The 57,671-nt window shown below is 60.3% G+C and carries 47 protein-coding genes and 2 pseudogenes (2 of these 49 cut by a window edge); 8 read left to right on the top strand and 41 right to left on the bottom strand.

Annotated elements, in window-relative coordinates:
• A protein-coding gene (locus PM3016_RS28510) for a serine hydrolase domain-containing protein (protein WP_014371834.1) crosses the window boundary here: on the top strand, positions 1–728 show its 3' portion. Its footprint begins 295 nt before the window's first position; the window shows 728 of its 1,023 coding nt (coding positions 296–1,023); its start codon lies off the left edge, out of view; the stop codon is at positions 726–728.
• A gap of 240 nt (positions 729–968) precedes the next feature.
• Positions 969–1,358 carry a winged helix-turn-helix transcriptional regulator gene (locus tag PM3016_RS28515; RefSeq protein ID WP_013919894.1) on the top strand — a complete coding sequence of 130 codons (390 nt, stop codon included), beginning with the start codon at positions 969–971 and terminating at the stop codon, positions 1,356–1,358.
• Here the strand turns inward: PM3016_RS28515 and PM3016_RS28520 are convergent.
• From PM3016_RS28520 to PM3016_RS28570, 12 genes are all read right to left on the bottom strand, one after another.
• Complete coding sequence (locus PM3016_RS28520; RefSeq protein ID WP_014371835.1) at positions 1,342–1,905, bottom strand: NAD(P)H-dependent oxidoreductase; 564 nt, start codon at positions 1,903–1,905, stop codon at positions 1,342–1,344. The genes PM3016_RS28515 and PM3016_RS28520 overlap by 17 nt on opposite strands.
• Before the next feature lie 210 nt (positions 1,906–2,115).
• Complete coding sequence (locus tag PM3016_RS28525) at positions 2,116–2,985, bottom strand: hypothetical protein (protein WP_013919896.1); 870 nt, start codon at positions 2,983–2,985, stop codon at positions 2,116–2,118.
• Positions 2,986–3,062: 77 nt separating this feature from the next.
• Positions 3,063–5,492, bottom strand: coding sequence for a heavy metal translocating P-type ATPase (locus PM3016_RS28530; protein WP_013919897.1), 2,430 nt, complete (start codon positions 5,490–5,492; stop codon positions 3,063–3,065).
• A gap of 108 nt (positions 5,493–5,600) precedes the next feature.
• Entirely contained in the window at positions 5,601–5,801 is a 201-nt protein-coding gene (locus PM3016_RS28535; RefSeq protein ID WP_013919898.1) for a copper ion binding protein, read from the bottom strand.
• A 339-nt stretch (positions 5,802–6,140) separates the two neighbouring features.
• Positions 6,141–7,067 carry an arginase gene (locus PM3016_RS28540; RefSeq protein ID WP_014371836.1) on the bottom strand — a complete coding sequence of 309 codons (927 nt, stop codon included), beginning with the start codon at positions 7,065–7,067 and terminating at the stop codon, positions 6,141–6,143.
• Positions 7,068–7,096: 29 nt separating this feature from the next.
• Entirely contained in the window at positions 7,097–8,014 is a 918-nt protein-coding gene (rocF, locus tag PM3016_RS28545) for an arginase (protein WP_014371837.1), read from the bottom strand.
• A gap of 370 nt (positions 8,015–8,384) precedes the next feature.
• Positions 8,385–9,269, bottom strand: a complete 885-nt coding sequence (locus tag PM3016_RS28550; RefSeq protein ID WP_014371838.1) for a LysR family transcriptional regulator — start codon at positions 9,267–9,269, stop codon at positions 8,385–8,387.
• 14 nt (positions 9,270–9,283) lie between these two features.
• Complete coding sequence (gene rpoN, locus PM3016_RS28555) at positions 9,284–10,483, bottom strand: RNA polymerase factor sigma-54 (RefSeq protein ID WP_238540338.1); 1,200 nt, start codon at positions 10,481–10,483, stop codon at positions 9,284–9,286.
• A complete protein-coding gene (locus PM3016_RS40335; RefSeq protein WP_238540339.1) occupies positions 10,440–10,595 on the bottom strand; it encodes a hypothetical protein in 156 nt (51 codons plus the stop codon). The genes rpoN and PM3016_RS40335 overlap by 44 nt, the downstream gene beginning before the upstream one ends.
• Before the next feature lie 183 nt (positions 10,596–10,778).
• Positions 10,779–12,230, bottom strand: a complete 1,452-nt coding sequence (locus PM3016_RS28560) for an amino acid permease (RefSeq protein WP_013919904.1) — start codon at positions 12,228–12,230, stop codon at positions 10,779–10,781.
• Positions 12,231–12,430: 200 nt separating this feature from the next.
• Positions 12,431–13,714 carry a Glu/Leu/Phe/Val family dehydrogenase gene (locus PM3016_RS28565; protein ID WP_014371839.1) on the bottom strand — a complete coding sequence of 428 codons (1,284 nt, stop codon included), beginning with the start codon at positions 13,712–13,714 and terminating at the stop codon, positions 12,431–12,433.
• A gap of 333 nt (positions 13,715–14,047) precedes the next feature.
• Positions 14,048–15,268 (bottom strand): ornithine--oxo-acid transaminase, encoded by a 1,221-nt coding sequence (locus PM3016_RS28570; RefSeq protein ID WP_014371841.1) that lies wholly within the window; start codon positions 15,266–15,268, stop codon positions 14,048–14,050.
• Between the two features lie 276 nt (positions 15,269–15,544).
• Here PM3016_RS28570 and PM3016_RS28575 point away from each other — a divergent pair.
• Together PM3016_RS28575 and PM3016_RS28580 are read left to right on the top strand one after the other, a co-directional pair.
• A pseudogene (locus PM3016_RS28575) lies at positions 15,545–17,183 on the top strand (sigma-54 interaction domain-containing protein).
• Between the two features lie 562 nt (positions 17,184–17,745).
• Positions 17,746–18,318: an NAD(P)H oxidoreductase gene (locus PM3016_RS28580; RefSeq protein WP_013919912.1), complete on the top strand. Its 573-nt coding sequence runs from the start codon at positions 17,746–17,748 to the stop codon at positions 18,316–18,318.
• Between the two features lie 53 nt (positions 18,319–18,371).
• Here PM3016_RS28580 and PM3016_RS28585 read toward each other — a convergent pair whose 3' ends face one another.
• Positions 18,372–18,734: a winged helix-turn-helix transcriptional regulator gene (locus PM3016_RS28585; protein WP_014371844.1), complete on the bottom strand. Its 363-nt coding sequence runs from the start codon at positions 18,732–18,734 to the stop codon at positions 18,372–18,374.
• Positions 18,735–19,073: 339 nt separating this feature from the next.
• Here PM3016_RS28585 and PM3016_RS37650 point away from each other — a divergent pair, with 339 nt between their 5' ends.
• The gene (locus tag PM3016_RS37650; RefSeq protein WP_014371845.1) at positions 19,074–19,169 is read left to right on the top strand and encodes a YjcZ family sporulation protein; all 96 of its coding nucleotides are present in this window, start codon (positions 19,074–19,076) and stop codon (positions 19,167–19,169) included.
• Between the two features lie 54 nt (positions 19,170–19,223).
• On the opposite strand, the gene PM3016_RS28590 is transcribed toward PM3016_RS37650, so the two are convergent.
• The 18 genes and pseudogenes from PM3016_RS28590 to PM3016_RS28670 form a co-directional block, all read right to left on the bottom strand.
• Positions 19,224–20,837, bottom strand: coding sequence for a response regulator (locus PM3016_RS28590; protein WP_014371846.1), 1,614 nt, complete (start codon positions 20,835–20,837; stop codon positions 19,224–19,226).
• The gene (locus PM3016_RS28595; RefSeq protein ID WP_014371847.1) at positions 20,822–22,711 is read right to left on the bottom strand and encodes a histidine kinase; all 1,890 of its coding nucleotides are present in this window, start codon (positions 22,709–22,711) and stop codon (positions 20,822–20,824) included. The genes PM3016_RS28590 and PM3016_RS28595 overlap by 16 nt, the downstream gene beginning before the upstream one ends.
• A 107-nt stretch (positions 22,712–22,818) precedes the next feature.
• Positions 22,819–24,408: an extracellular solute-binding protein gene (locus PM3016_RS28600; RefSeq protein ID WP_016362921.1), complete on the bottom strand. Its 1,590-nt coding sequence runs from the start codon at positions 24,406–24,408 to the stop codon at positions 22,819–22,821.
• 80 nt (positions 24,409–24,488) lie between these two features.
• A complete protein-coding gene (locus PM3016_RS28605; protein ID WP_013919918.1) occupies positions 24,489–25,367 on the bottom strand; it encodes a carbohydrate ABC transporter permease in 879 nt (292 codons plus the stop codon).
• A gap of 15 nt (positions 25,368–25,382) precedes the next feature.
• Positions 25,383–26,339, bottom strand: a complete 957-nt coding sequence (locus tag PM3016_RS28610) for an ABC transporter permease (RefSeq protein WP_014652435.1) — start codon at positions 26,337–26,339, stop codon at positions 25,383–25,385.
• A 226-nt stretch (positions 26,340–26,565) separates the two neighbouring features.
• A complete protein-coding gene (locus PM3016_RS28615) occupies positions 26,566–27,390 on the bottom strand; it encodes a carbohydrate ABC transporter permease (protein ID WP_013919920.1) in 825 nt (274 codons plus the stop codon).
• Complete coding sequence (locus PM3016_RS28620) at positions 27,383–28,282, bottom strand: carbohydrate ABC transporter permease (protein ID WP_187296797.1); 900 nt, start codon at positions 28,280–28,282, stop codon at positions 27,383–27,385. The genes PM3016_RS28615 and PM3016_RS28620 overlap by 8 nt, the downstream gene beginning before the upstream one ends.
• A 130-nt stretch (positions 28,283–28,412) precedes the next feature.
• Positions 28,413–29,711 carry an ABC transporter substrate-binding protein gene (locus tag PM3016_RS28625; protein WP_014371850.1) on the bottom strand — a complete coding sequence of 433 codons (1,299 nt, stop codon included), beginning with the start codon at positions 29,709–29,711 and terminating at the stop codon, positions 28,413–28,415.
• 189 nt (positions 29,712–29,900) lie between these two features.
• Positions 29,901–31,685, bottom strand: a complete 1,785-nt coding sequence (locus tag PM3016_RS28630) for a cache domain-containing sensor histidine kinase (protein ID WP_014371851.1) — start codon at positions 31,683–31,685, stop codon at positions 29,901–29,903.
• Positions 31,686–31,706: 21 nt separating this feature from the next.
• Positions 31,707–33,251 (bottom strand): response regulator transcription factor, encoded by a 1,545-nt coding sequence (locus PM3016_RS28635; protein WP_013919924.1) that lies wholly within the window; start codon positions 33,249–33,251, stop codon positions 31,707–31,709.
• A gap of 259 nt (positions 33,252–33,510) precedes the next feature.
• Positions 33,511–35,064 carry a SagB family peptide dehydrogenase gene (locus tag PM3016_RS28640; protein ID WP_014371852.1) on the bottom strand — a complete coding sequence of 518 codons (1,554 nt, stop codon included), beginning with the start codon at positions 35,062–35,064 and terminating at the stop codon, positions 33,511–33,513.
• 65 nt (positions 35,065–35,129) lie between these two features.
• Positions 35,130–37,073 carry a TOMM precursor leader peptide-binding protein gene (locus PM3016_RS28645; RefSeq protein WP_014371853.1) on the bottom strand — a complete coding sequence of 648 codons (1,944 nt, stop codon included), beginning with the start codon at positions 37,071–37,073 and terminating at the stop codon, positions 35,130–35,132.
• Entirely contained in the window at positions 37,070–38,998 is a 1,929-nt protein-coding gene (locus tag PM3016_RS28650; protein ID WP_014371854.1) for a putative thiazole-containing bacteriocin maturation protein, read from the bottom strand. Before PM3016_RS28650 ends, PM3016_RS28645 begins: the two co-directional genes overlap by 4 nt.
• Before the next feature lie 98 nt (positions 38,999–39,096).
• On the bottom strand, positions 39,097–39,384 hold the full coding sequence (locus tag PM3016_RS40340) for a hypothetical protein (protein WP_013919928.1): 288 nt from the start codon (positions 39,382–39,384) through the stop codon (positions 39,097–39,099).
• Positions 39,356–39,559, bottom strand: a pseudogene (locus PM3016_RS40345) (heterocycloanthracin/sonorensin family bacteriocin); the annotation flags it as partial. The gene PM3016_RS40340 and the pseudogene PM3016_RS40345, both read right to left, overlap by 29 nt.
• Positions 39,560–39,903: 344 nt before the next feature.
• The gene (locus PM3016_RS28660; RefSeq protein ID WP_013919929.1) at positions 39,904–40,434 is read right to left on the bottom strand and encodes a DinB family protein; all 531 of its coding nucleotides are present in this window, start codon (positions 40,432–40,434) and stop codon (positions 39,904–39,906) included.
• 226 nt (positions 40,435–40,660) lie between these two features.
• Positions 40,661–41,401 carry an SDR family NAD(P)-dependent oxidoreductase gene (locus tag PM3016_RS28665; protein ID WP_014652439.1) on the bottom strand — a complete coding sequence of 247 codons (741 nt, stop codon included), beginning with the start codon at positions 41,399–41,401 and terminating at the stop codon, positions 40,661–40,663.
• The gene (locus tag PM3016_RS28670; RefSeq protein WP_014371856.1) at positions 41,401–41,811 is read right to left on the bottom strand and encodes a tautomerase family protein; all 411 of its coding nucleotides are present in this window, start codon (positions 41,809–41,811) and stop codon (positions 41,401–41,403) included. Before PM3016_RS28670 ends, PM3016_RS28665 begins: the two co-directional genes overlap by 1 nt.
• A 162-nt stretch (positions 41,812–41,973) precedes the next feature.
• On the opposite strand from PM3016_RS28670, the gene PM3016_RS28675 reads away from it, so the two are divergent.
• Positions 41,974–42,885, top strand: a complete 912-nt coding sequence (locus PM3016_RS28675; protein ID WP_014371857.1) for a LysR family transcriptional regulator — start codon at positions 41,974–41,976, stop codon at positions 42,883–42,885.
• Positions 42,886–43,009: 124 nt separating this feature from the next.
• Here the strand turns inward: PM3016_RS28675 and PM3016_RS28680 are convergent, their stop codons facing one another.
• The 8 genes from PM3016_RS28680 to PM3016_RS28705 all read right to left on the bottom strand — a co-directional run bounded on the left by PM3016_RS28680 (position 43,010) and on the right by PM3016_RS28705 (position 54,191).
• The gene (locus tag PM3016_RS28680; protein WP_013919934.1) at positions 43,010–44,779 is read right to left on the bottom strand and encodes a cache domain-containing sensor histidine kinase; all 1,770 of its coding nucleotides are present in this window, start codon (positions 44,777–44,779) and stop codon (positions 43,010–43,012) included.
• 4 nt (positions 44,780–44,783) lie between these two features.
• Positions 44,784–45,029, bottom strand: a complete 246-nt coding sequence (locus PM3016_RS40350; protein ID WP_238540340.1) for a helix-turn-helix transcriptional regulator — start codon at positions 45,027–45,029, stop codon at positions 44,784–44,786.
• Positions 45,030–45,040: 11 nt separating this feature from the next.
• Positions 45,041–46,363, bottom strand: coding sequence for a response regulator (locus PM3016_RS28685; protein ID WP_238540341.1), 1,323 nt, complete (start codon positions 46,361–46,363; stop codon positions 45,041–45,043).
• Between the two features lie 249 nt (positions 46,364–46,612).
• Complete coding sequence (locus PM3016_RS28690) at positions 46,613–48,310, bottom strand: extracellular solute-binding protein (protein ID WP_014371858.1); 1,698 nt, start codon at positions 48,308–48,310, stop codon at positions 46,613–46,615.
• Positions 48,311–48,365: 55 nt separating this feature from the next.
• On the bottom strand, positions 48,366–49,253 hold the full coding sequence (locus PM3016_RS28695) for a carbohydrate ABC transporter permease (RefSeq protein ID WP_013919938.1): 888 nt from the start codon (positions 49,251–49,253) through the stop codon (positions 48,366–48,368).
• Positions 49,254–49,335: 82 nt separating this feature from the next.
• Positions 49,336–50,328, bottom strand: coding sequence for an ABC transporter permease (locus PM3016_RS28700; RefSeq protein WP_014371859.1), 993 nt, complete (start codon positions 50,326–50,328; stop codon positions 49,336–49,338).
• 211 nt (positions 50,329–50,539) lie between these two features.
• Positions 50,540–50,779: a discoidin domain-containing protein gene (locus tag PM3016_RS40355; protein WP_238540342.1), complete on the bottom strand. Its 240-nt coding sequence runs from the start codon at positions 50,777–50,779 to the stop codon at positions 50,540–50,542.
• Positions 50,712–54,191, bottom strand: coding sequence for a glycosyl hydrolase (locus tag PM3016_RS28705; RefSeq protein ID WP_014371860.1), 3,480 nt, complete (start codon positions 54,189–54,191; stop codon positions 50,712–50,714). Before PM3016_RS28705 ends, PM3016_RS40355 begins: the two co-directional genes overlap by 68 nt.
• Before the next feature lie 326 nt (positions 54,192–54,517).
• On the opposite strand from PM3016_RS28705, the gene PM3016_RS28710 reads away from it, so the two are divergent.
• Complete coding sequence (locus PM3016_RS28710) at positions 54,518–55,195, top strand: cupin domain-containing protein (RefSeq protein ID WP_013919942.1); 678 nt, start codon at positions 54,518–54,520, stop codon at positions 55,193–55,195.
• A gap of 136 nt (positions 55,196–55,331) precedes the next feature.
• On the opposite strand, the gene PM3016_RS28715 is transcribed toward PM3016_RS28710, so the two are convergent.
• Complete coding sequence (locus PM3016_RS28715; protein WP_014371861.1) at positions 55,332–56,399, bottom strand: LacI family DNA-binding transcriptional regulator; 1,068 nt, start codon at positions 56,397–56,399, stop codon at positions 55,332–55,334.
• 220 nt (positions 56,400–56,619) lie between these two features.
• Between PM3016_RS28715 and PM3016_RS28720 the strand changes: the two genes are divergently transcribed.
• Entirely contained in the window at positions 56,620–57,105 is a 486-nt protein-coding gene (locus PM3016_RS28720) for a heme-degrading domain-containing protein (RefSeq protein WP_013919944.1), read from the top strand.
• 203 nt (positions 57,106–57,308) lie between these two features.
• Here the strand turns inward: PM3016_RS28720 and PM3016_RS28725 are convergent, their stop codons facing one another.
• Positions 57,309–57,671: the 3' portion of a glycoside hydrolase family 43 protein gene (locus tag PM3016_RS28725; protein ID WP_014371862.1), read on the bottom strand. The gene runs 633 nt beyond the window's last position; 363 of the gene's 996 nt are visible here — the last part of the coding sequence; the start codon falls outside the window, past its right edge; the stop codon is at positions 57,309–57,311.

Genomic DNA, 57,671 nt, shown 5'->3' on the forward strand with positions numbered 1-57,671 from the left:
TTTTCCCCGAGTATGTTCCGGATGCTGCGGATGAGCTGAAACGGGACATCACGCTGCGCCACCTTCTCACGATGACGGCTCCCTATCCGTTCGAAGAATGGCACGAACCGCTGGAGCAGATGTGCAGACAGCCGGACTGGGTGAAGTATGCTCTGGATCTGCTGGGCCGCGGAGGAAGGATCGGGGCCTTCCAGTACTCCACCGCCGGGGCGCACCTGCTGTCAGCCATCATCTCCCGCAGCACAGGAAGAAGTGCCCGCGAGTTCGCCAATGAACGCTTATTTCACCCCCTGGGCATGAGGAGCATCCCCGATTACGACATGAAGTCATTCGGATTTGATGATTTATTCGGGCACGGGGTCAGAGGATGGGTGAAGGACCCCGGCCATCACTCCGCGGGAGGATGGGGACTTACGCTTACTCCGCGGGATATGGCGCGCTTTGGTCTTCTCTATCTGAACCGCGGCATGTGGAACCATCGTCAAGTCATTCCGGAGACCTGGATTGCCGAATCCACAGCGCCGAATCCCAATAACTACGGCTACCTCTGGTGGCTGCATGAAGAAAACGGCATGAGGGCCTACTCGGCCTTGGGTGACGGCGGGAATCTCATTTGCTGCGTTCCGGAGAAAAACCTCGTCGCCGCCATAGCCTCCGCATTCATCCCTCATTCCCGCGACCGCTGGACATTGATGAAGGAGCACATCCTCCCGGCTGCATTAGACTAAGCTTCGTGCCACCGGGTCCGGAGCTGGAGCAGGCTCTCCTTTGATGATAGTTCAAAGAAAAAGGGCGCCCTCCCCGGCGCCCTTTCCTCCAGCCGCTTTGGGCTGCACCCGTCCTCCGCACTCCCTGCCCCGGCCGAGACCTCCCGCTCTTCTGCTGCCATTTACATTCCCTCCCTAAGATTGGCATAATGATAAGGCAGCGTATCCTTTATCTGCCTGCCCAAAGGAGGGAATAAACTCATGCGCGATACTGAAACCTGTGTTCCGACCGGCGTAAAGCTCCCAGACACCGGCTTTGGATACACGCTGTCCTTAATCGGCGGCAAATATAAAATGATCATCCTGTATTGGCTGTCTGAGAATAAAGTGATGCGGTTCAATGAGCTGAAGCGGTCGATCGGCACCATTTCCTTCAAATCGCTGAGCGTCATGTTAAAAGAGCTCGAGGCCGACGGCCTGATCCTGCGCCGGGAATTCCCGCAGATCCCCCCGAAGGTCGAATATTCCTTGTCCGAACGCGGCCTGTCTCTCCTTCCGGTGCTGCATATGATGTGCGAATGGGGGGAGAAGAACGGTTTGCCGGCTTCGGGCGATGCGGAGCGTCCGCTGCCCGCTACAGGCTATCAATGAAGCGCAAATAAGCTTGTGCGCTCTGGTCTAACAAGCCCTCCGGCGTCTCTATCCCGGTACCGGGTTCATTCGCGCCGGGCTTCTCTTCGGTGCCGTAGAAGGCAAAGAACGAACGATAGTCCGCACCGCAGTAAAGGAAGGTCGTTTCAAAAGGAGCCAGCAGCTGCCCGAGGGTATAGCGGTATCTGCCCTCCTCCCTGTAATCTTCTTTTTTAATTCCGGCGGATACCGCCAGCGCCGCTTTGCGGTTCTTTAATTTATCGCCTTTGGAGCCGTACGCCCAGCCATAGGCCAACACTTCGTCAAGCCATGTTTTGAGAAGCGGCGGACAGTTGAACCAATATACAGGGAACTGCAGCACCAGATTACCATGAGCTTCAACCAGTTGCTGCTCCTGGGCTGCATTGATGATCCCGTCGGGATAAGTCTTGTGCAGCTCGTGCACCGTATACTTGTCCGGATGCTTGCGGAGTTCTTCTATCCACCGCTTGTTGATGACGGACGTTTCCAGGTTTGGGTGGGTAACGATTACCAGCGTTTTCTTCACGATGTGGTCCTCCCTCATATCTTTATTTCTGTTTTGAGTATAAAGACTGCGCCGCGAAGAGGTAAGTACGCACTTTTGGTTCAGGTACTTACCTTAGGGAGAGTGTCCTGTTCAAAAAAAGGACTGTTCCGTAAGTCATCCCCGATGACTTACGGAACAGTCCTTCCGGGCGGCCCACAGGCACGCCCCTTTTATTCAATGATCCTCGCCTTACGGCACCTTCACGACAAAAGGTACAATAAACGTCTTGCCCCCCTGCTGGAACTGGCCCCAGATCTTGTAGATCCCGCTCTTCGGGAACGTGGTCATGAACTGGGCTTCCGGCCCCTTCGCCTTCTCATCCATCGGGTGCACGTGCAGGTACTGCTCGGCGGCTTCGTCCAGGATGACCACATGGCCTACCGCCCCGAGGTAGGGCTCCAGGTTCTCAATCGGCTTCTTCGTCGCGGCGTCGGAGAGGTGGTACGTCAGCATCACTTCCTTGCCCGCGGCCAGGCCGTCGATCTGAAGGGAGATCTCCTTGCCGTCCACAACCTTCGTCAGCTTGCTCTCCGGCTCGGGTGCCTTGGCGGCCGGCGCGCCGCCTCCCACCTGGATCCACTCACTCTTGGTTGTCGCGGTGCTGCCGGTCGGCACGTAGTCGGCGAACAGCTTATACGCCCCGCCTGCCGGCAGCTTCGTCGTGATCTCAAACACGCCCTTGCCCTTGTACTCCGGGTGGATGTGGTCGAAGTAGGACAGGTCCTTGCTCACGGCAATGAGATGAAGCTGCTTCTCATGGTTCAGGTCGAACTTCTCCACCGGCTGGCCCTTGTCGTCCTGAATCTGAATCGACACCGACGTGTCCTGGCCCGCCTGCGGCTGAGCCGGGTTCATCTTCCAGACCGCCTTCGTGGACAGCTCCGTCTTCGCTTCGCCGCCGTGTCCGGCATGCTCATCCTTCTGCCCCGCGGCCGGCGTCTCCTGATGCTGGCCGTGTCCTTCGTGTCCGGCCGCACCGCCCGTGCCGCCGTTCTTGTTTGCGCCGCAGCCCGCCAGCACCAGAGACAGCACGGCCAGCGTAACGATCCACTTCTTCATCGCAACCTACTCCTTCCGAATCTTGCGCCAATTGATAACTTCATCTTATTCCCGATTATAGCTTCATCCTATCCCAATTATAGCTTCACCCGCTGCAGTCTCAGCGCGTTGAGCACCACCGATACGGAGCTGAGCGCCATCGCAGCTCCGGCCAGCCATGGGGCCAGAAAGCCCGCTGCGGCCACAGGAATGCCTATCACGTTGTAAGCCAGCGCCCAGAACAGATTCTGCTTGATGTTCGCCATCGTCCTGCGGCTCATCGCGATCGCATCCGGAATGCTGTTCAGGTCGCCGCGCATCAGCGTCACGTCCGCGGCTTCCATCGCCACATCCGTCCCGGTGCCGACCGCCATTCCGATGTCGGCCGTAGCCAGCGCCGGGGCATCGTTGATGCCGTCGCCGACCATCGCTACCTTCTTGCCCGCCTCCTGCAGCTTCTTCACCTCGGCCGCCTTGCCTTCCGGCAGCACTTCGGCCAGCACACGGTCGATGCCCACCTGGGCCGCGATCGCCTTCGCCGTCCGTTCGTTGTCTCCTGTGATCATGATGACCTCGATGCCGAGCGCCTTCAAGCGGCTGACCGCTTCCTTGGATGTCTCCTTGATCGTGTCCGCCACCGCCACCATCCCGGCATACTGACCGTCCACGGCCGCCAGCATGGCGGTTTTGCCTGCCGATTCGAGCCCGCTCATCGCCGGCAGCGCCGTCTCGGCATTCACACCGTATTGCACCATCAGCTTCCTCGTACCTACGAGCCACTCCCGGCCCTCCACGACAGCCCGGATCCCGTAGCCCGGAATCGCTTCGAACGCCTCGACTTCAGGCAGGGCGATCCCCTTCTCCTTGATCCCGGCCACAATCGCTTCCGCCAGCGGGTGCTCCGAGCTGCGCTCCGCCGCGCCGATACCGCGGAGGAAGGCCGCTTCGTCCATCCCCTCAGCCGCCAGAACGTCCGTCAGCTCCGGCTTGCCTTTGGTCACCGTGCCCGTCTTGTCGAGCACGATGGCGTCGATCCGGTGCGTGGCCTCAAGGTGCTCGCCCCCCTTGAAGAGGATGCCGAGCTCAGCCGCCCGGCCGGAGCCGGCCATAATCGACGTGGGTGTCGCCAAGCCAAGGGCGCATGGGCACGCAATCACGAGTACCGCGATGGCCTTCTCGAGGCCGCTCGCAAAGTCGCCTGGCTCGACGATGAAGTACCAGACCAGGAACGTAACGAGGGCAATGCCCACTACGATAGGGACAAAAATACCGGAAATCACGTCGGCCACCCGCTGGATCGGAGCCTTGGAACCCTGTGCTTCTTCGACCACCTTGATAATCTGGGCCAGGGCGGTTTCCCGACCGACCTTCGTCGCCTGAATCTTCAGCATGCCGTTCTTGTTGATCGTCGCCCCGATGACGGCGTCGCCCGCTTGTTTGCCCACCGGAAGGCTCTCGCCGGTCAGCATCGATTCGTCCACGGAGGATACGCCTTCCACGACAACCCCGTCCACCGGCACCTTTTCACCCGGCTTCACAATGAGGATCTCGCCTGTGAGCACATCCTCCACCGGAATGCTCATCTCCTGGCCGTCCCGGATGACCAGCGCGGTCTTCGCCTGCAGCCCCATCAGCGTCTTGATCGCCTCGGAGGAGCGGCCCTTCGCCAGCATCTCGAACAGCTTGCCGAGCAGGATCAGGGTGATCAGCACGGAGCTCGTTTCGTAATAGAGCTGAACCTCGTGGTGACCATGCCCGCCGAGCGATTGAACCGTCAGGTACAGGCTGTAAAAGTAAGCCGCCGACGTGCCGAGCGCTACCAGCACATCCATGTTCGCGCTGCCGTTGCGAAGCGCCTTGTAGGCGCCGACATAGAAATGCTTGCCGATGATGAACTGCACCGGAGTGGCCAGAGCCAGCTGGAACCACGGGTTCATGAAGATCTCGGGCAGCCAGATGAAGGAGGTGAAGGAGAAGTGGCTGACCATCGCCCACAGCAGCGGAAAGGACAGAACAGCGGACACCAGCAGCTTCACCTTCTGATCGCGGATCTCCTTCTGACGGTGATCTCCCGCTTCCTGCAGCTCCTGCTTCGGAGCCGCCTTGTAGCCGAGCTTCTCCACCTTCTTCATCATCTCGGCCGGGCTCACCTGGCCCGCGATATATTCCACCTGGGCGGTCTCGAGGGCAAAGTTCACGGTCGCCTTCGTGACCCCGTCCAGCTTGTTCAGGCCCTTCTCGATACGGGCAGCACACGCGGCGCAGGTCATCCCGCTGATCTGCAGCTCCAGCTTCTCTTTGACCGTATCGTAGCCGAGCGCCCGGATCTTCTGCTCGATCGCCTCCGTGCCTACCTTGGCCGGATCATAAGCGACCGAGGCCTGCTCCATCGCAAAATTGACGGTGGCATTCGATACGCCCTCGAGCTTGTTCAGCCCCTTCTCGATCCGGACCGCACACGCGGCACAGGTCATTCCCGATATCTTCAACGTGGTCTGCTCCTGTTCGAGCAGCTGCTCATTAGCCATGGGTCATTCCTCCGTCCATCAATACCCCCATAGGGTATATAAAAGTTCAAAAAAAAGGAACTGCCGGGGGACCGGCGCTTCCTCTGCCGTGCAGTCCCCCTTCCTTGCTTACACTACATCGTAGCCTTGATCTTCAATGGCTTCCTTGATCTGCTCCAGCTTCAGTTTGCCCTCATCGTATTGAACGGATACCGAGCCGGACGCCAGATCCACCTTGCCGGTCGCGCCCACTTCCTTCAGTGCGCCTTCAACGGCGCGGACACAGTGATCGCAGGACATGCCTTCCACTTTCAGTTGAACGTTTTGCATCAAAATCAGCCTCCCAGGTATCGTTTGATATGATTATGATCCTATATTCCTCATTCGGTCCGTTTCAGGGGTTCGACCCCCGATAGGATTCCCACAAACCCATAATACCATACCCCCCGTGGGTATTTCAAGCCCTTTTTGCTCCTCTCCTATATAAAAAAGAAACCGCGCCACTCCACCAGGTAACTTCATCAGCAGCGCCGTATGCGCCTGCTGGTACCCTATCCGGACCATGAACGGAAACCTGCCGGCCCAAGGCTGCATACTTCACAGCCTGCCGAAACGGCAAAAGCCGCAGGAGTCCACCATGGACCCCCTGCGGCTCTTTGCCGGTACAGCTTACAAGATGCGCTTGCCGAGCAGCGAAGCGATGAGGCCGGCCAGCAGCCGGCCTGTCCGCCGCTGATCGTCCAGCAGCGGGTTCAGCCCGGTCACGTCCATCGAGGTGACCGCTCCGGTCTCCGCGAGCAGCTCCATCGCGAAGTGGGCTTCGCGGTAGAAGAGTCCGCCCGGCACCGGGGAGCCGACGCCCGGCGCCTCCAGCGGGTCGAGCGCGTCCGCGGCGAAGCTGACGTGCATTCCGCCGCTGCCGGCGCCTGCGGTCTCCACCGCCTGCTCAATCACCCGCTGGATTCCCATCCGGTCGATCTCGTGCATGGTGTAGCAGGCGATGCCCTGTTCGCGGATCCACTCCCGCTCTTCGGCCTGCACTTCGCGGGTACCGATCAGTACGACCTTCTCCTTTCGGATGCGGCCAAGGCCCGGAACCTCCCAAGGAATCCGCCCGAGAATGGCGGAGAGCGGCAGCTCGTTCACGCAGCCCGTCGCACTCGTCTCCTCCGTCAGCAGTCCCGGGTGGGCATCGAACCAGATCAGCCCGGGGTCTTCGAAGCCCTTGGCCAGTCCGGCCGCCGCTCCGATCGATACGCTGCGGTCTCCGCCCAGCACCAGCGGGAACGCCCCCGCTTCCACAGCCTGCTCCACCCTCCGGGCCGCAAGCCCCAGCATCTCCAGCACGGCCGGCAGGTTCTTGGCCGTAGTGAACGGGCGCCCGGAGGTCTCCCGCAGCCACATGCCGCTGATCTGCTCCTCGGACACCTCCCGCCCGAGCGCCCGGATCATCCGGACGAGGCCCGCCTTCACGATGCTCTCGGCCCCCTGTTCTTCCCCGGGGCGGCCGGCTCCCAGGCCGAACGGCACCTGGATCAGCTGGACCCTCGCCCGTCCTGCCGCCAAGCTCTCCTGTGCCTCACTAGTTTCCATCATGTGCATGCTCCTCCTCCGCGGTCCCCCGCTTACAATATGCGTTCCCCGAACACGGATCCGGCAAGCTCCACCGCCGCCCGCGCCGTCTTGTTGCCGATGTCGAGCATCGGGTTCACCTCGACGATCTCCGCGGAGACGAGCGCCCCGCTCTCATACAGCGTCTCCATCGCATAGTGGCTCTCCCGGTAAGTGATGCCGCCGCTGACCGGCGTGCCGACGCCCGGCGCCTCCTGCGGATCCATGCCGTCCAGATCCAGGCTGAGATGAACGCCGTCCGTCCCGTCCGTCACCCGCTCCATCGCCTCGTCCATGACGGCCCTCATGCCGTACTTGTCGATCTCGTGCATCGTGAAGACGCGGATGCCCTGCTCGCGGAGGAAGATGCGCTCGCCCGGATCGATCGATCTCGCGCCAATGATGACCACGTTGCGCGGGTTGATCTTCGCCTGTTCGCCGCCGATCGAGATCAGGCTCTTGTGCCCATACCCGAGCATGACCGCCAGGGACATGCCGTGAATGTTCCCGGAGCCCGTCGTCTCCTCCGTGTTCACATCCGGATGGGCGTCGAACCAGATAACCCCCAGCCGGTTCACATGCTGCAGCACGCCTTTGATCGTGCCGATCGCCACGCTGTGGTCGCCTCCGATGACAAGCGGGAAGTGCCCGCGGCGCATCTCCGCCGCCACCCGCTGCGCCAGCTCCGCATTCACCCGCGCGATCTCGGCCAGATACTTCAGCTTCTCGCCGGGCGCACAGGGATCGAGCCGGTTCACGTGGATATCGCCTGTATCATGCACGCGGTGGCCGAGGTACTCCAGCCGCTGCTGAATGTTCGAGGTTCGCAGGGCATGGGGGCCAAGCTCGACACCCGCCCGGTCCGCCCCGAGCTGAAGCGGCACGCCGATCAGTGAAATGTCCCGTTGGTTTGTGGCAAGCTTCATCAACATAACAAGCACCCCTAATCTGCAGTATGAAGTAAGAGCAAGGAAGAAAACGATTACATTCCGTGATGGCAAAAGAGCGGCGGCTGCGGCGGCCCTTCCGTCCGATCTCTTACTTTGACTGTACCATAACAGACCCCGGGCCGAAAAATTAAATGTGACAATGGTTACTATTGAGAAATTTTATGGAGGTGAGATTTTTTATGGAGGTGAGATTTTTTATGGAGGTGAGAAATTTAATGGGGGGGCACAGAAACGAGCAGCTCCGGGTTATTCTATCTTAGTATGTCAAAAACCGCCCTTCCCGGACGGGGCCGGAAAGAGCGTTCTTATAGGGGTTGTCCCAAGCAAAAGTACAATGGCCGCACCGGCCGTTCTACATCCCCGTCTCCAGCGCAGCCCAGGATTCCTGGAGCATTCCCGCGAAGGAACGGATGTTGATCTCGTCCAGCCGGCTGCGCAGCACAATCATCGATGTCTCGATCTTGTCCGGGAACCGGTGCAGTTCCACCAGCGTGCCTTTCTTGAGCTCGGAGTGAACCAGTCCCGCGCCCAGCAGCCCGATCCCCGTCTGATGAAGCACGGCACGCTTGATCGTTTCGTCGCTGACGCATTCGATCGAGGCGGAAGGCCGGAAGCCGATCTCGCCGAGGCATTCGTTCACCAGGCTCTGGAGGTTGGAGCCGGTTTTGTAGGAGATGAGAGGACCGGAGTGCAGCAGCTCCTCCCGCCCTACGCACTCGAGGCGTTCCTTCGTGGTGACCAGAACGAGATCTTCGGTGCTCAGGCGCACGCATTCGATGCCCGGCAGGCTGCAGGGACCGGCGATGATGCCGAGGTCCGCTTCGCGCGAATGCACCTTTTTCATGGCTTCGATGCTGTCGTGGGAGGCGAGCTGCAGCTTGACCTCGGGGTAGGCCGTGATATAGGAGTGCATGAGTAAGGACAGGTAATGCGAGCAGTAGAACTCGGGCGCCGCCACCGTCAGGCTGCCCCCCGGCTGGTCCAGCTTGCGCAGCTCGTCTTCCATCTCCTGCAGCGTGGCGAAGACCCGGTCGGCATACTCCTTCACAATCCGGCCGTGGGGCGTCAAATAGGTCTGCTTGCCCACCCGGCCCAGGAGGACATACCCCAGTTCGTTCTCGAGCGTCTGAAGCTGTATCGTGATAGTAGGCTGCGTGTACCCGAGTTGGGCGGCGGCCTTGGTCAGGTTGAGGCTCTCCGCCGCCACCTGGAACGTTTTCAGTCGCTTGATATCCATAGCCTATGCAGTCCTTACATGATAGTTTTGCGGAGTGCGGAGGAGAGCAGGTGCAGCTCTTCGCGGTACTTGGCCACGGTCCTCCGCGAGACCGCCAGCCCATCCGCGGCCAGCAGCTCCGCCAGCTTCTGGTCGGAGTACGGCCGCCGCTTGTCTTCCCCTGCGATCCACTCCCGGATCCGCGTCTTCACCGCCGCCGAGGAGGCCGTCTCTCCGTCCGCCGTCCGCACGCCGGACGTGAACCAGGCCTTGAGCTCGCGCACGCCGTAGGGTGTCCGCACATATTTGTGCTGCACCGCGCGGGAGACCGTAGACTCGTGAAGGTCCAGCCTTTGCGCAATCTGCTTCAGGGTCAGGGGATGAACCGCGGCCCAGCCCTTCGACAGAAAAGCCTCCTGCTCTTCAAATATAGCACGAATGACCCGCAGCAGGGTAACCCTGCGCTGCTGCAGACCGTACACCAGGCTCTGCGCCTGGCTCCGCTTGCCCTGGAGGAAGGCCGCCGTCCGCGGGCAGCCGGCCTGCCGCAGCTGCGCTTCGTACTCCGGCCGGAACGCGGCAGCCGGCAGCGCGTCCGGATTCATCCGGACGACGAGCTCCCCCTGCTGCAGGAAGACCTCCGCATCCGGCACCACGTACGCCCGCTCCACAGGGCCGCAGGAGGACCCGGGCCGCGGGTCCAGCCGCCGGATATAGGCGAGAGCCCCCGCCGCCTCCTCCCGGGTGATGCCGAGCCCCACCGCGACCCGCTCCGGGCGGCCCTGGCAGAGCTGCGGCCAGCTGTCGCGCACGGCCTGAAGGGCCCAGGGCTGCGCAGCCGGGTCCCGGGTGATCTGCAGCAGCAGGCACTCCTGCAGCGTGCGGGCGCCGACGCCTGCAGGCTCGAGCGACTGCAGCGCCTCCAGGGCCTGCATCACAACGCCCTCCGGCAGCTGCAGCTCGGCCGCGGCTTCTTCGGGCGGCAGCGTCAGATAGCCGCGTTCGTCGAGATTGCCGGCCAGGTAGGCAGCGGCCTTGTACACGGCGGGCGGCAGGCCGGCGGTCCGCAGCTGGCCCAGCAGCTGCCGCTCCAGCGTCTCTTCCCCGGCCGGCACCCACTGCAGCGGGTCGGTCCCTCCTCCGGCCGGACGCCCGCGGCCCTGCTTCCGCAGCCGGCTGCCTTCGTACAGATCAAGCTCGAGGAGCGGATTGTCCAGCGCCTGGCTCCTCCGCATAGCGGATCAGCTCCTGGGCCGGAAGCTGCAGCAGGTGAAGCGATTGATGAAGCTCGGCGGTTAGCAGGGTCTTGGTGCTGAGGGCCTGGGTCAGCCCGATGCCTGGTCTCACGTCGGAGCCCTCCTTTTATGTAAACGGTTACGAAATCTCGCAGCGTCATTATACCTCATCCGCAGCGGCTTGGCATCCGGCATCCGCTGGGAAATCCGGGGAAAACGCCCCCGCCATAGGAAAAGGCAGCGCCCGGGAAGTCCCGGCCGCTGCCTTCGGTTGTACTCCGCCGCACCGCCCCGGTCAGGACTCGGGCAGCGAATCGAGCGGCGCCCGCTCGGGCTCGGATGCCTGTCCGGCCGGCAGCGCGTTCCTGTACTTGAGATAGTAGAGCGCGTAACAGATCAGGATGAACGGAATGCCGCAGTACAGCGCCATCCGCTGCTCCGGATCGAAGGCCAGTCCGACGCAGGCCGTAGTACAGAGGACAAAAGCCAACACAGGGACCAGCGGATACATCGGCACCCGGTACTTCAGGCTGGCGGGGTCGCCGCCTTCCTGCACGAAGCGTCTGCGGAACATGTACTGCGAAGCGGCGATACCCATCCACACGAGCATGGCGGTCAGGCCGGCGATCGATACAAGCCAGAGGTACACCGTATCGGGGGCGAACACGCTCGAGAGAAGCGACAGGCAGGCCACGCCGATGCTAACGAGGAGGGCGTTCAGAGGCACACCCCGCCTGGACAGCTTGCCAAGGGGCCCCGGCGCCATATTTTCCTTGGAGAGGGCCCACAGCATCCGGGAGGCGGCATACAGCCCCGAGTTGGCTACCGACAGCAGCGCCGAGAGGATGACGAAGTTCATGATATCGGCCGCATAAGGAATCCCGATGGAATCGAACACGGTCACGAAGGGACTCTCCTCCACGCCCGCTTCCTTCCAGGGGATGAGCCCCGCCACGATGAAGATGGAAGCGACGAAGAAGAAAATGACCCGCCACACCGTATTTTTGATCGACCGCGGAATCGTCTTCTCGGGCTCCTCGCTCTCCCCTGCGGCAATACCGACGAGCTCGCTGCCCTGGTAGGAGAAGTTCACCGCAATCATCGTGAACAGAATGGCGCCGAGGCCGTTCGGGAAGAGCCCGCCTTCGCCGGTAAAGTTCGAGAGCATCGGCGCGGGGCCTCCCTGCGGCGAGATCAGGCCGAACATGGCCGCTCCGCCCAGGCCGATGAACAGGATGATCGTCACGAGCTTGATGCTCGCGAGCCAATATTCCGTCTCGGCATAAGCCTTGGCCGACATGGCGTTGAGCAGGAACAGGAGGACGACGAAGAAGACGCACCAGAGCCAGACCGGGACATGGGGAAACCAGCGCTTCATCATGAGGCCCGCGGCGGTGAATTCGGAGCCGAGCGTCACCACCCAGCCGAGCCAGTACAGCCAGCCGATCGTGAAGCCCGTCGCCGGCCCGATATAGCGTGCGGCGTAGGTCTGGAACGAGCCGGTCACCGGCATCGCCACGGACAGCTCGCCAAGGCACATCATGACGAGGTACATGATGAAGCCGCCGACCAGGTAGGCCAGAAGCGCCCCGCCGGGTCCGGCCTGGTTGATCGTATACCCGGAGGAAATGAAGAGGCCTGTCCCGATGACCCCCCCAAGGGAGATCATATACAGGTGCCTGCTCTTCATGGTCCGCTGCAGTCCCGTCTGGTGGTGCGTTTGCTGTTGATGATCTTGATTGGTCATGAACCCAACTCCTCACAGGTGATAACACGCTGCCCGGGCGTCCTGCTGCAGGACACCGGGCGCGGATAGGAAGAAACGGGCACGGGAGGGCGAAGCGGCCTCCTGCCTTCTCTGGTAATGAGCCTTGGAATAAGCGCAAAATAAAAATGTACCAAAAGGACGGGCGGTTTTCAACCCGCCTGCGGCCTGCAAGGGCAGGATCAGGCCCAGCCCCGGAACCGCGAGGCTTCGGCCAGCCTCCGCAGGCCGACGATGTAAGCGGCCAGCCTCATATTCACCTGCTTGCGCTGCGCCGTCTCGTATACCGTGTGGAACGACTCCGACATAAGCTTGTTCAGCCGCGCATCGACTTCCTCCGCGGACCAGTAGTAGCCCTGGTTATTCTGCACCCACTCGAAGTAGGACACAACCACCCCGCCTGCATTCGCGAGTACGTCCGGGACAACCAGCACGCCGCGCGAGTCCAGAATCTCCGTCGCCTCCGCGGTGGTCGGCCCGTTCGCCGCCTCGACGACGATCTTCGCCTTGATATCGTAAGCGTTGTGCTCCGTAAGCTGGTTCTCGATGGCCGCGGGAATCAGAATATCGCACTCCTTCGTGAGCAGCTCCCCGTTGGTGATCCGGTTCGGGAACAGGTTCGTGACCGCCCCGAACGAATCCCGGCGTTCGAGCAGCTCGTCGATCAGCAGGCCGTTCGGGTTATAGAGCGCCCCGTGCGCATCGGAGATGCCGACGACCTTGGCGCCGGCGTCCGTCATGAACTTGGCCAGGTAGCTCCCCGCGTTCCCGAAGCCCTGGACGATGACCGACGCGCCCGCTACGCTCACCCCCATCACGGCCGCGGCCTCCCGGACAGCGATGGCGACGCCCCGGGCGGTGGAGGACTCGCGCCCGACCGATCCGCCGAGAACAAGCGGCTTGCCGGTGATGAAGCCGGGGGAGTCGAACTCCCGGATGCGGCTGTATTCGTCCATCATCCAGGCCATGATCTGTGAGTTCGTATACACGTCGGGGGCCGGAATGTCTTTGGTCGGGCCGACGATCTGGGAGACCGCCCGGACATAGCCGCGGCTCAGCCGCTCAAGCTCCCCGAATGACATGCTGCGCGGATCGCACTCGATGCCCCCCTTGCCTCCGCCGTACGGCAGGTTCATGATGCCGCATTTGATGCTCATCCACAGCGCAAGCGCTTTCACTTCATCGGCCGTAACGCCGGGATGGAAGCGGATGCCGCCCTTCGTCGGGCCGACCGCGTCATTGTGCTGCGCCCGGTAGCCGGTGAACACCTTCACACTCCCGTCGTCCATCCGGACGGGAATCCGGACGGTGAGCAGCCGCAGCGGCTCCTTCAGCAGCTCATAGAACGCCTCGTCGTACCCCATGTGCCCGAGCGCCGTCTTCACCACTTCCTGCGTCCTCCGAAGCACATCCCCGTGATCTTCCGTGCCGCCCTGCAGATTCGTCCCTGTCGTCTTCATGCTCATGATTTCTCCCCCGGTTTCGTCGATACTTTGGCTTGGCCCGGACGGCTGTCCCGTCCATGATATGGCATGGTTGTGAAGTTTAGAAAATAGGGCCGCCGCTGAAAGGATATCCTTTGGAGCCGGCCGCCGATCGTCGACCAGGCTGGCACCCGCGTGTTCCCCCTCCGCCGCGGCTTGCTTGTACAGGCCTTCCCGCCGATCTGAACAGCGGGCGGCATGGCGGCCCCCGCCCCTCCCGGCTTCGGAGGAACGGGCTGCCTGACGTCCCCTGTCACACAGCCCTCCGCCCTTCCGGTCACTTTAGACTTTTGCTTAACGCCATCCGGCCCGCTCTTACTCCGCCGCTTGGGAGCCGGATTCCGCCTCGGCGAACACCTGCCGGATCCGCTCCAGCGCCCAATCCAGGTTCTCGCGCGTGATCGTCAGCGGCGGAGCGAAGCGGATCGTCGTCTCGTGCGTTTCCTTGCATAGCAGGCCGAGTGCCTTCAGCCGCTCGCAGTACGTCCGCGCCGGCCCGGTGAGCTCCACCCCGATGAACAGGCCGCGCCCGCGGATCTCCTTGATCCGGCCGCTGGCGATCTTCTTCAGCTCCCCGAGGAAATAAGCGCCGAGCTCCGCCGACCGCTTCACGAGCTGCTCCTCCTCGAGCACCTCCAGCGCGGCGATCGCTACGGCACAGCCGAGCGGGTTGCCGCCGAACGTAGAACCGTGCGAGCTCGGATTGAACACGCCGAGAATCTCCGCATCCCCGGCTACGGCCGAGATCGGGAACACGCCGCCGCCCAGCGCCTTGCCCATGATGTAGAGGTCCGGCAGCACGTCTTCCCAGTCGCAGGCGAAGAGCCGGCCGGTACGCCCGAAGCCCGTCTGGATCTCGTCGGCGACGAAGAGCACCCGGTTCTCCCGGCAGAGCTCACGCGCGCCCTTCAGGAACCCTTCCTGCGGGATGAGGATCCCCGCTTCCCCCTGGATCGGCTCCACCAGGAAAGCCGCCGTATTCGGGGTGATCGCCGCCCGCAGGGCCTCCAGGTCCCCGTAAGGCACGATCTTGAAGCCCGGCGTGAACGGCCCGAAGCCCCGCTGGTACTCCGGATCGGAGGAGAACGAGGTGATCGTCACGGTGCGCCCGTGGAAGTTCCCGCTGCAGACGATGATCTCCGCCTGGTCCGCGGGCACGCCCTTGACGTCATACGCCCAGCGGCGCACCGCCTTGACTGCGGTTTCGACGGCCTCCGCTCCTGTATTCATCGGCAGGATCATGTCCTTGCCCGTCAGGCGGGACAGCTTCTCGTAGAACACGCCGAGCTGGTCGTTGTAGAAGGCGCGCGAGGTCAGCGTCACCTTGTCCGCCTGCTCCTTCAGCGCCGCGATGATCTTCGGGTGCCGGTGTCCGTGGTTCAACGCCGAGTAGGCGCTGAGCATATCCATATAGGCGTTCCCTTCTGGATCGTGCACCCACACCCCCTCGGCATGGGAGATGACGATCGGCAGCGGACGGTAATTCTGTGCGCCGTATTTCTCGGTTTGTTCAATAATATGTTGGGTCTGCGTCATGGGAATGACCTCCTGGACCGGAATGGGTTTAAGGATTTTCATTATGAAATGCCTTCGCTTATCTATATAGCAAGAAACGTGCCAAAAGATCTCCGGCCATCAAATCGCCATTTTACGGACAGAAAAGGGGAGAACGGGAGTGCATTGGTGCAAAATCATTTGGCAGTGCCGTGGAATTTGGCATGAAATCACATGATCGGGGATTGGGGTGAAAAATAATTTTGCACCGGAGCCGGCTCATGCTACAATCGACACTACAGAAAGGGGCACACCTTCATGAGCGCAGAGAACACGGCAGGACGGCAGGACCCCCTCGCCTTCTATAAGCAGGCCATCGATCATATCAACGAAGGGGTTCATGTCGTGGACCGGCAGGGCCGTTCGGTGGTGTACAACCGCAAAATGACGGAGCTCGAGTCGATGAACGAATCGGATGTGCTCGGCAAGAGCCTGCTCTCGGTCTTCCAGTTCCCCGGCGGGCAGGAGAGCACCCTGCTGCAGGCGCTGAACACGGGCCGGCCGACGCTGAATGTGCGTCAAACCTACTTTAACCAATCCGGTAAAAAAATAACGACGATCAACAACACCTATCCGATCGTGGAGGACGGGGCGATCATCGGTGCCATTGAAATCGCCAATGATGTCACGAAGATGGAGCGGCTCGTCCGGGAGAACCTGCTGCGGCAGCGCAAAGAGGGAGCCCTCTACACCTTCGACAGCATCGTCGGAAGCAGCGAGGCGCTCCAGCGGGTGATCCTTCATGCGCAGCGCGCCGCGCGGACGAACTCCTCCGTGCTCGTGGTCGGGGAGACCGGGACGGGCAAGGAGCTCTTCGTCCAGGGCATCCACCAGGCAAGCTCACGCTCCGGCGGCCCGTTCATCTCGCAGAACTGCGCGGCGCTCCCCGAGGATCTCGTGGAGGGGCTCCTCTTCGGCACCACGAAGGGAGCCTACACGGGAGCGGTCGAGCGCCCCGGTCTCTTCGAGCAGGCGGAGGGCGGCACGCTGTTCCTCGACGAGATCAACTCGCTCGCCATGCCGCTGCAGGCAAAGCTGCTGCGCGCGCTGCAGGAGCGCTCGTTCCGCCGGCTCGGCGACACCCGCGAGCGCTCCATGAACGTGCGCATCCTCGCGGCGATGAACGAGCATCCCGATGACGCCATCGACGGGGGGCGGCTGCGCGAGGACCTGTACTACCGCCTCGGCGTCGTGACCCTGCTCCTGCCGCCCCTCCGGGAGCGCCCGGAGGATATTCTGCCGCTGGCCCGGCACTTCATCCGCCGGTACAACGACCTGTTCCAGATGCAGGTCGAAGGCGTCAGCGCGGAGGTCGAGGCCTTCTTCCTCGCCCCACCCGTGGCCCGGCAACGTCCGCGAGCTGCAGCACACGATCGAGGGGGCGATGAACCTGCTCATCGACGAGACCGTGATCGAGCTGGAGCACCTGCCGATCCGGCGGATGAGCCGGACGACGCGCCCGGGCGGCGGCACGGCACGGGGCGCCCGCGGGGATGCGGCAGCGGGCGCGGACGCGGCCGCAGGCGCCCCGGGGCAGCGCTCGGACGCTGAGGCGCCGGCGGCCCTGAGCGGCGCGGGTGCAGGCGGAGCCTCGGAGGCCTCGGGCACAGCCGCGGCCGCAGGTCATGACGGCACCGCCGGCAGCGCGGACACGGCTGCGGGTAGCCCCGCCGCCTTCCCCGCGGAGCTGGCGCCGCTGCTCGAGTCTTCCGGGGGCCGGACGCTCCGCGAGCAGCTCGAGCTCTTCGAGGCCTACGCCGTGCGCCGGGCCGTCGACCGGCACGGCGGCAACATCGTCCGTGCCTCGAAGGAGCTGGGCCTCAGCCGCCAGAGCCTGCAGTACCGGCTTCGCAAGCTCAAGCTGAAGCAGCCCGCAGAGCCTCCCTTAGGCCAATAACCAACGATAAAGAAGCTGCCGGCAGATACGGCAGTACTAGAAGTGAGGAAGCCTATGAATATCGTTCTGATCGGGATGTCGGGAGCCGGCAAAAGCACCTTAGGCGTGCTGCTTGCCAAAGCTCCGGGGATGTTCCCTATGACGAAATTCAGAGGAGACTAACGAACATCACACCCGGGGCATTGTCATCCAAAAGGGCAGCAGTCTTCAGGACGTCTACGACGAAAGGGTTCCTCTGTACCTCAAGTACAGTGATCTGACGCTTGATTGCTCCAATAAGGGGATCGAAGCTTGCACTGCTGATATCATAAAGAATATCCGGAGGCGCCAATTACAGTGAATCAAGCATGATATGCCTTGTGCAAAGCCGCCGTCCACTGGCAGCTCGACGCCCATGATTCTTGTGTCATTCCCGCCAAAGGGTTCCACAGGTACCGAGCAGTGCCTGGGTTGGGGCACCTTTTGGTTCCTACAGAACCAAAAAGTGCGTACTGTTAGGATGGCGGTCCTTCCTGCATAATGAGAGCTGCAGCACTTACTTTGAATAAGGAAGGTGTTCCCTATGAAAGTACTGACGGTTGTCTCGCATCCCCGGCTCAATTCTCTGACCTTTGCGGCAGCGGACCGGTTTGTTCAGGGTCTTACCGACGCCGGGCATGAGACGGAGGTATTGGATTTGCACCGCAGCGGCTTTGACCCCGTTCTCTGGGAAGCGGATGAGCCCGATTGGTCAGGCACGGCGAAGCGGTACTCCCCCGAGGTGGAGGCGGAGATCGAGCGGATGAAGCAGCATGATGCGCTGGCTTACATTTTCCCGCTGTGGTGGTACTCCATGCCCGCCATGCTAAAGGGGTACATCGACCGCGTATGGAACAACGGCTTCGCTTACGGCAGCAGCAAACTTCCTCATCAGCATGTATTGTGGCTCAGCCTGGCTGCCGCTTCTTCCAAGGATCTCGAGAAACGCGGGTACGACCGGATGATCACGCATTTGCTCAATGTGGGTCTGGCCGACTATGCGGGAATACCGGACTCCAGGGTCGAGTTCTTGTACGAAACCCTGGATCAGCAGCCGGGGCACACCGAAAAACTCCTTGAGCAGGCTTACACCTTGGGACTGAATTTTGCGAAGTAAGAAACAAAAATGAGCTCGGCCCTGTAGTCATGGCCGGCTCATTTTTCATATCATCATTCCGCTCGGGGAGCTTCCTTTTTGCTGAAGTGTCCCTGAATATACTTCTCTCCCCACTCGCACATCTGATCCAATATGGACTGCAGCGACTCTCCGGTTTCCGTCAGTTCATAGACCACTTTGAGCGGCACCTGATTGTAGACCGTTCTGAGAATCATTCCGTCCTCTTCGAGCTCCCGCAGCTGCTGGGTTAACATTTTTTGCGTGATGTCGGGCATGGCTTTCTTCAGCTCGCTCGTTCGATTGGGGCCATACGACAAGTGGCACAGGATCAGGGTCTTCCACTTGCCTCCGATCACCTCGATCGTAGCCTCCGCCGGGATCATGTACCTTCGTTTCCGTTGTGGCTCCATGGACATCGTTACCTCCAAAATAGAAAAAGCGTGGTGTAAAGGTACTTTTCGGCACCTATATCACTTATGGATATGAATGGCACAACAAAGCATGTTATTCCTTTTTTTATTATACGATACATAATTTCCCTGCAACAACATGAAATGTTCTTCGATATGTAAAAAGGCGGCTGAGGGATTCACAGGTATCAAGGGGCCGCATCATGCCATTGGGGAGAGGCCATCCGGACCGCCCAATGGCTCTATTGGCAGCACGAAAACGACCGCCCAATTATGATTACAGCCTAAGCATTTCATAATAAACATTCGTACAATACCGTATCGGTTCCGAAGGGAGGAAACACCATGAGCTGCGTAAAAGGCTTCTACACCAGCACAGCGACAATCCTGGTCCTTTACATTCTGCTGGTCATCGTTCTTGGGGCAGGTTGGATGATTTAAGGAAGGAAAGCTCAAGCCCCAAGGCTTGAGCTTTTTGATGTTCGTACCGATCCATTACCCCTTCCTGTAGCTCATCGGCGTCACGCCGGTCACTTTCTTGAACATCGTGATGAAATGCGACACGTTCATATACCCCACCGCCTCGGCGATCTGGCCGATGCTGAGGCAGGTGCCCGCCAGCCGGCGCTTCGCTTCCGCCATCCGTTCGTGGATGATGTAGTCGGAGAGCGAGACCCCCGTCTGCTTCTTGAACAGGCGCGAGAGATACGAGGGGTTAAGATAGACCGCTTCGGCGATATCCTCCCGGGAGAATTCCTCGTGCAGGTGCTCGGCAATGTACTGCTTGACCCTGCCGATAAGCTCCGAATCGCCGCCGGCATGTGTCTGGTAATACGCCATCCCCGCCCCCACCACCTTGCCGGCCCACAGGCGGAACTGGGAGAAGCTGCGGATGCCGGACGCCGGATCGATGAGGTCCCTCCGTCCGAACGCGTCGTACACCGACAACCCCTTCTTGTGAAAAGCGGTAAACAGCGTATAGAGCACGCTCGCATACAGGCAATCGAGCTCCTCCTTGCTGAGGCTCCCCCTGCTCTCCAGCACGCTGCACCGCTCCTCGATCCCGCCGATGAGCTCCGCGGCGCGTCCGTGCTCGAAGAGCAGCACCCAGTCAGCCACTGGCACGGGTGAGGCTATACGATCCCCGCCCGGGGGCTTCCCGGCCGCGGGGGCGTCCGCCCTCATCAGCACCGTGCCCGAAGCGGAGACGTTGACCCGCTCCATCTCGAGCAGGTCCTGGAAGCCCGCGGGCAGCCGCAGCAGCTCCGTTCTCTCCCCGACATAGCAGGACAGGCTGCACTTGAAATGCCTTTCGCCGTACCTGATATACTCCTGGCATAAGCGCCGGATCTCTTCCATGTCCAGCGCACCTCCCGCCGGTGCATAGACCAGAACCAGGTTGACTCCGCTGCGGTCCAGGATGACCGTACCCGGCAGCGCCTCGAGCATCATCTCCGCGGCCACCTTGCGCAGCGCGTATTCCATGATCTCCTCGTCTCTGGCCGTCAGCTCCTCCTTCCACATCTCGACCGAGATCAGGATCGGAAGCACGCCGTCCTCCCCCCGCAGGGGGATGCCGTACTGCTTCAGAGCGGCGCCCAGTTCGTGCGGATGCGGTGCGGTGCGCCGGTTGATGAGATCCTGCCAGAACCGCTCGACGAGATAGGGCAGCTGCGCTTCCCACTGCCGCACATACTGCTCGTGAAGCTCGCCGTACGACCGGGTCTGCCGGTTCTGTCTCCACCTTGCCAGTGCCTGCCCGGCCGCTTCCCGCACCGCTTCGTGCCTGACCGGCTTCAGCAGATAGTCGAGGCTCCCGAGCTGAAGCGCTTTGCGCGCATACTGAAAGTCGGCATGGCCCGTCAGGAAGACCGAAACGGTGCTCTCCGAATGCTCGTTGACCCACTCGAGCAGCTCGATGCCGCTTTGCCCCGGCATCTCGATATCGCAGATCAGGAGGTGGATGTCGTGCGCGGCCAGGAGCTCCTTGGCCTGCTTGGCATTGTAGGCTTCATATACTTCGCTCACCCCAAGCTCCGTCCATTCGATGCCCTGCACCAAGCCGCGGACTGCGGTCCTTTCGTCGTCTACGATCAATAAAGAATGCATGACGCCTCCCCCTCCCCGCTGCCCTTCACTTCTCCTTTCCCTTCCGCTCCTGAACCCTGCAGTACGGCCGGAATTCGGATGACCGCCGCCGCCCCGTGCGGCTCTTTATTATGGAAGGAGATGGATGCCCGGTCCCCATGCTTCATCCGGAGCCGGTGATACACATTCCACAGGCCGATATGACTGTCCGAATCCGACACGTTCATGAAGTATTCGCTGGTGTTCATCGCCTTGAGCTTCTCCGCCGGGAATCCCGCGCCGGTATCCCAGACTTCTATCTCAAGATACCTTATAGGCTCAAGATACCTTACAGGCTCAAGATACCTTACAGGCTCAAGATACCCTACTGGCTCAAGATACCCTACAGGCTCCGAATACCCGGCAGGCTCCTCCATGAGCGACCTCACCCGGATCCCGATCTGCAGCGACTCCACCTCTCCCTTGAACCCGTGCACCATGCAGTTCTCAACCAGGGTCTGGATGGTCAGCGGCGGAATCATCACTCCTTCGCATGCCGGCTCGACGTCGATGCGGCAGGTCAGGCTGTCCGGGAAGCGCACCTGCTGGATCGCCAGATAGCCTTCGACGAACGCGATCTCCTCGCGGACCGGCACCTCTTCAGTATTTTTGCGGATGCGGAAGCGGAAGAACTCGGCCAGGTGCAGCGCAAGGGTCTTCACGGTCTCCGTCTCCCGGAGCACGGCAGCGTTATAGATAATGTTGAGGGTATTGAGGTAAAAATGCGGATTGATCTGCGCCTGCAGGTACTTGAACTCCGCACGCTGCACTTTCAGCCGTTCCTCGTACATATCGATCTTGAGATCGCGGATCTCGGTCCCCATCTGGTTGAAGGTCTGGATCAGGTAGGAGAATTCGCCGGGTGGCTCCTCCTTCACCTGCACGCTCAGGTCGCCGTGCACCATCTTCCGCATCCCGCCGAGCAGCCGGCTCATCGGCACAAGGAGAATCCGGCGCAGGATGAAGTAGTAGACACAGAGCACCGCCATACACACGAGCGGGATCGCATAGATCATCTTCTTATAAAAAGGCAGCTGCAGCAGCACGTTCTTCTCCGGGATCGAAATCACAAGGAACAGGTCGGTCTCGCCGAGCTTCATCCACAGGGTCAGCCGGCTGCCGCCGCCTTCCCGCGAATCGGCGAGAATCCGGTAGGGCTCCTGCCGGTCGCCGAGCAGCTGCCGGAGCGACTGCGTATCGTGCGGGGCCAGCGTGGTCGGTGTCAGCGGGACGCCCTCGGCCGAGAGCAGGAAGATCTCCCCCTCCCGGCCGAAGTTGAACGGCTTGATCGACTGGGTGAGACCGGACAGCGGCACCCAGGCGCCGAGGTACACCCTGCCGTCAAAGGATACGACCTTGAGCAGGGAGTGCGATCCATTTTGGGTCACCACACTCCAGGCCGTAGAGGGCACGGCCGCCTGCGTATGCGCCTTGATGGCGACAAGCTCCTCGTCCCGCAGGTCCTTGTCCCGGTAGCTGACGATGAAGTTGTCCGCATCGCTGTCATAGACGAAGAAGGCGCCTGCCGCCGGATGGTTGTTGAGCTCCATGTACATTTTCTTCGAGAGGGCCACCTGCGACAGGTCGTACGCCTCCGAGCCGTATTCGTAGATGCCGACTGTCTTCAGGTCCGTGTCGCTGAGCACCTGCTTGTACAGATAATTGGTCATGCCGGCGATCGACTGGTCCATCTGACGCACGTATGTGGCGAGCAGATTCTGGTTCGACTGCGCGACCTGTACCCGGACAACGTCCATCGAGTACAGCGTGATGTAATACAGAAAAATGATCAGCGGCGCCAGCACCAGCGCGAAGGCCGTAACCATTTTGAGCTGCAGTGACGTACGGATCTTCATAGCCCCACCCTCTCCTCCTGCGGCTGTCCGGCAGCCTCTCATCTTCAACAGCGACAGCGAAGCCGGCCCGCCCGAATGCTCCGGACCGGCCAGCTCCGCTGCCCCTCTTACTTGTTCTTCTCGTTATACATGGCCGTCCAGGCGTCCTCGACCCCCTTCAGCCCCTGCTTCTCGAGCTTCTTGATCAGCTCGTTATACAGCGTGACGACTTCCTCCTGGGAGCCGGCCATGATGATCTTCGTGAGCTCCGTGTCGATGGCGGAGGTCATGTTCGCGAACGCGATCCCTTCCTTGGACTCGCCGTTCAGCGTCAGGATGCGCAGCTGGGTCGCATCGAAGTTCACCGCTTCCACAAGGGCACGGTCCGCACGGCGGTCCGGCGCTTCCGCATCCCGCTCCCAGTTGTACTTCTGGTACTGGTTGAGGTCGAGGTAGCGGACGCCCGTTTTCTTCCCGTAGCCTTCGGAATCCTTCATGATCTCCTCGTATACGCCCGGCTTCAGCATCGGCTTGCCGTTCACGTTCTCCCAGGTCTGGCCCTCGATCCCGTAGAAGGAGAGAATCTGCCCTTCCGGACTCAGGTAGTAGTTGAAGAATTCCATGATCTTCTTCGGATTCTTCGCGTTCTTCGTGATGACCGCCACGTTCCAGCCCGTCTTGTCGTAGCCGTCGCCGTTGGGCTTCACGCCGGCCGTGCCCGCCGGATGCGGCACCGCCTTGTAGAAGGCCTGCGGGTCCGTCATCTTCAGCACTTCGCTCGCCTTCCAGAGATCCCAGAAGTTCGCCACGATGACGGCATACCTTCCCTTGGCGGCCGCTTCGTCGAACTGCTCCGTCTTGTAGGTGAAATTCTCGGGGTCGAGCAGCTTTTCCTTGTACAGCGTGTTCATCCACTTGAGGGCATTCAGGGTGGATTCGCCGCGGATAAAATGCTTCACCCGCTTCTCTCCGGCATCGTAGTAACGGGAACTGGAGTTCTGGGCGCCCCACAGATTGGCGATCCGCTCGACATTTTCGGTAACGCCTTGGAAGCCGATGGCGTACACCGCCTTGCCGTCTATGGTCAGCTTGCTGTCACGGACCTTGCGCAGGTACTCGGTCAGCTCGTCGACCGTCTTGAACTGCGGTGTGCCGAGCTTCGCATAGATGTCGTTCCTCACGCTGAACGAGCCGCCGACGGAGAACTCCCCTTTCTCGTTGAACCAGTTCGGGATTCCGTACACATGACCGTCCGGCTTGCGCAGCGCATCGACCGCCCCCTGCGGGATATGCTTCGTCAGGATGTCCTTGTAGCCGTACTTCTCCGCGAGCTCGTCGATCGGGTACAGGGCCCCCGCAGCGATGTACTTGTCGAGCACGGGACCCCGGTCCATCCACATGACTTCGGGGTAATCTTTGGCAAGCAGCATGATGCTCGCTTTCTCGTTGCCGTCTCCGGATACGCCGTTGAACTGGAAAGTCACGCCCGTCTTCTCGGTAAGCGCTTTCGTAACAGGGTCACTGCCCCACACCTTGGGCTTCCACCACTCGTACATCCACGACGCCTCTACCGTGACCGGCGCGTTCGGGTCGGCGTTCTCCGCCGCAGCCGGTGTCTCCGGCGTCTCATTCGATGCCCCTCCGGAGCAGGCGGTCAGCGAAGCGGCCACACTGACGGCGAGAACGGTCTGCGGAAGCTTTCTCTTCCAGGATTTCATACGGTACGACACCCCATTCATTTAGGTTTATATTAATTGGTATAGATTCATTTGACAATCCCGATTCATAGGAAGATCCGCTAGCCCTTGATCGCGCCGACCATCAGCCCCTTGGTAAAATGCTTCTGGAACAGGAAGTAGATCAGCGAGATCGGCACGGCCGTGATCACCACCGAAGCCGCCTTGATCGTCATCTGGTTCGCCTTGAGGCGGTCCATCAGCTGGGACTGGGCTGCATTCGTAACCGGTGTCTGCGACAGCGCGATGATCTTGTAGAGGAACGTCTGGATCGGCTGCAGCTTCGGATTGTTGTTGAAGATGTACGCATCGAACCACGAATTCCAGTGATCGACCCCCACGAAGATGCAGATGGTCGCCACGATCGGCATCGATACCGGGATGATGATCCGGTAGAACGTGCTGAAGTAGCCGCAGCCGTCGATGATCGCCGACTCCTCCAGTTCCTTGGGCAGCTGCTCGAAGAAGGTTTTCATGAGGATCATGTACCAGACGTTGATCGCTCCCGGAATGATGTACACGAGGAAATTGCTCAGCAGCCCCATCTCCTTGTAGAGCAGGTACGTCGGGATCAGCCCGCCGTAGAATATCATCGAGAAGACGCAGATGAGCAGGTAGCCCCGGCGGCCCATCAGCCCCTTCTTGGACAAGCCGTAAGCCAGCAGGCCCGTGCAGAATACGGTCACGAGCATGCCGAGCGCGGTCCGCGACAGGGTCACCATATACGCGCCGATGATCGTTTTGTCCGAGAACACCACCTGATAGGAGCTCACCGAGAACTGGCGGGGCCACAGGTAGATCCCGCCCTTCTGGGCGTCCAGCCCGTCGCTGAACGAGATCGCCAGCGTATTGATGAACGGATACAGGGTCCCGAGGCTGAGCAGCACCATCAGGGTGATATTAAAGTAGTCAAAGGTCCGCTCTCCAAGCGTTCGCTTCATTGTTCCATGCCCTCCTTACCATATGCCCATATTGAACCGCCGGGCGATGGCATTGCTGCCCCATACGAGCGCGAACCCGATGACGCTCTTGAACATCCCGACCGCCGTCGCATAGCCGTACCGCCCTTCCTGCAGCCCCGCCTCCAGCACATGGATATCGAGGATGTCCGATACCTCCTGGATCACCGGGTTGCGCAGCACGAGGATCTGGTCGAACCCCGCGTCGAGCACGTAGCCGATCCGCAGGATCAGCAGGATCACGATCGTCGTCAGGATCGAAGGCAGCGTGATCCGCAGCATCTGCTGGAACCGGTTCGCCCCGTCCATCTTGGCCGCCTCATAGATCTCGGGATCGATACCCGCGATGGCGGCCAGGTAGATGATCGCCCCCCAGCCCATCTCCTTCCAGTTCTCCGTGATGATCAGGATCGGCCAGAAGTACTCCGGCGTGCCCATGAAGAAGATCGGCTCGCTGATGAAGCCCATGGCCATCAGGACATTGTTCAGCGTCCCGTCATCCTTGCCGAGCACCGTGAGGATCAAGCCCCCGACAATGACCCAGGAGAGAAAATGCGGCAGATACGAGATCCCCTGGAACGCGCTCTTCAGTCTCGAAGAGCGGATCTCGTTGAGCAGCAGGGCGAACAGCACCGGCAGCGGGGTCAGGATTACAAGCTTGAGCAGCGAGATCATCACCGTGTTGTACATGACCGTCCCGAACGCCGGGGAGGTGAACAGGTCCTCGAAGTGCTGCAGCCCGACCCAGGGGCTGCCCCAGATGCCCTTGGTCACCGAGAGCTCCTTGAAGGCCAGCTGCATGCCGTAGATCGGGAAGAACTTGAACACGATCAGGAACAAGATGCCCGGCAGCACCATCAGCTGCAGCTCCTTCTGGGCCATCAGCCGCCGCCACACCGAACGCCTCTCCTTCTCCTTTCGTACGGCGGGATTGACCGCCGATTGCATTTGCATTAGGCTCCATGCCCCCTTCTATTCATTGGTTTCCTTCGCTTTCTTTCTCACATTATCCCACGGGGGCGGCCAGGCTGTCTTTTGGTCTGGTGACCATCTATACGGGTTTGGTGACCAGGGACGGCTTCCTGGACAGGCGGCCGGCGGTGACGCCCGAGTCCGGGAACGGCAAAAACCGCGCCCTGGTGTTAGGACGCGGTTCGCGTAATGGTAACGAATGGAGCAGCTATTTGACCGACCCCGTCATGCCCGCCACAAAATGCTTCTGCATCAGGAAGAACACGAGAGCGGTCGGCACCGTCGCGATGACGATGGCGGTCATGATCAGGCCGTAATCCGGCGAATAGCTCGACCCGAGGTTCGAGATCAGGAGCGGAATCGTGATCTTGTCAGGGGACTGCAGCACGACCAGCGGCCACAGATAGTTGTTCCAGCTCGACATGAACGTGATGATCGCCGCAGCCGCGTAGGTGGTCTTCATCGTCGGCACGTAGAGCCGGAAGAAGACGCCGAGCTCGGTGAGCCCGTCGATCCGACCCGCCTCAATCATATCCTTCGGGAACATTTTCGTGCTCTGCCGGAAGAAGAAGATGAGGAAGGCCGTGGTCACCGTCGGCAGGACGACCGCATACATCGTGTCGATCCCGATGGCGGGAACGACCTGGGAGATGCGGGCGAACATCCGGTAGAGCGGCACCATCATCGCCGCGAACGGGATCATCATCGACAGCAGCAGCACGGTGAAGACGATGTCCCGGGCCTTGCTGCGGAAGATCTCAAAGCCGTACCCGGCCAAGGAAGCGATGAGCAGCGCGAGGAATGTCGTGCTCAGCGAGAGCTTGGCGGAGTTAGCGAGCGCCTGGATGAGCTCCGTGCTGTCCAGCAGCTTCTGCAGGTTCGCCATGAAGTGGGTGCCGGGCAGCAGCGTCCCCCTCGTGACATCGACCGACCGGTTCGTGGAGGAGATCACCATCCATAGGAACGGGAAGAACGAGACGAAGGCGGCCGCGCTCAGGAACAGATAGATGAACGTACGCCGGAGCTTAGCCATTCTTTTCACCTCCAAGCTTGAACTGCACGATAGACAGCACGACGATCATGATCAGGATCGAATACGAGACGGTTGCCGCATAACCGAAGTCCGGCGAATACTTGAACGACAGGTTGTAAATGTACTGCGAGATCGTCATCGTCGCGTTCCCCGGTCCGCCCTTCGTGATGTTCATGACCTCGTCGAAGAGCTGGAGCGTCCCGATCGTGGAGGTAATCGAGGTGAACAGGATGATCGGCTTCAGCAGGGGAACCGTGATCTTGAAGAACTGCTGGAAGGCCGAAGCCCCGTCAATCCGGGCCGCTTCATAGATCGAGTTATCGATATTCTGCAGCGCAGACAGGTAGAAAATCATGTTATAGCCGGTCCAGCGCCAAGTTATGGCGAGAATGATCGTAATCTTCGCCCAGAACGGGTCGGTAATCCACTGGATCGGGCCGGAGATCAGCCCGACCTTCAGGAGCAGCGCATTGACCAGGCCGTTCGATGCGAACAGGTATTTGAAAATAACCGAGTACGCTACGAGGGAAGTCACGCACGGCAGGAAGATCGCCGTCCGGAAGAAGCCCTTGAACTTCAGCTTGCTGTCGTTGAGCAGAACCGAGATAAACAGGGCCAGGATAATCATGACCGGCACCTGGATCACCAGGTAGATCAGGGTGTTCTTCACCGTGGTGAGGAACGTGGTATCCGTCAGCAGCCGCTCATAGTTGCCAAGTCCCGTATAGGTCAGATTCGAGCCCTTGCCGGATTGGAAGCTCAGCAGCAGCGCCTCGGCCATCGGGTAGAAGTAGAATGCGATGATCATGGCGACGGCCACGAACACGAATGCCCATCCGACCCGGTTGTAATTCGAGTTTAAGCCCTTCTTTCGCTTAGGTGCGGAGGTCATGACCGCCTTTACCTTTGCCGTATTATTCATCCTGTTCTCTCGCCTCCTTTCTGGAGGGAATGCTGTCCGGACGGCCCGCGCCGCTCGGGCGCCACCGTCCGGCAGCCCTTCCCTGCCGTCATGTTCGTTCCTACTTCAGCTGCGATTGAGCCTGGGCCTGCGCGTCGCCTAGCACCTTCTCAATGTCCTTGCCGTTCAGATAGTTCTGCATTTCGACAATCAGGATATCTTCCACCGCGTACGTATGCATCCCATAGTTGACATTAGGAATTTGCTTCGTCCACTCCGCGAAGTCGGCTGTGATCTTCTGGCCGCCGAAGAACTCGTCGCCCTTCTCATAGGCTGCGCCGCTCGAAGCCGCTTTCAGGGTGCCGAGCGCGCCGACATCCGTCACCAGCTTCTGGTACAGGTCCGCGTCCGAGGCGAAGGTCTTCGCGAGGAAATCCGCCGCCGCTTCCTTACCCGGCACGTTCAGTACATACCACGAGGAGCCGCCGAGGTTCGAGGCATTCACGGACTTGGCATTGCCCGCCATCTTCGGAATCGGCGCCACAGCCCACTTGCCCGACTGATCCTTCGCCGCCTTGATCGAAGGGGTAATCCAGTTGCCGGTCGGCACCGACGCCACTTCGCCGTTGTTGAAGCCGGCCACGAACTGGCTCCAGTCGGAGTGCATCCGGACAATGTCCGACTCCATCATTTTCTTATAGGTCTCGAACGCTTCCTTCAGATCCTTGTTGCCGGCCAGCGTCGGCGTCTTGCCGTCCTTGTCCAGGTACCAGGAGCCCGAGGATTGGATCATCACCCGGATGATGCCGAGGTCGTTCGGATCCAGAGAGATCATCGCCTTGCCGGTCTTGGCCTTCACCGCTTTGCCGATCTCGATGAAGCGGTCCCACGTGATATTCTTGAGGTCGTCGGCCTTGAAGCCGGCCTGCTCGAGATAGTCCGTCCGGTAGTAGAACCCGGTCACGCCGGAGTCGAACGGCACCCCGTACTGCTTGCCTCCGAAGGAGGTCGGGCCGGACTTATAGTCGGCGAAGTCGGCTCCTTTGATCACGGAGGAGAGATCGTAGAAGGCATCCGGATAGGCGCTCAGGAAGCTCTGCGCCCGCAGGTCCTCAATCAGCACGATATTCGGCAGCCCTTTGGTCGTTCCGGAGTTGAGGCCGGCGTTCAGCTTCTGGATAATGTCTGCCTGCGCATTCTCCACAATGTTGATGTTAGCGTCACCATTCTTGGCCTGGTAAGCTTCCTTCGCTTTGTTCAAAGCTGCAATATTGAAGTTCGGGTCCCATGCCCAGATCGTCACGTCTTTCACCGCTTCGGCGGCTTCCCCGCTTCCGCTCTTCGGCGTCTCGGTCGCGCCGGAAGAGCATCCTGCTGCAAGCAGAAGAGCTGCCATCGATACTGCAATCGTTTTCTTCATCTTTTTCATTCCCCCAATGAGTATGATCCGTTGAACTGAAGCAGAATGTGTAAGCGCTTATACATGTATCATACCGAAAGGGTGGGCGATGCCGTTAGGAGAATCATTGTCCGCTTTTGTACTTTATTTGTGAATTTGTATCCGCTTTCTTTATGCATTTGTACTCTTTTTGGCTTTCTTGTACTCTCTTTAGCTTTCCAGGAGCGGCAGGCGGATTTTGACCCGCGTCCCCTCGCCGGGCCGGCTTGTAATCGCTACCCCGTACGGCTCCCCGTACAGCAGCTGGATGCGGTCATGCACATTCTGAATCCCGATCCCGGAGAAAAAGTGGCTCTTCCCTCCGTCCGTCGGCAGCTTGTGCTCCCCGGTCAGCCCTTCGATGCCGTCCCCGTTGTCGACGACCTCGCAGACCAGCGTCTCCCCTTCTCTGGCCACAAGCACATGCACGGTGCCCTGCTGCTTGCGGTTGAAGCCGTGGAAGAACGCGTTCTCGATGAACGGCTGGATCATGAGCTTCGGTACGTGATAATGCAGGCAGTCGGGGGCGATGAAGAAATTGGCCCGAACCCGGTCCCCGTACCGGACATGGTTGATGAAGACATAGCTTTTGAGATTGGATATCTCCTGCTCCACCGTGACCGTCTCGCTGACGTTCCCGATCGCATTCTGCAGCAGCGTAATCAGCGCGTGGATCGTCGCCGCCGCCTTCTCCTTGCTGTCCTGCTGCACCAGGAACTTGACCGAAGCGAGCGTGTTGTACAGAAAATGCGGATTGATCTGCCGCTGCAGCGCCGCTAATTCCGCATTGCGCTGCTCCTTCTGCGTGGCCACCAGCTCGTCGACATACTCGTGGAGCTCGTCAAGCATATAGTTGAAGGCATGGCCGACCTGCCGCGTCTCGTAGCTGCCTGTCACCGAGACGTAATTCGTGAAGTCGTTCTCCGTAATCCGCGACATCTGGCGGACGAGCAGCGTCAGCGACCGGGTCATGCCTCTTGTAATCAGGAAGACGATGACCAGCGCTCCGAGCACGAACAGGGAGCAGGTGAGGACGATCGCTTGCTTGTTGAGCATCTGGCCCGAGGCGAGCTCACTGTCAATGACATTCACGAGGTACACATCGTAGAAAGGCAGCTCCTCCGCGAGGATAATGCTGTCCTTTCCCCATACCTTCCCTTCCATCGTCCGCACCTGCTGTTCGGTAATCTGCGAAGCATACCGCAGCAGGTCCGGGGTATATTCTCCCCTGTAATCCTCTCTATTACTCGAGACGATGAGGCCCGTCCGGTCGAGCAGGAATACATCGTTGCCGACACTGGAGAAACTCGCATAGAACTGGCGGAAGTCGCTCTCCCGGACCGCCACATACAGGGTGCCGTAGACTTCCCCGGTCGAGCGTTCGCGGATCGCCTGCGTGGCGACGATCAGCGGTTCCTTGCTTCCCACATCCGAAGGTCCCGGCCGGTAATACTGGTAGGTCATCTTCTTCGGCTGCTCGAGGGCCCTGCGCGTCATCTCCAATCCCTCGAGCTGCCTGGCCTGCAGCGGCAGCAGGGACCGGTCCGTCGAGTAGCTCCGGCCGTTGACGCCGCTGATCGTGATGCTGACCTGATAGGCGTCGATGATCGACTGAATCCTGTCCATCTCCTGGCGGATCGCGCCGTACTGCCGGGCCATCGTCAGGGAATCGCTGTCCCCTTCGGTCAGGAACGACTTGACCGTCCCGCTCTGGAACACGTTGTTGGCAGCGGTGATGACTGTATAATGGAACGAGTCCATGTTCGTCTTGATCTGGGAGATCACCTTGGCATTGGTAATCCCGAACGTATCGGTGAAGAGCTTCACCGACATGTGCAGCGTAATCCACGACGTGGTCGCCGATACGGCGACAATGCTGACCACCATCACGGCGATCAGCTTCACGAACAAGCGGCTCTCTTTCCATTTTCCCCACAGCGATCTGATGAGCTTCACGGTCTCTCTCCCCCGGTTTCGTCAGGTATGATTCTTGCGGTAGCGGCTCGGAGACATCCCCGTGAACTTCTTGAACACCTTGCAGAAATAGCTGTGGTCCGCATACCCCACGCGCGCCCCGATATCGGATATCGCCACGTCGCCGGTCCGCAGCAGCTTGGCCGCCTCTTCGATCCGGATGCGGTTCACGTATTCGTTGAAGCCCTCCTTGCTGTTCGCGGCGAAGTAGCTCGAGAGGTAGGACGGGTTGAAGTGAAAATGCTTCGCCACCTCCGACAGGGTCAGCGGCTCGCTGTAATGCTCGTGAATGTACGCGAGCAGCCGCTTCATGTTGGCGTCGACGCGGGGCTCTTCGCAGGTGCCCGCTTCCTCGAGGAACGCGTCGAGCAGCCCGAGCACGCTGCCGGCCGACTGCGCTTCGTCGATGCCCTTGAAGTAGGCGTACTTCTCCTCATCGAGCCGCTTCACGTCGAGCCCCGCCTCACCGAGCGCCAGCGTGGTATGGAACAGAAGGTTGACGAAGAAGGCCTTCAGCTCGAACACATCCGTCTCGTAGTCCCGGACGAAGGCGGCGGCATAGTCCCGCAGCCGGCCGAAGGCCGGCTCAATCTGGCCGCGCTTCAGCTCCTCGGTGTAGCGCCCCACCTCGAACTCCGGCAGCGCCGCAGGCCTCGGCGGCAGTACAGCCTTCGACAGGAGGCCCGCATCCGGAAAAAAGAAGCGGTACTGCTGCAGCAGCTTCAGCAGCTCCTCGCGGTACACGGTGCCAAGCTCGGCGAACGAGCCGAACGGCCCGCTCAGGGCCCAGAGCAGCTCCGGGTCCTGTTCCCGGCTGCCCTCGGCCAGCACCTTGGCTGCCCCAGGCAGCCGGCTGAGCGCGCCCGCTTCCGTGTTCACGAGCAGCACCATCAGGCCGGGCGACGGCACCCTGTGGCAAACGTATGACACAAGATGCGTGCGCAGCTCCCGCTCGGCCATGGAGGCGAGCCGGTCTGCAGCCGCACTGTCTCCCGGCCCTCCCGCGCCGCCCGGCAGGATGCAGCCGAGCAGGGCGAAGCTGTCATATGGCAGCGCCTCGGCCCATGCTTCCGGCGTGTCCGGCAGCGGATAGCCGGACACCGCCTTGTCGATCAGGCTCTCGATCGACGCGCCGCTCTGGGCGGACGCCTGCAGCTTCAGCTCGGGGATGCGGTCCGCCGTGCTTTTCAGCACCCGCAGCAGCTCCTGGGACTCCAGGCTCGGCTTCAGGATATAGTCGGCAACCCCGCTCTGGAACGAGGACCGCACGTAGGCGAACTCGCTGAAGCTGCTCAGCACGATAACCTCGATCTCCGGATAGTTCCTTTTGACAATCCGGGTCAGTTCTTCCCCGTCCATCACCGGCATGACGATGTCCGTCAGAAGGATATGGGGGCGGAGCTCCTCGATCCGGGCCAGGGCCTCCTGCCCGTTCCCCGCCTCCCCCACAATCCGGAAGCCCTCCGCTTCCCAGTTCAGGTGATGCCTGATCCCCTGCCTCACCAGCAGTTCATCATCCACGATCAATACCTTGCAGTATTCGCTCACCGGTCAGACCCCCTGCAGTTTAGTGTTGTTCTCTATGTATCCGTTGTATACCATGGCGCACACGCCAAAGGCAAATCTTCGGACCCATTGTACCAAATCCCCGCAGCGGGAACGACTCCAGATGTTGGATAGGAGGACGGCTCGCTGCGGGCATAAAAAAAGACAGAACCGTCCTAAACGGCTCTGCCTGTGGGTCCAATAGCTTTATTTTCTTGTTAACGCAGCGATGGGTCACCTTCCCCCACTGCCCTGCTTAAACCTAACCGTGCAAGCCTCCCACCAGTCGGGGACGAGGCAGGCAGCGGCCGATCGGGATTTGGACGAGGCTGGTCAGCCCATGCTGGGACAACCGGTACAGCTCGTCACACATTCCGGCCCGAAAGCCAAGCAGCGGACGGCCTCCCATGTTGAGAACGGACGATGCCAGCAGCAGATGATGCAGGAGCATGCCGGCTTCCATCTGCTGAATGCGGTATCCCCTATACCCTAATTGGGGAAGCAGATGATCGGCATCACCAGCAAGATGCAGGCAGATCGGCATTTGAAACAAATTGACATTGTGAAGGATCATCCCCTGCTGCAGACGGAGCCGATGATCACCGGCAAGCACGCGCCGGAGGGCGTGGGCGGCTGTGTCATAACGGTAAGCTCCGTCCGGCACGCCTTCGACGTTATAGAAACACCCGTATATAGCGACACGATGCGGGGACGCCTCCCCCGCTCCGTCCAAATCGCTGCGGTACGCAAAGGAAGCCGCAGCTTCATGCAGCAGGGCGGCCAGCTGCTGTGCCGTTACGCGGCTCAAGACAAATTCGCTTTCGGGCGAATATCTTGCTCGGCCGGCCGCCGCGAGATCGAAGTTCAGCCGCTTCACTAGAGGCAAATAGACACTCTGCATTCCGCTTTCTGTGCGCACGGATGGCTCTAAACGACGAAACGGCGGCAGCGTATCCAGCTCCGCCGATTTGTTCATCCAACTCAGCAGCGTGATCTCCTTTACGGTCTTCGAACGCATGAACTGCTGATGCTGAACAGCCGGCAGTTCGCGGCAAAGCTCATCCGCTGCAGCTTGCACCTGCGCGCCGATGCCGTCGTCGATCCAAGCGATGTCGCGCTGCGCCGAAAGCGGGATAACCGCATACACGTTCTCCTCCCGGCCGGATAACCCCAGCAGATGGCCAACGGCCGCGTCCAGAAACCGGTAATGAACTCTTGACGAATAGCCGAACCGTTTCGCCGTCTCCAGCAGCTGCCCCAGCAGCACGCCTGTATCGAGTCCTTGCAGACGATAAGAAAAGGTGTTGTATTTGTAAGCATTTTTCCAAACCATCGCCGATACGAAGACAACGCCGAAGCAAGAAGATAGATCGCTGCGGCTGCCGAGAGCCCGGGCCAAATACAAATCGAAGTCACCTTCGCGCAGCAGCACCAGGCGGTGATGCGCTGCATCGTAATGGTAAACGCCGGGACCGCCGGCTGCCGAGCGTAGATAGACGTACAATTCGTTCGGGTACAGCCCTCCGCCGGATGGGATGAATCTGTGGTACGACTGCACCGCAGCGGCATGGACATGACTGACTTGAGTCAATCCATAGGCGTACCAGAGGAAATGTCCGATGTCGTTCAGGCTCGGCTCAGCGGGCATTCGCCGCGCTTCCAGCGTCAGCGGAATATCCGAGGACAGCGGAACAGCAGGCAGGCCGCGATACAGCTTATAGGACAACGGCTTGTCGTCCCAATCGACCTCCCAGCCGGGCAGCCCGCTCTCGTAGCCGTCGGCATGAAGATGGCGGACAAACGCTTCCAGACTCATTCTGCTTCCCCCCATCGCACCATTAGGAGCCAAGGTATGGCATTCGCCGGATCAGTCCTGCTCGTTTAAGGGAACGGATGCGGATAAGCGTTGAGCTCCTCCGGACGCAATGGCCGCTCCGTGTACCCCAGCTCGGCCGGCACCCGAAGCACCCTGTCTAGTCCCGCCACCCGGGTGAAATGGTAGCCGAACGTCATCGGCAGCATGCCGGGGATCAGCACCTTCACACAGTGCAGCGAGTTACGCCGCAGTTCCGGCGTCGTCTGGTCCACTACGATCACATCCAACTGGAGCCGGTGGAACGTGCCGATCATTGCCTTCAAGTCTTCGGTCAGATCACGGCTCTTCGGCGCGGCTCCAAATTCCTGAGCGAACGTTCGCATCGGCCGGTTTTGCTTCAGCAAAAAGTTTAGCCGCGGCTCCGCCTCGGGTAAGCTGTATAGCATGGAATGGTCCTCCATGCTCCGCACCAGCGAAGGGTCGCGAAGCATCTTCACATGGTTCTCCCGGTTCGACTCGAATTTATGACTCATGGTCAGCGTCATCCCCGACAGCTCGTGAACCGCTCCTTTTGCCGCCCGCACCGGATCCGGGTGCGCTCCGGCCGCACAGATGAGATTGATTCCGTTAGGCTTCCTGTTTTTCGCCAGCGCCCAAATGCTGGGAATGCCATTCTCCATCGTTGCATTAAACAAGAGCACGTCAAAACCGGCAGCGGCCTGCAATCGGTCCACCATGAGGTTCAATTCGCGGTCGCCCGTAGATCGAGGGTCTAGTTGGGGAAGCGGCAGCTGTGCGTACCACGTCAGCAGGAACGAATCGCGCTCCACGATTTCCAGCATGCCGTACAAGATCGCTTCCTCCAGGCTTCCACCCAAGGCGCAGCCGTTGGACGTCTCGTACACGAAGCCCTGCCGGCAAGGAGAGCTGTAATACGCAAGCCACTGGGGCACCAGCATCGGGCGCTCTTGCGCAAACGAGTACCCCCATACCCAATCCGTCTGGACATCGGGATCGAACGGCCAGAAAGGAAATCCCGGCAGCTCATACTGCTCCTTGGCATACAGCCCGACGGAAAGGGGATCGAGCGCTTCCCCCGCCAGCTGCCGCCAGCTGCCGCGAACGACCGGCCGCTTGCCACGCGGCGCCGTGCCGCAATATCGCTCCAATCCCTCCAATATGGCGGAAAGCTCGCTGTCCGCATAGCAATTCGTCCGGCCCGCCGTCAACTCGTCCCCATCTAACATCGGAAGATTCATGGTTACATCGGCCAAAGGCGACAACAGATCCGGTATTTTTCCATTCATTAACCCGGTCTTGTAATCGAGATAATCCCTGACCAGAAAAGATTTCAGCTCATGGAGCGATCGGCTGCGGTACATGTTCTCGCCGAATTTCGGGCTCGGCAGGAGGGAGATCCGGGCCGCATCCCGCGAGTCTTCCGGAAGACGTCCGCATACGGGGCAGAGCGGGTCCGGCAGAAAGAAATGGCTGGAGCTGTACAGCGTCTTCAGATTGACGAATACCACATGCTCTTCTAGGCGGGAGCGGCTGCGGCGCAGCACGCTCCGCGATTCCGCCGCAAGCAGATGGGCCATCTGCAGCAGTCCCGTGCGCGATGCCCACGCGTCGGACAGGCCCCCCCCGGTCTCCGTCAAACGATGTTCCAGCTCCCACATTTCCCTGCGGTCGCGTCCCGCGATAAGCTGCCTGGTATCAGCGCATCTGGAGCACCCAGGCTGCCCCGGCCTGACCAGCGGCCCGACAACGCCTTCGCCGAAGGCGACGAAACCGCGGAGCCACGGAAGGCCGGCAGCCTCAAGAACCGCCTCCGCCTCGCGGTGAACGGCGGGATTCCAAGCATCATGCAGGACCAGAGCGAGTTCGACTCCTGCCGGCATTTCCTCTCGGGCATCGGCCAAACGAACGATCCGGTACTCGGGACTCAGCTCCCCGCACACGAAATCCGCCAGCACACCCTCTCCGACTATGGCTACGACCGCACTCATCCGGCCTCCCCCTCTCCCAGCAGCACGCCGAAGACGGCGGCAGGACCCTCACGCAAAAACGGCTCCACCGCCAGATCAATCACATATACTTCCCGGCCGCTCCTTTTCAGCTTCCGCATCGCATCCCTGACCGCATCCGGCTGTGCCACCGTCACCTCGGCCGGAACCGATAGCTCCAGCGGGGCGTTCGGACCGAGCAGTACGGATTCCGCCTCCACCGCCTGCGGTGCTCGGCAAGCGGTTCCGTTCTGCGCCTTCATCAGCGCAGCCTGCAGCGCCGTGCGCAGCGCCGTTGTCACGGTCAAGCCGGTGCCGCCGAACCATCCGTCCTCCGTGCCCACCCATACGGCCGGAAAACCGCTCACTTCCTCTCCGAGCCCGATCGAAGGCTGTCCCCGCATTGTGGTCAATGCTTGCAAATAATACCGGCAGCGCTCGTCGTCAACCTGACCGAGCCCTACCTGAGTGACAGGAGACTTGCGGCTGGTCAGCCGTGCCCCCAGGTGCTGCGACAAGCAAGCCTGCAGCCCGCGCGCCAATCCTTCTGCAGCCGTCTCCCCGACACCAATGCCGATGTACTGCTCGGTGTTCACGAGAGCACCCGCGAGCCTCGACACGTACGACTCAAGCCCGGCAAGCCCCGATTCACGCCGTGCCTCCTCATGCGTGAGTCCAGAGCAGATCATCTCCGGCAGCAGATCGGCCGGCCCTTCCGACAACGGATTGGCGGCCTGGACGCGGCATTGTGACAGGGGAAGCTGTCTAAGGTCCCCTTCCTCCCACCTATGGAGAATTCCCGTTCTCTCCGAAGTTAACATGCCCAGATAAGAAAACAGCCCGCTCACTGCGCCGCCGTCCAGCCTCTCCTCGAGTCGAAGCTCCACGTCATCCACCCATCTGGCTGAGGCATTCCATTTTCCGGCAGCGAGAGGATGCGGCAGGCACGGATGCCAGTTTCCTTCCAGCGTTTCCAGATCAAGCAGATACAGCGAATTTCTCAGCTCCGGCTGGGCGGCTCCCGTCACCTGCTTGAAGTGCTCGAATACAATCACATTCGCGAGCAGCGCCCCCGCCGTTGAGGAAAAAGCAAACCGCTCCTTGTCCTTACATACTTCGGACTTGTGGATGCGCCGCACAGCCGAATCCCAGCAGAACACGCTCTCCGGCTGCACGAGCGGGCCTGCGATGCCGGCCTGATGAAGGCACACGGCGGGAAGCAGCGTTTTGCGTTCCGCTTGGCATGCTGCACGAAGCAACCGAAACTCCTCACCATCGCCCATCTCGGAGACATAGAGAACCGTATCGAACGGCCGCACGGCTTCCCTCCAAGCGTCAGCTCCCTTGTTCGGCAGCGTCACCTCTCGGATCTCCACCTCGGAGTCCGTCAAGCGGGCGTGCTCCGCCAAAGCCGTAAGCCGCCTCCGATCCGTCTGCAGCGAATCCGTAATCAGCATGCGGAACCGGGGCAGGCCTGACTCCAGAAGCGCCGACACCAGAGAGGCAAACATCGGGCCGGAGCCGACCGCGAGCACCTTGGCCTGCCGGTAGCACTGAAACCGGTAGGCACCGGAATCGCCGAAGCTTTCGAGAAAAGCGATCTGCCCTGCATACCTGCGGACCGTGTCCTCCGATAGCACGTGCGGACGGTCCAGGCTCGCATCCCGCGCGAACCCTTTCTGCCTCAGCACTTCCGCGATTTCGTACACCCTGTCCCGATGCGGACCGGGTAGACCGTCCGTCAATTCCGCCAGTGTGTGCTCCCCGTTGAACATGGGGATGAGCTTTTCCAGCCAGCGGTAGATCATTTCTCCTTGCATGTGGAACGTGCCGACGTTATTCCGGAAATAGACGCCGTCGTTCGGAACCGGCAAAAAAAACGTATCCGCCTTTACCTGAAGGCGCGCAGATGGGGTCAGCTTTGACATCTCAGCCCTCCTAGCCGTAAACGTCGTTCTCCACTTCGGAATATCCATGATATGAAATCCTATGTACGTCTCTTTGTCCCTCATGCCAGATATCTACTTTAGAAAATAGCGATCACCCATGCACAGCGATGTGCATGGGTGATCACTTTACTGCAAGGCGGGAGAAAGATGGAGGTGTCAGCGACAGCGATGGCCGCCTCCGCAGTGATGACAGCTGCCTGCGCAGTGATGGCAGAATCCCGCACAGTTATGACAGCGACCCGCGCAAAAGCCGCCGCAAACGCCTCCACAAACTCCGGCACATACTCCGGCACATACTCCGGCACAAAAGACACCGCAAACTCCGGCACATACTCCGGCGCAAACCCCCGCACAAACTCCCGCACAAACTCCCGCACATAATCCGACGCACAGACGCGCAGGATCCACAGGCACTTGGCCGATCGGATACGGACCGGCGGGATAAGCGGGATACTGGGCCTGCTGTTCCCAAGGCGTTACCTCGCTCGCCTGAAACTGCGAAACACCCAACTGCTGAAGCTCATTTTGAAAATTAGTCATGAGATAAACCTCCGATAATTTTTTTGATGATCATTTTCCTGATCCTTTGAAGCGAAATGATATCGAATGTTACCGAAACATGATTCCAATTTATGGTCTGAACTCCGCGAATGTTCCTGAGTCAATTGACCCATTTTTTGGGCGTTTGTACCAAAAGTGACCGGACCGCGAAAATGCCGGAGGTACGGAACCGTGCCTGGTGGTGATCTTTCGAGGCTGCAAAAACCCCTTCAGCATAAAGTTGAAGGGGTTTCGAAATCGTATTACTCTTCTTGGATAACCCATATACCGCCAATAAGAAGGAGGATGGCGCCCATCCAGAACGTTACTCCAATGTTCTCCTTCTATTCCGTCAGAGCATGCTCCCTATACCACTTTCTGAGCTGGCTGATTTGGGCTTGATGATACCGGCTGTGGTCGGCCATGTGCCAGATGCCCCAACGTATGGTCGCTTGCTTTTCGTTCTCATGTCCAAAAGCGACCCCTCGTACGAGGTCACTATCCGTTAATGATCTGCAGGAATCTCTCAACATGTCTACTACTCTTGCATATGTAAAAATCAGTGCGTTCAAAGATACGCCTTGGACCATCGGAAGCCTGCCATTCCCATCCATCATGGGACCATATTGTTCCTTTAAGGACGCAGGAAGGGGCTGCCCCTTGATTCTGTACACCCAATGCACATCAACAACCATGAGATGTTGGATCAACTGAGCCGTGCTGTTCGCATTGGCATCCGGTCCCTTGTAATCGACTTCTTCCTGGGACATGCCTTCGGTGATGGATTGCAGACGCCGACTGTTCTCTTTTACAGCGGAATACAGCAGCCCTACAATGGGTGACATATTGGCTTCCCCTTGTAAATCGTATAGCATCCAGGTTCATCCTCCCTCTTCCAGATCTCTTTCCCATGCAGCACGGTCCACTTACTCACTGAAAAAATGTATTTATGCATAAATTTGAATATTTATAGATTGTATTGCGGCTGGCCATAGATGTCAACGCACGCTTAACGACAATCCTGTCCCCAACGCAACAAAGCCGCCGATCATGCCGGCAGCTTCGTCATCGTTGCTTAGGAAGATCGAATCCCTGCTTCCCTTACATGGTCTGCCCTCCGTCGAGGGTGACGACCTGGCCTGTCATGGACTCCAGGCCGATGAGGGTCACCACCAGCTCCGCGACCTCCTCCGGCGTGGTGATGCGCTGCAGCGGAAGGTGGCCGGCGAGCTGGCGCATCCGTTCTTCGCGGCCGGCCCACCAGCGCGTCTCCACGGCGCCCGGGGCCGCGCAGCTTACGCGGATATCCGGCGCAAGAGCGCGGGCCAGCGATCGGGTCAGCCCATGCACTGCCGATTTGGAGACCGCATAGGGCAGCGAAGAGCCCAGCCCGGTCGAGCCGGCGATGCTGCCCACGTTGACGATGGCTCCCTGCCCGCTCCGTTTGAGGAAGGGAGCGGCCGCCCGCGCGCAGTAGAACATGCCCTTGACATTAACTGCGAAGAGCGTATCCCACACTTCATCCTCCGCCGCTTCGAGGTCATCGAGCGCGATATGGCGCGTGATGCTCGCATTGTTAACGAGGATGTCCAGCCCCCCGAGCGCCTCCGCCGCAGCGGCAGCCATCTCCCGGACTTCAGCGTCGATGGAGACGTCCGCCCGGACCGCTATCGCGCGGCCGCCTCTCTCCACGATCTCCCTCACGGTCTCCTCCGCTTCCGCCCGCGACCGGGAATAATTCACCGCTACCGCCGCTCCCCTGTCAGCAAGCGCCAGGCTTACCGCCCGGCCGATGCCGGTTCCCCCGCCTGTAACCAGTGCCGATTTGCCCTTCAAATTCATCATCGTGCTTCTCCTCCCGTTCTGTCTCCCCGCGCGTGCTGGGCGATGCCCTGTCCGAAGGACCAGTCCTCCAGCGTATTCTCCGTCACGATGATCATGACGTCTTCGGGCCGTACCCCGGCGGACTCCTCCAGCAGCTGCGCCGTCCTGGCATACAGAGCCCGCTTCGTCTCAGCTCCCCGGCCTCTCCCCATCGTGATCGCGATGAAGATCAGGCTATCGGTGCGGGAAATACCGAGATAGCCCGGGTCATACCGGAATTCCCCCGCTTCATGCTGCGTGATGACCTGGAAATAATCGTCCTCCGGCACGCCGGCCGTCTCGGTCAGGGCCCGGTGGACAGCCCGGCTGACGGCCTGCAGTTCTTCTTCCGTGCGCCCGCGGCGCAGATCAATCCGTACGAATGGCATGCTGCTGCCTCCCTCTTTTTTTACCTGATGCTCTTGAAGCCCTGCTCATCACCTTCTACAGCTAGATTGTACGTCCCGGAGTGGGTTTTGTATAATTGAATTAAATGAACAATCAGTTCAACATCTTTGAACTGCAAAACTGCCCAAAGGAGCCCCAAACCAATGGACCTCAAGTCCCTCAAAACGTTCCACCGGATCGTCGCCCTTGGCAGCTTCCACCGGGCGGCCGAGGAGCTGAATTACGCCCAGTCGACCGTGACGATGCAAATGCAGAAGCTCGAGGCCGAGCTCGGCATCACGCTGATCGAACGCGGGAGAACGTTCCAGCTCACCGAAGCGGGGCGGCTGTTCCATGAACAGAGCGCCGGGATTATGAAGGAGATCGACCGGCTCCAGGGCCGCATGTCCGACTGGATGCTCGGGGAAACCGGAGAGCTCCGGCTCGGCGCAGTCGAGCCGATCGCCAGCTTCGTGCTGCCCCGGCTGCTACAGGCATTCCTCACCGCCTATCCCAAGATCGGCATCGCCGTAGACATCGGCAGCACCCCTCTCCTCGGCGAGCGGCTCCTGAGGGGAGAGCTTGATCTTGCCGTCTGTTCCAGGCCGGTCATCGGCGAAGGCTTGTACTTCGAGCCGCTCTTCTCGGAGGAGCTGGTGTTCCTGCTGCCTGAAGGACATCCGCTGTCCGCACTGGAACGCATCCCTTTCCGGGAACTCCGCGATCACCGCATCCTGCTTACGGCGAAGAACTGCCCGTACCGCCACAAGGTGGAGATGCTGCTCGGGGAGGCCTGCGGCAGCCCGCTGAACAGCATGGAGATCTCTTCGATGGCCGCCATGAAGCACTACGTCGCCTGCGGACTCGGCATCGCCCTTGTGCCGCGCAGCCTGCTGACCCCGCTGCCGCCCGGCACGCTGGTACGCGAGGTGCAGGACGACCGGGTTTCCGTCACCTTCGGCCTGCTCTGCCGGGCCGCCGATATGCCGCTCAAGCTGGCCCTCGGCAGGCTGAATGAGTTTCTCAAAGCCAAGCTCCTCCAGGATCAGGACTCCCTCTCCCCTGCAGCGCGCTAAGACAGCGCCCCGCCGTTGATGGGTACATGCCTCGCCGCCGGTCCCTGCCCATCACATCACCAAATAAGGCGGTACCTGCTCACAGCAGGCCGCCTTATTAGTCCATGAAGCCAAGTCCATCCGTTCACTCCAGTGCCGAATTCGGCCCCGCCGCCTTCTGCACGTACTTCGGCATGGACAGCCTCACAGTCGTGCCTTCCCCGAGCTCGCTGCTCAGCGAGACTCCGTAGCCCCGGCCGAACTGCAGCTTGATCCGCTGGTCCACATTGCGGATGCCGTAGCCGATCCCCTGACCCGAGTCGTCGAGGATCGCATGCATCACCTCTTCCTTCATGCCCAGACCGTTATCCCGGACCTCCATCCAGACCGTATCCCCCTCCGCATACAGCCGGATCTCCATCCGGATCTGATCGTCATACCAGGCATGCTCCAGCGCATTCTCGACGAAGGGCTGCAGGATGAATTTGACGGTGTCGTACCCGAGCAGTCCGGGGTCGATGTCGTAGTGGACGATGATCCGGTCCGCATGCTTGATCGTCTGGATCTCCACATACGACTGCAGAATCTGCAGCTCCTTCTCAATGGAGATGATCGTCTCCCCCTTGTTCAGCGTCAGCCGGTAGAACTTCGCGAGGTGCCGGATCACCTGGTGCAGCTTCTCGATCTCGCCGAGCTTGGCCATCCGGGAGATGGAGGAGAACGTGTTGTAGAGAAAATGCGGGTTCATCTGGGAATGCAGCACGTTCAGCTCCGCCTCCTTCTTCTCCAGCCGGCCGACGTACACTTCTTCGATGAGCTTCTCGATGGTCGAGGCCATCTCGTTGAACGCCTCGCCGATCTGCGAGAACTCGTCATGTCCCTGGATCGGCATCCGCTTGGCGAAGTCCCCTTCCTTGAAGGCGTGCAGGGAGCCGATGATCTTGTGGAACCTCCGCAGCACGTAATTGGACAAAATGACGCTGATGACCGTCAGCACGAGCAGACTCGCCAGACAGATCAGGATGGTCGCCGTTCGGACCTGGCGAGAGCCCTCCTGAAAGGACGCGTACGGAATGCGGGCCACGACCTTGGCAGGCATGCCGGTGACCGCCTCTTCGATCTGCAGATCATGGGCAGAACCCTCCCCGCTCTCCTCCGTCCACACGGTCCAATCCGACTGTCCCTCCACCGCAGAGGAATACCACAGCCGGTCCCCCTGGCCGCCTACGACGAACAGCCGGCTCCCCTCGCCCAGACGGCTCATGTCCGGGGTATGGAATATATCCTTGAGCTGCACGGTCATCCTGATCAGGCCGATCGGCTGGAGCGTGTCGTAATTGATCAGGGGCCGCAGATAAGAGATTTGGCCGGCCGCCGCATCCTCACCGACCTGCCGCCACACGGCGGTCGCATAGTTCAGGTCAAGGGAGCGGTACCAGTCCTCCCCGCGGATCCGCTCCGTATGATAGATGGAGTACTGCCGCCCGCTGCCGCTGTTCGCTTCCGGGGCGTGATAGTAGAACTCGCTGATATGCCCGTTGTCCAGATACAGCGAGAGCTGCACGTTCGGGTCCGGCAGATTGGCCGCCGACTCCAGCCGGGGCAGAATATACTGCGTGGTGATCGCATACTTTTCGAAGCTGAGATAGTAGCCCGAGAGGTACCGCGACAGCGTCTGGTCCGAGAAGATCTCCTCCGACCCCCGCACGATATTCGCGAGTCGTCCGTCAATGCCGCTGGCGATCTGCTTCACCGCGAATTCCATGTTGTTGCGGGTATGCTCGCTGATGGAGCGTACCGACGATACGTAAGAATAACTGCCGATCCCGATCACGGGAACGAGCACAAGGAACAAATAGGACAGAAGCAGTTTGTACCGGAGGGGCACATACCGCAATTTGCCGCGCTGCCGCATGTCATCAACTCTGCTTTCGATAATCTCCCGGTGTCAGTCCGAAGCGCTCGCGGAACTGCCGGCTGAAGTAAGCCAGCGACTTGTAGCCCACAAGCTCGGCAATCTCGTAGATTTTGAACCTTGGGTCCCTCAGCAGCTCCTTCGCCCTCTCCATCCGAAGCTTGACGAGATACTCGTTGAAGCTCTCCCCGGTATGCTCCTTGAACAGATACCCGAGGTGGTTCGGAGAGTAGGAAAAATGATTCGCCACTTCCTTCAGCGTCAGGTCCTCGGAGAGCGATCCCGAACGTACTGCTCGATCTGCTCGATGAGGCGCCGGTTCTTGCCGTTCTTGCGCAGAAAAAGCTTTTCCGCGATCTCGAACAGCGTCCGGCGATACCACGACTTGATATCGTCGATCGTCTCGAACTCCAGAATCCGCTCGAGATGCTCGATCCCCCAGCCGAGCAGGCTGGAGAACGATTCGTTCAGTGTATGCAGGTACGTCTCGAGCTTCGTGGCGATATGGATGGAGAAGCTGCGCACCTTGACGGGATGCTCGAAGGTCTCCACCACCGCAAACAGATCGTCCACGCAGTCGCAGATCGCGACTAGGCCGTAGCTGGTCATCGCCGCGAAGATCTCATCAAGCACCGCCTGCAGATCCCTGGCCTCCTTGGCCATGCTCCCCCGTCCCGCGTCGGCATCCGGCCGGATCACGCGGTTCTTGCCGAGGAACATCTTGAGCGCCATCCGCTCCTTCGCCTGCCGGAACGAGGCTGCGGTCCCGTCCGGGAACCGTTCGGCGTCCCCGAGGCTGATCGTGACCGTCCCTTCCCCCCGCTCCGCGATGTCCGCGCACAGCTGCCCCAGTCTCTCTGCCGGTTCACCGTCCCCTGCCGTATACAGCAGCCCCACCTGCGACTCCGACAGGGGGCACCAGGGGCCAAGCCCTCCGGCCTCGATGAGTGCGCCCACGCTTCGGACCGTGCGCTGTGCATCCGGCCGCCCGGTGCTGCCCGGCGGGCCGTACTTCCAGAGGGCATCGTCGAACTCGATCAGCACAGCCGGCGCCCTCTCTTCGGGCACGGAGAACGGATAGCTCTGCAGGAAGGCGTGGAGCGTGGCGGTATCCACCGTTCCTTCGAGCAGGTGCTGCACGAAGTCGTTCCGGATGAACTCGAACGAGGCGATCATCCTCGCCGTCTCCTCGCTGCGGGTCATCTGCGTCCGGTCGAGCTCCGCCACAACCCGCTGCAGCGTCTCGATAATCTCCTGGTCGTCGACCGGCTTGAGGATATAGCCGTCGGCTTTGAGATGCATCGCCTGCTTGGCGTATTCGAAATCCTGGTACCCGCTGATGAACACGGTCTTCAGCCTGGGATTGCGCTCCTGCGCCTTGCGCGAGAGCTCCAGCCCCGAGAGCACCGGCATCTTGATATCCGTAATGAGGAGATCGATCTCGTGCCCCTCGATGTACTGCAGGGCTGCAAGCGGTTTCTCTTCGCTGCAGACCACCTGAATGCCGAGCTCCTCCCAAGGGATCAGCACACGCATACCCTCGAGGTCGAAGGTTTCGTCATCTACCAGTACCGCCCTGTACATGCTGTTCACTTCCATTTCCGAAGGGATGCCAAAAGAAGGTATAAGTTCATTATACCTTCCCTTGTTTGCAAGCCAAGCCCCAAGCTTTCAAGCTTCCATAGGAAATAAGACGGGTTAGACGGACGGAACCGCTCGAACGTTCGGGTATATGGTTTTGCGTTCCGTTGTGCTTCGCACAAAGGTCACTTTTAGAACCATATATCCGCACTTGCCCGGCTTGCCCAAGGTCACTTTCAGACCCATATACCCTCACTTGCCGGCTTGCCCCTGCAGCTTCTTGAGATTGGCCTGCCACTGCCCGGTCTTCCACTGCAGCAGCTTCTCGTATCCGAGCTTCGCCGCTTCCTGATCGGCCTCTGCGATCAGCGCCTTCACCTCATCGTCGCTCTTCGCGAAGAAGATCTTCGGCACCGTCTGCTTGTAGTGGTCCTTCAGCCGCTGGAGAATGATGCCTTCCTCCGAGTTCGGTACGGGGTCCAGGTTGGAGAACTCCGTCATGTCCTTCGACGTCTTGAACGACACGTTCGCCTGACTCTGCGTCGTCCAGTCCTGCGCCGCCTCCGGCAGCAGCTTCTCGCGCTGCCCCTTCGTCGTGTCGACGTAGGCCGTATTGCCGTTCCAGTTGAACTCTCCGATCTTCAGCTCGTCGTACTTCTTCGGGTCGCGCTTGATGTACGCTTCATTCGGAATCGGCACGCCGCTCTCCACCTTGTCATAGAACAGCCCCGGAGGCCCGTAGAACAGAATCTGCTGCCCTTCCGGACTCGTCGCCCAGTTCATGTAGGAGAAGATCGCCTCAGGGTCCTTCGCCTTCGTCGTAATTACGTTCACGTTCCATCCCAGCGTATTGTAGCCGGACGGGAATACTTTGTCCTTGGATACGCCTGCCTTGTGAATCGGCCATATAACGTCGTACCCGTCCTCTGGATCCTTGGCCTTCAGCAGGTTATTCGCCTCCCGGCCGATCCCTTCCACGACGGCATCATACGCGCCGAAGACGGCGATCTTCCCGGTCTTGAGCTTCTCGAGGATCTGGTCGCGGGTCTGTGTGAACAGATCCTGGGAGGTCAGACCCTGGCGGAACCAGCGGGAGCTGACGAGCGCGGCCTCGCGGAACGCTTCATCCCGGTAGATCGAGGTCAGCCTGCCGTCCTTCGGCACCCCGAACACCTGGCCCGAGCCCGGTGACAGGAAGGCCGGCGTCCGGTCCTCGGCCGCTCCGCTGTACAGCATGCCGAGCATCTGCACGTCCGCACCGTCCCGGATCTCCCCGAAGTCCAGCGGAATGACGTCCGGGTGCTTCTCCTTGACGAGCTTCAGGTAAGACTCCACATCGTCCCATGTCTCCAGCTTCGGGGACCCGAGCGCCTTGTGGATTTTCCGCTCGATGAGATAGGCCGCATTGCCGTTGCCCTTGCCCCCGTTGATGTACCAGTTCGGAATCTGGTACAGCTTGCCGTCCGCGCTCCGCAGCATGTTGAGGTTCTTCTCGCCGACGTTCTTGACGAACTCCGGATACTTGGCGAGGTACGGATCGAGGGCGACGAGCTTGCCGGCCTTCTGCAGCCGCTCCACATCCTTGCCGCGGTCGAGCACCACCACGTCGGGCAGGTCGCCCGAGACGATCATCGCGTTGAGCTTCTGCGCCGCCGCCCCGTTGGATTGAATCGGCTTCAGCGATACCTTCAGGTTCTCGGTGATCCACTTGCCATGCGGTCGTTCCGCCCAAGCGGGTGCGGTATACCAGTCGTAGTTAACGTACAGGCTGAAATCCACCGGCTTCACCCTGGACTGGATGCTGCCTCCCTCGGCCGGAGCCGTGGTCTGGGAAGGCTCGGTCTCCTGCGGCTTCTGTGCCTGCTCCCCAACACCCGAGCATGCGGACAGAACAAGGCTGGTCCCGAGCATGCCCGCGGAGAGCAGCCTTCCGTTGATGTTCACCTTCATGTTGTCTTACCCCTCTCATGTTTCTTATATCATCATGCCGTTCCTATCGTTAGGGCTATTCCTTCAAGGAACCGACCAGGGCGCCTTTGACGAAGTATTTTTGCAGAAAAGGATACACCAGCAGGATCGGCAGCGTCGCCACCATCATCGTCGCCATCTGCAGCGCCTTGACCGTCACCGTGTTCTGCACCATGCTCTGCGCATAGGAGTTCAGGTTCGAGACCAGCGTGGCCGTCGTGCCCGCATTGATGATCTGGACGAGCATCGTCTGCAGCGGGATCAGGTTCGGATCGTTAATGAAGACCGCAGGCGTGAACCAGTCGTTCCACAGCCCCACTGCCGTGAACAGCGAGAGCGTCGCCACCACCGGACCGGAGACCGGCAGCACGATGCGGAAGAACACGCCGTAATTCGAGCAGCCGTCGATGCGGGCCGACTCTTCCAGCCCGTCCGGCAGCTCGGCGAAGAACGTGCGGAAGATGATCATATTGTATACGGAGATCATGCCGTGGATCACCAGGAAGGCGAACGTATCGTACAGCTTCATCTGGTAGACCAGGACGAAATAGGGAATGAGCCCCCCGCTGAAGTACATCGTGATGACGCAGAGGATCATGTAGAACTTTTTGAACACGATGCCTCTCTTCGACAATCCGTAAGCGAACAGTGCCGTGAAGAACATCGAGAGCACCGTGCCCGCCGCCGTGCGGAGAATGGTAATGAGATAGGCCTGGAAGATCGCATCCTCCTGGAACACGATCCGGTAGTTCTCCAGGGTGAACTCCCTCGGCCAGAACGTCACGCCTCCAAGCGAAGTATCGCTGCCCGTATTGAACGAGATCACGAGCGAATTCCAGAACGGATAAAAGGTCAAGAACGACAGCAGCACCAGGAGCACGTAGATCGCTGCGCGTAGCGTCCGGTCATACACATTCAATTTCATGGGAAGGGATCCCTCCTTTCTATTGTCCCTGGTTTCTATTGTCCCTGGTTTCTATTGTCCCTTGGTTTCGATGTCTCCGGGGCTACCATAAGCTGGCCTTCCCCAGCTTCCTTGCCGTGTAGTTCGCGATCAGCAGAAGCAGGACCGAGATCACCGACTTGAACAGGCCTGTCGCCGTGGCATACGAATACCGCTGGTTGATGATGCCCATCTGATACACGTACGTATCGATCACTTCCGCATAAGGCATCAGGATGCCGTTGTTGAGATTCTGCGTCAGGAGCAGGATGTCCTCGAACCCGGCATGGAGGATATTGCCCACGCCCAGGATCAGGAAGATGATAATAACCGGAGCGATGCTCGGGATCGTGATGAGGAAAATCTGCTTGAACCGGCTGGCTCCGTCGAGCGATGCCGCCTCGTACAAAGCGGGGTCGATGCCTGCGATGGCCGCCAGGTAGACGATCGAGCCGAAGCCGATCTCCTTCCAGACCCCTGCCGACACGAGGATGGCCCAGAAGTATTCGGGCACCGACAGCCAGTTCACCGGCCGGTCGATCAGGGAGAGCTGCAGGAGCAGGCCGTTCACCGCCCCTCCATCTACCGCCAGCATGGAGAAGACGAGCCCCGAGACGACGACCCAGGAGATAAAATGCGGAATGTACGTGATCGTCTGCACGACCCGCTTGAAGGCCATGTTCGCCACTTCGTTCAGCATCAGGGCGAGCACGATCGGAGCGGGAAAGCCGACGGCCAGCTTCAGCAGCGAGATACAGATCGTGTTGCGCATGATGAGCCAGAACTCCGGCGACTCGAAGAACATCCGGAAATGCAGGGTGCCCACCCAGGGGCTGGCGGCAAACCCGGCGAACAAATCATATTCCTTGAAGGCCAGCAGCACGCCCCACATGGGAATATAACTGAAAATGATCAGGAACAGGATCGAAGGCAGGATCATCGACTGGTAGTCCCACTGCTGGGCGAATCGCTGCCACACGCCCGGTTCCCGCTGCTCTGCCCTCTTCGGCGCATGCACTGCGGCTCCCGGGATGCGGGTACTCCTAGCGGTTTTCATCTCTCACATCACCATCTCTATCTCTAGTAATCTTATCCTTATGGTACGGGAAAGGCGGGCGGTCAAACCAGAACAGGGATTAACGATTCTTTGTCTTAATCAACGGGAATTCCGGAGGGCGCTGCATGGACGCAAAAAGCACCGGACGGAGCGCGGATCTTCTAGGGCGCTCCGCCCGGTGCTCGGGCTGAATCAGAACATGGGACCAGCCTTAGGACTGCGTGCCGTACACTTCGAAGTCAAAGAGGGAGTAGCCGAACGGCAGGGCGCGGGCCGTGCCGAGCAGGCGGACATAGCGTCCTCTGCCCGTGACGTTCACGTCGTCCACGCCTCCGTCACCGGCTGCTGTGACGAAGACATCCTTGCCCGTCCAGCTGTTCGGATCATCGGAGATCTGCAGCTTGTAGCCCTTGGCATACGCCGCTTCCCAGTTCAGCTTGATCCGGCTCACGTTGTACGAAGCGCCGAGGTCGACATACGATCCACTCGGCATCGTTCCATTCGGAAGCCCAGCGGGTGGAAGCATTCCCGTCCGTAGCCTGGGAGGCCGCATAGCCGGCTTCCGACGACGAGGCGGCCGCCGTCTTGTTCAGTGCCACGTTCGCCGGCTGCTGCGTGCCGCCGCTGCTGGTCATCGGGTTCACGGAGACGAGCGACTTGGGAGCAACGGTAGCCGTACCGGTCACACCGGAAGCGTTCCGGAACGTAACGGTCACCGGAGCGTCGGTCGGATTCCATACCTGTGCCGTGTACGTGGTGCCCTTTTTATACACGGTAGCCGAAGACCAGCCTGTCGCCCACACGTCCTTCGTCCGGTGGCCCAAGGAGGCCAGCGCGTGGACGAAGTAGTACGTATTGAACGCCTCGTTCTGCTGCAGCACCGCGGGGTTCCACTTGGCAAGGACCGCCTGCGGATCGCTCAGCGCCTGGATCGGCCAGACAATATGCTGCCAATCGGTTTCCGGCCCTCCGTTATCGGTGACGAAGCCCTGGTACAGCGACGCCGCCTTGGCCGGATCGAAGCCGTAGCTCGTCAGGTACTCGGAGGTCGGGAGCCAGTGAATCCCGTAGACATAGACCGGGTTGCCGTTGAAGAACGTGCCGAAGAATTGGGACGAGCCGTAGATCTGCCCGACCGACTTGTGCTTGTACTCCGGAATCCAGTTGTCGTTATCATAGTTGAACCAGTACTGCTCCACCGCCTTGAGCTCCGTGGTGAAGCCCCAGATGGCGGCATCGCGGTAAGTCTTATTGCCCTTCAGGATGCTCCACATGTACTGGCCGACCCAGCCGAACAGGGACTCGCCGGCCGCTTCCTGGTTGTTGCCGTTATCCTGGTCGGCATAGCCGCCCGCCCAGGAGTGGCCCGCATACGGGTCGAAGCTGCGGAAGAACGGATACTGAGCGTCTGTGCGTGATGGGTTCGCGTAGTCACGGATAAGCTGCTCGACCATTCCGCCGTAGCGGGTCTCGAAGTCTTTGTCATACGTAGCGAGCACCGCCGACGCGAAGACGAAATAACCGTACGTGAAGTGGTGGTCCGTAATCCCTACGTTGGCGCCGAACTCGCTGTTCTTGTAGTACATCGTGCCCCAGTCGTCGTTATAGTACAGGAAGTAGCTGGGCTCCCCTTCCGTATAGGTGTACCAGTCCGTCAGCGCCGTCTTCAGGCGGGCCAGGAACTTGGACTTGTACGCCGCGTCGCCGATCTGGTCGGCGATCAGGACACCCATCGCGAGCGGATGCAGGGTCTTGCCCTGCCAGTAGGCATCGGCCTTCATGAGCTCCTCCGTCGTATCCGTCGATTGGTCGAGGATGCCGAGCTGCTGGATGAGCTGCTGGCGGGAGTAGCCTCCGTCATTCGGCTCCGTGAACTGCGGCACGATGCCGTAGAACTTGTCATTCGTCTTGAAGCTGTTGCCTTCGCTGACCTTCAGCGTCCCCCGGATGGACGGGTACGTCATGTCCGTGAGCGGCGTCGAGGCAATCTTCCACTGGTGCGGTGCCAGCGTCATCAGCGTCGTGTTCGGGAAGCCCGAGCGCCTCAGTGTCGTGGTCGTATTGAAGGTCGTCTCCACCGCCGAAGTCGACTCGTTGAACGTGTAGCCCACCTTCGTATCGGTTACGAAGGCGTACCCGTGCTGGTAGAAGTAGTTCAGCTTATCGGCCGATGGGAGCGCAGCCAAGGACAAGTAGTTCTGGCCGCTCGGGAGCGTGATCTTGATCTTGGGCCCTATCCGCTTGAATACCGTGCCCGCCGGCGCATTCAGCGCGTAATAGCGCTTCACCTGTGCCGGATTGGGAGCACCATCCGTGTTCGTGACCTCGATCCCGATGTGATCGGCCGTCAGGGTGGCCCCGTCCGCCGCCAGCACAGCCGCGTTCGCATCGTTGAACAGCCGCGTAACCGCGGGCGCATAGATCTCGGCCGAATTCGGATCGCTGAACTGGGCGTAGATGTAAGGCGAGCCCTTCACGAAGGTGACCTTCATCTTGTCCTCGGTCTGGCTGTCGCTGAGTACGGTGTCCACGGAATAGTCCCCGTAGGAGACTACGCGGTTCGACATCGAAGACGTATTAATGTTCGAAGCCATCAGCGTCAGGTCGAAGTTCGTGCCGGTCTCGACGGCCTTGCCGTCGGAGGTAATCCAGCCGCTCCCCGGGGTCATGACGCCGAGTCCCTGGGATTGGAACTTGGACTTGAGGGGCAGCGTGATGATGCCGTTCCCCAGCTTATTGATGAACAGCGACTGCCACCAGTCGTTGGAAGGCAGCGGCTTCTGCAGGCTGTCCGACTTGTACAGCGGATACTTCGGCTGAGGCATCGTGATGTCATTGCGCAGGTAACTGCCGGAGCCTTCCGTCACCACCGACTTGGCCGGCAGCGGCGTGATCGGATAAACAGGCTTCGGATCGCCGTTCACGTAGTCATACACCTGGAATTCAAAGAGGGAGTAGCCGAAGCTCGTCGCTCTCGAAATGCCCTGCATCCGCACGTAGCGGCCCGTCGCGAAGACCGGGATGTTCTGCACCCCGCCCTGGCCCTTCATCTCGCGGTAGATCGTAGTCCACTGGTTCCCATCAGCCGACACCTGCAGATCGAAGGCCCGTCCGGCCGCCGCTTCCCAGTCGAGAATAATGCGTCCGATCGTACGCTGGCTTCCGAGGTCCACCTGGTAGTATTCGTTGTCCGTCGGGTTCGAGGACCAGCGCGTCTGGCGGCTGCCGTCCACGCCGTTCTCCGGCAGGGTCGAGCCCGGGGGCAGATAATCCGACTGCTCGTAGGACGAAACTTTCACCGGCCGGTTCAGCGCCACGTTCGGGCCGAGATTCACCGGCGGCGGATTGACGCCGCCCGTGCCGTACACCTCGAATTCGAGAATGGAATAGCCGTAATTCGATAGCGCTCTCTCCGTTCCCAGCACCCGGACATACCGCCCCGAGCCGCTGAGGGTTACTTCATCGACCCCGCCGTCTCCGGTCGCAGTGGAATATACATCGGTCCAGGTCGACTCGTCATTCGATACCTGGATCTTATACGACTTGGCGAAAGCCCCTTCCCAGCGGATGACTACGCGGCTGATCGCCGCCTGTGCCCCGAGATCGGTATAGATCCACTGCGGGTCGGCGCCCCACTGGCTCGACCAGCGGGAAGACGTCGAGCCGTCCACCGCCAGGTCCGGCGTGTTGGCCCCTTCCACCGAAGAAGCGTAGACCGTCCGGTTCTGGGAAAGCAGATACGGCTCCGCCGCCCGGGCGGACTGCGGGTGGGACAGGGACAAGGGACTCAGCGCCGTCAGCAGAGCGAGGGTCGATAACACGGAGCGCTTGGCTCCGCGCAGCGTCATGCGGTGTTTCTTCAATCTTTTCTCCTCCTTAGGGATCGGATATGGAATAAGGACTGCATCATCTAGGCCCCCGGGCTTCCGGGCCGCCGGACACCCCTCCCTCTGTTACTCAAGCTAGTATCATCATAAAACGGGCGGCCATGCTTGAACACGTCAGCGATCAACGATTGCTAGTACATATTAATGATGCTGCTTCCGGTCCCCGTTCCTCTCCGCCTCCGGCGTGCTCTCCTGTCTTCGTCGACCGGTAACCATCCCTTGGGCGGATGCATACCCTGCCTAGGTAGATTCCCATTCCGATTCATACAGGGGTCGACTCCAATGAAGGGCAGGAATTCAAGATGCCGATGACACCGGACCCAGACTTCTCGTCGCCGTCCGCACAGTTCTTTTTTGACCTCAGCCAGGACCTGTACTTCCGCAAAGACGCCCGCAACTTTATCAACCGCCTGTCGGTGAAGGACCTGAATACCCTCGGCGGGGTGTCTCTGCTCGATATCTACCTCGATACGGGGAATGTCGTCGAGCCGCATATTCACCAGAACGCCTCCGAACTGGTGTATGTCATCACGGGCTCCGCCGTCATCTCGCTGATCAATCCGTTCACGAACGAGCTGCTGAACTACACGGCCGGGCCGGGACAGGTCGTCAACATTCCTCAGGGCTGGTGGCATTACGAGGTCGCTTCCGCGGACGGCACACACCTGCTTGCGATCTTCGATTCCAAGGTGCCGGAAGCGATCTTCGGCTCGGACATTCTCCGGCTGACGCCGTCCGGGGTGTGGGCGCATACGTACGGCCTCGATCAAGCCCAGGTGGCTGCGGCCTTCGCTCCCATCACCGGCACGACGATCATCGGTCCGCCGCTCCCCGGCCAGCAGACGACGAAGCCGATGCCTTATGTGCCTTACGGCTCCCCGCGCCAGCCCGTGTATGCGGAGCAGGCCGCCCACTACCAGCGCCCCGCCTATCCGGCCCCTTACCTGGCGCAGGGGTACGGCTGGCCTTATCCCTACTGAGGAAAAGGGGGTGCCTGACCCTGCCTCACCGGCTGCATCCGGCAGCACAAACACCCCTGGAAACCCGTTCCAGGGGTGTTTGCCTTTTGCTTTTTTCTTCGACCGGCCCCTTCGGAGCTTCGGCGCCGCCGGGGCTCTACACCTCAGCCTCCGCCGTCTTCGCCGCACCGGCCGAGGACTCCCGGTACATGACTTCGCCGGCGATCAGCAGCTTCTCCGTCGCATCCTGATCCTTGCTCACCCGCTCGAGCAGCTTCTCTACAGCCCGGGAGCCCATCAGTTCCTTCGGCACGTTCACCGTCGTCAAGGAAGGCGAGGTCTGATACGACCTCTCGATGTTATCGAAGCCGGTCACGGACACCTCCTGGGGCACCTTAATCCCCATCCGCTGGAGCACCTCGATCGTATCGAGCGCGATCGTATCGTTCGCACAGACGAGGGCCGTCGGCAGGGCCTTCCGGCGCAGCGCTTCCACCGCTTCCTGAATCTGTGTCGTGAAGCCTTCATAGCCTTCCAGCCGGATCAGCAGCGAAGCCGGGGAATCCGGAGCCAGCCCCTGCTCCTCCACCGCACTGCGGAAGCCGGTCCACCGGTCGTAGAAGCTGCGGGAATAGCGCGGATCGCCCACGAAGAGCAGGTGCTTGTGTCCGATCCCGATCAGGTAATTCGTCAGCCGGTGCATCGAGTCGTAGTTGTTCACGAACACCGTATCCGATGGAATCAGTCCGTCTTCATGATCCACCAGGATAAAAGGAACGCCCAGCCGGTGTACCTCCAGCAGCACCGAGCTCGAGATCTCACCGACCCCGATCAGGCCGAGAATGCCGCTTGGATTCAGCGCCTGCAGGAAGTGGTCCGCACTCTGCTCCATCACGATCATCATGCCGAGCCCGGCCGCTTCCAGCCTCGCCGAGATCCCGTCCAGAATCCGTCCCCAGTATACGGACTCCTTCGTCTGGAACCGGACGTTTGGCATCAGCACGAGAACCGACTGCTTCGTCCCCCCGTCCTGGGTCGATTCCGCCGGCTTCGGCGGGAGATAGGGGTTCATTTTGCTGAAATATCCGAGCTGCGAAGCCGCCTTGATCACTTTCTCTTTCGTCGCCTCGCTGACTCCGCCCTTGCCCGACAGCGCCTTCGACACCACGAATTTGGACACGCCCATATAATCCGCAATCTGCTGCATGGTTACTTTTTTTGCCATCCGTCTGCACCAACCCATATTGTATCGATAAGATTAGTCCATTATAACACGGTTAGCCAAACAATCCTAACAAATTAAGATCAAAATCGGATTAAGATCAAAATCGGAACAGCCCTCTTCCTATAAAGTAAAGGCGCCGGGCATCCCAAGCTGTTATACTGAATTGGAGCTGTACCTTATCCAACATTTGATATCCGGGAACCAAAGGAGCTGAAGGACCATGCTGGAGCTGGAACGGAAAGTGAAAGAAATGGAAGAGCAGGAACGGGTCTTTCAATTCGAGGAGTTTACCCATGAGACGGCGCTGGAGCTCGGGCTCCTGCTCGTCCAGGAAGCCAAACGCAGCGGCGTGCGGGTTACGGTGGATATCACACGCTCGGGGCAGCGATTGTTCCTTCATGCCATGGAAGGCACTACGGTGGGCAATGAGGATTGGATCCGGCGCAAGAACAATCTCACCGGACGCTTCGGCCGAAGCTCCTGGCATACCGCTATGCGCCTACGTCTTCAAGGGGAAGAGCTCGAGAGGGACTACGGACTCCCGGTCAAGGATTATGCGGCGGCCGGAGGCTCTTTTCCCCTCCACGTCAAAGGGGAAGGTATTCTTGGCACCATCACCGTATCGGGCCTGCCCGACCAAGAGGATCATGATCTGGTGATCGGTGCGCTGCAGAAATATTTCGATGGCCTCCGCCAGCCGGAATGAGGCTGTTCCTCCCCGGAGCAGAGTCCTGAGCCCCTGGTTCACCACCGATACCTGCAGCCTGCTCAAACGACGAAGAGCACTCCGCCGACGCGATCGGCGAGGTGCTCTCTTTTTCATTATGCCGGTTCGGGAAACGGCATCGGCCAGCAGCCTGCGCTGTCCGTAACCTGTACAGTCCCCCCTCCTCACACGGACGCCTCCTCCTACCCATGGAGATCCTCCCGTGCCGCCACAACCCGGAACCGGTCCCCCGCATCCTCCATCTCGTACAGCTTGCACCGGGAATCCGGCATGGGGAACGGTTGATGGAGGATCAGCATCCACGTCCCCTCGAAGGTGCGGAACAGCATGCCGTGTCCGCTGTCCCCCCGGACGAGAGGCTCCAGCTGCTCCCAGGGCCCCTTCAGGCTGCCGGATACGGAACGGGCTTGCGTCTGCACATACTGCCCCTGATCATAGCTGGACCACAGCATCACCAGGTGACCGCCCCGGGTCCGGTAGAGCTGGCAGCCATCCGTAACATAGATGCTCCCCTCCACTCCGGGTGTCCGTTCCGCCGTATCCCA

It is taken from the genome of Paenibacillus mucilaginosus 3016, assembly GCF_000250655.1.
GTDB classification, from domain to species: domain Bacteria; phylum Bacillota; class Bacilli; order Paenibacillales; family NBRC-103111; genus Paenibacillus_G; species Paenibacillus_G mucilaginosus.

Coding starts and splice junctions, on each gene's coding strand:
- PM3016_RS28710 (WP_013919942.1), top strand. CDS start 54,518: ATGCCGATGACACCGGACCCAGACTTCTCGTCGCCGTCCGCACAGTTC.
- PM3016_RS37650 (WP_014371845.1), top strand. CDS start 19,074: ATGAGCTGCGTAAAAGGCTTCTACACCAGCACAGCGACAATCCTGGTC.
- rpoN (WP_238540338.1), bottom strand. CDS start 10,483: ATGCGGAGGAGCCAGGCGCTGGACAATCCGCTCCTCGAGCTTGATCTG.
- PM3016_RS28700 (WP_014371859.1), bottom strand. CDS start 50,328: ATGAAAACCGCTAGGAGTACCCGCATCCCGGGAGCCGCAGTGCATGCG.
- PM3016_RS28550 (WP_014371838.1), bottom strand. CDS start 9,269: ATGGATATCAAGCGACTGAAAACGTTCCAGGTGGCGGCGGAGAGCCTC.
- PM3016_RS28620 (WP_187296797.1), bottom strand. CDS start 28,282: ATGACCTCCGCACCTAAGCGAAAGAAGGGCTTAAACTCGAATTACAAC.
- PM3016_RS28525 (WP_013919896.1), bottom strand. CDS start 2,985: ATGAAGAAGTGGATCGTTACGCTGGCCGTGCTGTCTCTGGTGCTGGCG.
- PM3016_RS28540 (WP_014371836.1), bottom strand. CDS start 7,067: ATGATGGAAACTAGTGAGGCACAGGAGAGCTTGGCGGCAGGACGGGCG.
- PM3016_RS28515 (WP_013919894.1), top strand. CDS start 969: ATGCGCGATACTGAAACCTGTGTTCCGACCGGCGTAAAGCTCCCAGAC.
- PM3016_RS28695 (WP_013919938.1), bottom strand. CDS start 49,253: ATGAAATTGAATGTGTATGACCGGACGCTACGCGCAGCGATCTACGTG.
- PM3016_RS28595 (WP_014371847.1), bottom strand. CDS start 22,711: ATGAAGATCCGTACGTCACTGCAGCTCAAAATGGTTACGGCCTTCGCG.
- PM3016_RS28530 (WP_013919897.1), bottom strand. CDS start 5,492: ATGGCTAATGAGCAGCTGCTCGAACAGGAGCAGACCACGTTGAAGATA.
- PM3016_RS28720 (WP_013919944.1), top strand. CDS start 56,620: ATGCTGGAGCTGGAACGGAAAGTGAAAGAAATGGAAGAGCAGGAACGG.
- PM3016_RS28610 (WP_014652435.1), bottom strand. CDS start 26,339: ATGCAAATGCAATCGGCGGTCAATCCCGCCGTACGAAAGGAGAAGGAG.
- PM3016_RS28565 (WP_014371839.1), bottom strand. CDS start 13,714: ATGAGCATGAAGACGACAGGGACGAATCTGCAGGGCGGCACGGAAGAT.
- PM3016_RS28715 (WP_014371861.1), bottom strand. CDS start 56,399: ATGGCAAAAAAAGTAACCATGCAGCAGATTGCGGATTATATGGGCGTG.
- PM3016_RS28685 (WP_238540341.1), bottom strand. CDS start 46,363: ATGTACAGGGCGGTACTGGTAGATGACGAAACCTTCGACCTCGAGGGT.
- PM3016_RS28650 (WP_014371854.1), bottom strand. CDS start 38,998: ATGTCAAAGCTGACCCCATCTGCGCGCCTTCAGGTAAAGGCGGATACG.
- PM3016_RS28690 (WP_014371858.1), bottom strand. CDS start 48,310: ATGAAGGTGAACATCAACGGAAGGCTGCTCTCCGCGGGCATGCTCGGG.
- PM3016_RS28560 (WP_013919904.1), bottom strand. CDS start 12,230: ATGACCAATCAAGATCATCAACAGCAAACGCACCACCAGACGGGACTG.
- PM3016_RS28660 (WP_013919929.1), bottom strand. CDS start 40,434: ATGCTATACGATTTACAAGGGGAAGCCAATATGTCACCCATTGTAGGG.
- PM3016_RS28680 (WP_013919934.1), bottom strand. CDS start 44,779: ATGCGGCAGCGCGGCAAATTGCGGTATGTGCCCCTCCGGTACAAACTG.
- PM3016_RS28605 (WP_013919918.1), bottom strand. CDS start 25,367: ATGAAGCGAACGCTTGGAGAGCGGACCTTTGACTACTTTAATATCACC.
- PM3016_RS28535 (WP_013919898.1), bottom strand. CDS start 5,801: ATGCAAAACGTTCAACTGAAAGTGGAAGGCATGTCCTGCGATCACTGT.
- PM3016_RS28625 (WP_014371850.1), bottom strand. CDS start 29,711: ATGAAGAAAACGATTGCAGTATCGATGGCAGCTCTTCTGCTTGCAGCA.
- PM3016_RS28590 (WP_014371846.1), bottom strand. CDS start 20,837: ATGCATTCTTTATTGATCGTAGACGACGAAAGGACCGCAGTCCGCGGC.
- PM3016_RS28570 (WP_014371841.1), bottom strand. CDS start 15,268: ATGACGCAGACCCAACATATTATTGAACAAACCGAGAAATACGGCGCA.
- PM3016_RS28640 (WP_014371852.1), bottom strand. CDS start 35,064: ATGAGTCTGGAAGCGTTTGTCCGCCATCTTCATGCCGACGGCTACGAG.
- PM3016_RS28670 (WP_014371856.1), bottom strand. CDS start 41,811: ATGCCATTCGTACGGATTGATCTGCGCCGCGGGCGCACGGAAGAAGAA.
- PM3016_RS28675 (WP_014371857.1), top strand. CDS start 41,974: ATGGACCTCAAGTCCCTCAAAACGTTCCACCGGATCGTCGCCCTTGGC.
- rocF (WP_014371837.1), bottom strand. CDS start 8,014: ATGTTGATGAAGCTTGCCACAAACCAACGGGACATTTCACTGATCGGC.
- PM3016_RS28665 (WP_014652439.1), bottom strand. CDS start 41,401: ATGAATTTGAAGGGCAAATCGGCACTGGTTACAGGCGGGGGAACCGGC.
- PM3016_RS28645 (WP_014371853.1), bottom strand. CDS start 37,073: ATGAGTGCGGTCGTAGCCATAGTCGGAGAGGGTGTGCTGGCGGATTTC.
- PM3016_RS28600 (WP_016362921.1), bottom strand. CDS start 24,408: ATGAAATCCTGGAAGAGAAAGCTTCCGCAGACCGTTCTCGCCGTCAGT.
- PM3016_RS28615 (WP_013919920.1), bottom strand. CDS start 27,390: ATGGCTAAGCTCCGGCGTACGTTCATCTATCTGTTCCTGAGCGCGGCC.
- PM3016_RS28585 (WP_014371844.1), bottom strand. CDS start 18,734: ATGTCCATGGAGCCACAACGGAAACGAAGGTACATGATCCCGGCGGAG.
- PM3016_RS28580 (WP_013919912.1), top strand. CDS start 17,746: ATGAAAGTACTGACGGTTGTCTCGCATCCCCGGCTCAATTCTCTGACC.